Annotated in this window: 46 protein-coding genes (1 of these 46 cut by a window edge); 25 read left to right on the forward strand and 21 right to left on the reverse strand. The window is 64.6% G+C overall.

The features are described from left to right. On the forward strand, positions 1-323 hold the final stretch of the coding sequence (locus tag ABB29_RS14105; RefSeq protein WP_057660170.1) for a TorF family putative porin. It extends 400 nt beyond the left edge of the window; 323 of the gene's 723 nt are visible here — the last part of the coding sequence; the start codon falls outside the window, past its left edge; it ends in the stop codon at positions 321-323. Positions 324-394: 71 nt separating this feature from the next. On the opposite strand, the gene tdh is transcribed toward ABB29_RS14105, so the two are convergent. Next, positions 395-1,429: an L-threonine 3-dehydrogenase gene (tdh, locus tag ABB29_RS14110; protein ID WP_211260752.1), complete on the reverse strand. Its 1,035-nt coding sequence runs from the start codon at positions 1,427-1,429 to the stop codon at positions 395-397. 145 nt (positions 1,430-1,574) lie between these two features. Between tdh and ABB29_RS14115 the strand changes: the two genes are divergently transcribed. From ABB29_RS14115 to ABB29_RS14145, 7 genes are all read left to right on the forward strand, one after another. After that, a complete protein-coding gene (locus ABB29_RS14115; RefSeq protein ID WP_057660173.1) occupies positions 1,575-3,743 on the forward strand; it encodes a S46 family peptidase in 2,169 nt (722 codons plus the stop codon). Positions 3,744-3,859: 116 nt separating this feature from the next. Then, the gene (locus ABB29_RS14120; RefSeq protein WP_057660175.1) at positions 3,860-4,504 is read left to right on the forward strand and encodes a histidine phosphatase family protein; all 645 of its coding nucleotides are present in this window, start codon (positions 3,860-3,862) and stop codon (positions 4,502-4,504) included. A 7-nt stretch (positions 4,505-4,511) separates the two neighbouring features. Beyond that, complete coding sequence (gene folC / locus ABB29_RS14125; protein ID WP_057660177.1) at positions 4,512-5,777, forward strand: bifunctional tetrahydrofolate synthase/dihydrofolate synthase; 1,266 nt, start codon at positions 4,512-4,514, stop codon at positions 5,775-5,777. A gap of 67 nt (positions 5,778-5,844) precedes the next feature. Next, positions 5,845-6,861, forward strand: a complete 1,017-nt coding sequence (locus ABB29_RS14130; RefSeq protein WP_057660178.1) for an SPOR domain-containing protein — start codon at positions 5,845-5,847, stop codon at positions 6,859-6,861. Positions 6,862-6,896: 35 nt separating this feature from the next. Continuing rightward, positions 6,897-7,661, forward strand: a complete 765-nt coding sequence (locus ABB29_RS14135; protein ID WP_057660183.1) for a CvpA family protein — start codon at positions 6,897-6,899, stop codon at positions 7,659-7,661. Between the two features lie 15 nt (positions 7,662-7,676). Next, the gene (gene purF / locus ABB29_RS14140; RefSeq protein ID WP_057660184.1) at positions 7,677-9,143 is read left to right on the forward strand and encodes an amidophosphoribosyltransferase; all 1,467 of its coding nucleotides are present in this window, start codon (positions 7,677-7,679) and stop codon (positions 9,141-9,143) included. A gap of 4 nt (positions 9,144-9,147) precedes the next feature. Then, positions 9,148-9,990 carry a ferritin-like domain-containing protein gene (locus ABB29_RS14145; RefSeq protein WP_057660186.1) on the forward strand — a complete coding sequence of 281 codons (843 nt, stop codon included), beginning with the start codon at positions 9,148-9,150 and terminating at the stop codon, positions 9,988-9,990. Between the two features lie 132 nt (positions 9,991-10,122). On the opposite strand, the gene lpxH is transcribed toward ABB29_RS14145, so the two are convergent. Then, complete coding sequence (gene lpxH, locus ABB29_RS14150) at positions 10,123-10,863, reverse strand: UDP-2,3-diacylglucosamine diphosphatase (protein ID WP_057660188.1); 741 nt, start codon at positions 10,861-10,863, stop codon at positions 10,123-10,125. 83 nt (positions 10,864-10,946) lie between these two features. Here lpxH and gltX point away from each other — a divergent pair, with 83 nt between their 5' ends. After that, complete coding sequence (gene gltX / locus ABB29_RS14155; protein WP_057660189.1) at positions 10,947-12,353, forward strand: glutamate--tRNA ligase; 1,407 nt, start codon at positions 10,947-10,949, stop codon at positions 12,351-12,353. Between the two features lie 11 nt (positions 12,354-12,364). After that, the gene (locus ABB29_RS14160; protein ID WP_057660191.1) at positions 12,365-12,853 is read left to right on the forward strand and encodes a Fur family transcriptional regulator; all 489 of its coding nucleotides are present in this window, start codon (positions 12,365-12,367) and stop codon (positions 12,851-12,853) included. Positions 12,854-12,863: 10 nt separating this feature from the next. Here ABB29_RS14160 and ABB29_RS14165 read toward each other — a convergent pair whose 3' ends face one another. Beyond that, positions 12,864-13,490 (reverse strand): TetR/AcrR family transcriptional regulator, encoded by a 627-nt coding sequence (locus ABB29_RS14165; protein ID WP_057660193.1) that lies wholly within the window; start codon positions 13,488-13,490, stop codon positions 12,864-12,866. 100 nt (positions 13,491-13,590) lie between these two features. Here ABB29_RS14165 and ABB29_RS14170 point away from each other — a divergent pair, with 100 nt between their 5' ends. Beyond that, complete coding sequence (locus ABB29_RS14170; RefSeq protein WP_057660194.1) at positions 13,591-14,736, forward strand: MBL fold metallo-hydrolase; 1,146 nt, start codon at positions 13,591-13,593, stop codon at positions 14,734-14,736. A gap of 24 nt (positions 14,737-14,760) precedes the next feature. Here the strand turns inward: ABB29_RS14170 and ABB29_RS14175 are convergent, their stop codons facing one another. After that, on the reverse strand, positions 14,761-15,255 hold the full coding sequence (locus ABB29_RS14175) for a DUF2938 family protein (RefSeq protein WP_057660195.1): 495 nt from the start codon (positions 15,253-15,255) through the stop codon (positions 14,761-14,763). Then, complete coding sequence (locus ABB29_RS14180) at positions 15,255-17,513, reverse strand: TonB-dependent receptor (RefSeq protein WP_057660196.1); 2,259 nt, start codon at positions 17,511-17,513, stop codon at positions 15,255-15,257. Before ABB29_RS14180 ends, ABB29_RS14175 begins: the two co-directional genes overlap by 1 nt. A gap of 86 nt (positions 17,514-17,599) precedes the next feature. Here ABB29_RS14180 and ABB29_RS14185 point away from each other — a divergent pair, with 86 nt between their 5' ends. Next, positions 17,600-18,007 carry a MerC domain-containing protein gene (locus ABB29_RS14185; RefSeq protein WP_057660197.1) on the forward strand — a complete coding sequence of 136 codons (408 nt, stop codon included), beginning with the start codon at positions 17,600-17,602 and terminating at the stop codon, positions 18,005-18,007. 335 nt (positions 18,008-18,342) lie between these two features. Next, positions 18,343-18,519: a 30S ribosomal protein THX gene (locus tag ABB29_RS14190; protein ID WP_057660199.1), complete on the forward strand. Its 177-nt coding sequence runs from the start codon at positions 18,343-18,345 to the stop codon at positions 18,517-18,519. A 123-nt stretch (positions 18,520-18,642) separates the two neighbouring features. Here the strand turns inward: ABB29_RS14190 and hutI are convergent, their stop codons facing one another. Both hutI and ABB29_RS14200 read right to left on the reverse strand, forming a co-directional pair. Then, positions 18,643-19,875 (reverse strand): imidazolonepropionase, encoded by a 1,233-nt coding sequence (gene hutI / locus ABB29_RS14195; protein WP_057660201.1) that lies wholly within the window; start codon positions 19,873-19,875, stop codon positions 18,643-18,645. Then, a complete protein-coding gene (locus ABB29_RS14200) occupies positions 19,872-21,257 on the reverse strand; it encodes a chloride channel protein (RefSeq protein WP_057660202.1) in 1,386 nt (461 codons plus the stop codon). Before ABB29_RS14200 ends, hutI begins: the two co-directional genes overlap by 4 nt. A gap of 49 nt (positions 21,258-21,306) precedes the next feature. On the opposite strand from ABB29_RS14200, the gene ABB29_RS14205 reads away from it, so the two are divergent. Next, positions 21,307-22,563: a formimidoylglutamate deiminase gene (locus ABB29_RS14205; protein ID WP_057660204.1), complete on the forward strand. Its 1,257-nt coding sequence runs from the start codon at positions 21,307-21,309 to the stop codon at positions 22,561-22,563. A gap of 24 nt (positions 22,564-22,587) precedes the next feature. Here ABB29_RS14205 and ABB29_RS14210 read toward each other — a convergent pair whose 3' ends face one another. From ABB29_RS14210 to ABB29_RS14230, 5 genes are all read right to left on the reverse strand, one after another. Further along, positions 22,588-23,418 carry an isocitrate lyase/PEP mutase family protein gene (locus ABB29_RS14210; protein WP_057660206.1) on the reverse strand — a complete coding sequence of 277 codons (831 nt, stop codon included), beginning with the start codon at positions 23,416-23,418 and terminating at the stop codon, positions 22,588-22,590. Between the two features lie 164 nt (positions 23,419-23,582). Continuing rightward, a complete protein-coding gene (locus tag ABB29_RS14215; RefSeq protein ID WP_057660207.1) occupies positions 23,583-24,098 on the reverse strand; it encodes a methylated-DNA--[protein]-cysteine S-methyltransferase in 516 nt (171 codons plus the stop codon). Beyond that, the gene (locus tag ABB29_RS14220; RefSeq protein WP_083487937.1) at positions 24,095-25,738 is read right to left on the reverse strand and encodes a DNA-3-methyladenine glycosylase 2 family protein; all 1,644 of its coding nucleotides are present in this window, start codon (positions 25,736-25,738) and stop codon (positions 24,095-24,097) included. Before ABB29_RS14220 ends, ABB29_RS14215 begins: the two co-directional genes overlap by 4 nt. 49 nt (positions 25,739-25,787) lie before the next feature. Further along, positions 25,788-27,068, reverse strand: a complete 1,281-nt coding sequence (locus tag ABB29_RS14225) for an alkaline phosphatase family protein (protein WP_057660209.1) — start codon at positions 27,066-27,068, stop codon at positions 25,788-25,790. Between the two features lie 120 nt (positions 27,069-27,188). Continuing rightward, the gene (locus ABB29_RS14230) at positions 27,189-27,995 is read right to left on the reverse strand and encodes a ThuA domain-containing protein (protein ID WP_057660211.1); all 807 of its coding nucleotides are present in this window, start codon (positions 27,993-27,995) and stop codon (positions 27,189-27,191) included. 66 nt (positions 27,996-28,061) lie between these two features. Between ABB29_RS14230 and hutU the strand changes: the two genes are divergently transcribed. Next, complete coding sequence (gene hutU / locus ABB29_RS14235) at positions 28,062-29,741, forward strand: urocanate hydratase (protein WP_057660212.1); 1,680 nt, start codon at positions 28,062-28,064, stop codon at positions 29,739-29,741. Between the two features lie 43 nt (positions 29,742-29,784). On the opposite strand, the gene ABB29_RS16190 is transcribed toward hutU, so the two are convergent. Next, complete coding sequence (locus ABB29_RS16190; protein WP_083487939.1) at positions 29,785-31,149, reverse strand: FG-GAP repeat domain-containing protein; 1,365 nt, start codon at positions 31,147-31,149, stop codon at positions 29,785-29,787. Between the two features lie 392 nt (positions 31,150-31,541). On the opposite strand from ABB29_RS16190, the gene ABB29_RS14245 reads away from it, so the two are divergent. From ABB29_RS14245 to ABB29_RS14250, 3 genes are all read left to right on the forward strand, one after another. Next, positions 31,542-32,036, forward strand: a complete 495-nt coding sequence (locus tag ABB29_RS14245) for a DUF1801 domain-containing protein (protein WP_057660216.1) — start codon at positions 31,542-31,544, stop codon at positions 32,034-32,036. Positions 32,037-32,145: 109 nt separating this feature from the next. After that, positions 32,146-32,319 (forward strand): DUF1328 family protein, encoded by a 174-nt coding sequence (locus ABB29_RS16195; protein ID WP_083487941.1) that lies wholly within the window; start codon positions 32,146-32,148, stop codon positions 32,317-32,319. 186 nt (positions 32,320-32,505) lie between these two features. Continuing rightward, entirely contained in the window at positions 32,506-33,927 is a 1,422-nt protein-coding gene (locus ABB29_RS14250) for an MATE family efflux transporter (protein WP_057660219.1), read from the forward strand. Between the two features lie 59 nt (positions 33,928-33,986). On the opposite strand, the gene ABB29_RS14255 is transcribed toward ABB29_RS14250, so the two are convergent. After that, a complete protein-coding gene (locus ABB29_RS14255) occupies positions 33,987-34,352 on the reverse strand; it encodes a DUF1428 domain-containing protein (RefSeq protein ID WP_057660224.1) in 366 nt (121 codons plus the stop codon). A gap of 228 nt (positions 34,353-34,580) precedes the next feature. Between ABB29_RS14255 and ABB29_RS14260 the strand changes: the two genes are divergently transcribed. Beyond that, complete coding sequence (locus ABB29_RS14260) at positions 34,581-35,015, forward strand: VOC family protein (RefSeq protein WP_057660225.1); 435 nt, start codon at positions 34,581-34,583, stop codon at positions 35,013-35,015. A 65-nt stretch (positions 35,016-35,080) separates the two neighbouring features. Here the strand turns inward: ABB29_RS14260 and ABB29_RS14265 are convergent, their stop codons facing one another. The 3 genes from ABB29_RS14265 to ABB29_RS14275 are packed head-to-tail and all read right to left on the reverse strand — an operon-like array spanning position 35,081 to position 39,276. Beyond that, complete coding sequence (locus tag ABB29_RS14265; RefSeq protein WP_057660230.1) at positions 35,081-35,326, reverse strand: GIY-YIG nuclease family protein; 246 nt, start codon at positions 35,324-35,326, stop codon at positions 35,081-35,083. A gap of 31 nt (positions 35,327-35,357) precedes the next feature. Next, positions 35,358-36,593: a porin gene (locus ABB29_RS14270; RefSeq protein ID WP_057660232.1), complete on the reverse strand. Its 1,236-nt coding sequence runs from the start codon at positions 36,591-36,593 to the stop codon at positions 35,358-35,360. A 25-nt stretch (positions 36,594-36,618) separates the two neighbouring features. Then, positions 36,619-39,276, reverse strand: coding sequence for a bifunctional diguanylate cyclase/phosphodiesterase (locus ABB29_RS14275; protein ID WP_057660234.1), 2,658 nt, complete (start codon positions 39,274-39,276; stop codon positions 36,619-36,621). A gap of 575 nt (positions 39,277-39,851) precedes the next feature. Between ABB29_RS14275 and ABB29_RS14280 the strand changes: the two genes are divergently transcribed. Beyond that, positions 39,852-40,994 carry a COG3904 family protein gene (locus ABB29_RS14280; RefSeq protein WP_057660235.1) on the forward strand — a complete coding sequence of 381 codons (1,143 nt, stop codon included), beginning with the start codon at positions 39,852-39,854 and terminating at the stop codon, positions 40,992-40,994. A gap of 24 nt (positions 40,995-41,018) precedes the next feature. Here the strand turns inward: ABB29_RS14280 and ABB29_RS14285 are convergent, their stop codons facing one another. The 3 genes from ABB29_RS14285 to ABB29_RS14295 all read right to left on the reverse strand — a co-directional run bounded on the left by ABB29_RS14285 (position 41,019) and on the right by ABB29_RS14295 (position 42,726). Continuing rightward, complete coding sequence (locus ABB29_RS14285; RefSeq protein ID WP_057660237.1) at positions 41,019-41,672, reverse strand: hypothetical protein; 654 nt, start codon at positions 41,670-41,672, stop codon at positions 41,019-41,021. Between the two features lie 35 nt (positions 41,673-41,707). Next, complete coding sequence (locus tag ABB29_RS14290) at positions 41,708-42,223, reverse strand: RNA polymerase sigma factor (RefSeq protein WP_083487949.1); 516 nt, start codon at positions 42,221-42,223, stop codon at positions 41,708-41,710. A 269-nt stretch (positions 42,224-42,492) separates the two neighbouring features. Further along, on the reverse strand, positions 42,493-42,726 hold the full coding sequence (locus ABB29_RS14295) for an RNA-binding S4 domain-containing protein (RefSeq protein ID WP_057660243.1): 234 nt from the start codon (positions 42,724-42,726) through the stop codon (positions 42,493-42,495). Between the two features lie 193 nt (positions 42,727-42,919). On the opposite strand from ABB29_RS14295, the gene ABB29_RS14300 reads away from it, so the two are divergent. The 4 genes from ABB29_RS14300 (at position 42,920) to ABB29_RS14315 (ending at position 48,172) form a co-directional block, all read left to right on the forward strand. Next, complete coding sequence (locus ABB29_RS14300) at positions 42,920-43,945, forward strand: fatty acid desaturase family protein (RefSeq protein WP_157062668.1); 1,026 nt, start codon at positions 42,920-42,922, stop codon at positions 43,943-43,945. Between the two features lie 127 nt (positions 43,946-44,072). Continuing rightward, entirely contained in the window at positions 44,073-46,166 is a 2,094-nt protein-coding gene (locus ABB29_RS14305) for a DEAD/DEAH box helicase (RefSeq protein WP_057660245.1), read from the forward strand. 119 nt (positions 46,167-46,285) lie between these two features. After that, positions 46,286-47,008 carry a pseudouridine synthase gene (locus ABB29_RS14310; RefSeq protein ID WP_057660247.1) on the forward strand — a complete coding sequence of 241 codons (723 nt, stop codon included), beginning with the start codon at positions 46,286-46,288 and terminating at the stop codon, positions 47,006-47,008. Between the two features lie 96 nt (positions 47,009-47,104). After that, positions 47,105-48,172 carry a sensor domain-containing diguanylate cyclase gene (locus tag ABB29_RS14315; RefSeq protein ID WP_057660249.1) on the forward strand — a complete coding sequence of 356 codons (1,068 nt, stop codon included), beginning with the start codon at positions 47,105-47,107 and terminating at the stop codon, positions 48,170-48,172. A 25-nt stretch (positions 48,173-48,197) separates the two neighbouring features. Here ABB29_RS14315 and ABB29_RS14320 read toward each other — a convergent pair whose 3' ends face one another. Beyond that, positions 48,198-49,154, reverse strand: coding sequence for a DMT family transporter (locus ABB29_RS14320; protein WP_057660251.1), 957 nt, complete (start codon positions 49,152-49,154; stop codon positions 48,198-48,200). On the opposite strand from ABB29_RS14320, the gene ABB29_RS16595 reads away from it, so the two are divergent. Beyond that, the coding region (locus ABB29_RS16595; protein WP_211260754.1) for a hypothetical protein at positions 49,113-49,304 on the forward strand (192 nt) is incomplete at its 3' end. The two genes, ABB29_RS14320 and ABB29_RS16595, sit on opposite strands and share 42 nt — an antisense overlap.

Here is a 49,304-nt window from a genome sequence, read left to right on the forward strand (position 1 = left end):
AGACCAGCTTCTGGGAAAACTACTCGGTCACCGTCGGCTACACCGATGACGTGTTCAATTCCGATACTGATGGCTGGTACTACGCCGTCGGCGCCAGCTTCCCGTTGCCGGCCGACATCTCGCTGGACCTCAGCGCGGGCAAGAGCGAGTTCGAGGACGGTGAGGTCGGCCGCGACTACATGGACTGGTCGGTCGCCCTGGGCAAGAGCTTCGGCCCGCTGACGGTGACCGCCGCCTATATCGGCACTGACGGCGACGGCCGCGATGCCTATGGCGATATCGCCGATGACCGTTTCGTGCTCAGCGCCAGCGTCGGCATGTAAGCCAAGGCCACAACAGCAGCAAAAAAAAAGGGCGCCGCAAGGCGCCCTTTTTCATCGGCAATCGATCCCTGTCAGTTCCAGCTCAGCACGACCTTGCCGGCCTTGCCTTCTTCCATCAGGTCGAAGCCTTTCTGGAAGTCGTCGATGTGCATCTGGTGGGTCAAGACCTTGCCCAGCGGGAAACCGGACAGCACCAGCTGGGTCATCTTGTACCAGGTCTCGTACATCTTGCGGCCGTAGATGCCGTGGATGGTCAGGCCCTTGAATATGATCTTGTCCCAGTCGGCACCGGCGCCGCGCGGCATGATTCCGAGCATGGCGATCTTGCCGCCGTGGTACATGCAATCGAGCATGTCGTTGAAGGCACGCGGGTTGCCGCTCATTTCCAGACCGACGTCGAAGCCTTCCATGTGCAGGTCGCTCATCACGTCCTTGAGCGAGGTGTTGGACACGTTGACCACGCGCGTGGCGCCCATGTCGGCAGCCAGCTTGAGGCGGAAGTCGTTGACGTCGGTGACCACCACGTTGCGCGCACCGATGTGCTTGCAGATGCCGGCGGCGATGATCCCGATCGGACCGGCGCCGGTGATCAGCACGTCCTCGCCGACCACGTCGAATTCAAGCGCGCAATGGGCGGCATTGCCGTAGGGATCGAAGAACGCGGCCAGCTCGCTGGGAATCTGGTCGGGAATAGGCCACAGGTTGGAGGCCGGCATCACCATGTACTCGGCAAAAGCGCCGTTGATGTTGACGCCGATGCCGACCGTATTGGGGCACAGGTGCGGGCGGCCGCCGCGGCAGTTACGGCAGTGGCCGCAGACGATGTGGCCCTCGGCGGAGACCCGCTGGCCGACCTGGTAGCCGGTGACCGCCGAACCGAGCTCGGCGATGCGGCCGACGAACTCATGGCCAATCGTCAGGCCGGGGGTGATCGTGCGCTGACTCCACTCGTCCCACAGGTAGATGTGCAGGTCGGTGCCGCAGATCGCGGTCTTTTCCAGTTTGATCAGGACCTCGTTGGGGCCGGGGGAGGGAATGGCCACGTCCTCCATCCAGATGCCCTTGCCGGCTTCACGTTTGACCAGCGCTTTCATGGTGTTTGGCATGCACAGGGCCTCTGACCCGTCGGAACAAGGCGCGAATTATACGCGGGGCGGTCAGGGCGCCGATGAGGATGCCATGACCGACAGGCCCCGCAGCGGCCGTGAAGGTTTCGTTACAATCGGGGCTCGACCACTGCCGGACTGAACGATGCGCCTTACCCTGCTTGCTGCTTCGATTGCCATGGCTGCCGCCACCACTTCCCATGCCGCCCACGCCGGCGAGGGCATGTGGGTTCCGCAACAACTGCCGGAAATCGCCGGCCCGCTCAAGAAAGCCGGGTTGAAGCTGTCCGCGCAGCAGCTGTCCGATCTGAAGGGTGACCCGATGGGCGCGGTGGTGGCGCTGGGAGGCTGCACCGCCAGTTTTGTCTCGCCGCAGGGCCTGGTGGTGACCAACCATCACTGTGCGTATGGTGCGATCCAGCTCAATTCGACCGCCGACAACAATCTCATCGTCAACGGCTTCAATGCGCCGACCCCGGCCGATGAACTCAGTGCCGGCCCGAATGCGCGCGTCTACGTGCTGGATGACATCCAGGACGTCACCGCGCAGGCCAGGGCGGCGATTGCCGGTGCCGGCGACGATCCGCTGGCACGCACCCAGGCTTTGGAAGCGTTCGAGAAGAAACTGGTGGCCGATTGCGAAGCCGAAGCCGGTTTCCGCTGCCGCCTGTACAGCTTCTCCGGCGGCAACAGCTATCGCCTGTTCCGCAACCTGGAAATCAAGGACGTGCGCCTGGCCTATGCACCGCCGGGCAGCGTCGGCAAGTTTGGTGGCGACATCGACAACTGGATGTGGCCACGGCATACCGGTGACTTCTCGTTCTACCGTGCCTATGTGGACAAGAACGGCAAGCCGGCGGCGTATTCCAAAGACAACGTGCCGTACCAGCCCAGGCATTGGCTGAAATTCGCCGACAAGCCGCTGGGTGCCGGCGATTTCGTGATGGTCGCCGGTTATCCGGGTTCGACCAACCGCTACGCGCTGGCCGGTGAGTTCGACAGCACCGCCAGCTGGACCTATCCAACCATTGCCAGGCATTACCAGGCGATGATCGACCTGATTGCCGCGGCCGGCGAGAAAGACCCGGACATCAAGGTCAAGTACGCCAGCACCATGGCCGGCCTCAACAACACCAGCAAGAACTATGAGGGCCAGCTGGAAGGCTTCCAGCGCATCGATGCTGCCGGCCAGAAGCATGCCGAGGAAGACGCCGTGCTGGCCTGGCTGCGTTCGCAGGGGCAGCAGGGCCAGGCCGCGTTGCAGGCCCACCAGCAACTGGTGGCGTTGAACCAGCAGGCGCAGGCCACCCGTGAGCGCGATCTGGTGATGCGCATGTTCGACCGCACCTCGGTCGTCAATGCCGCCACCGAGCTGTACCGGTTGGCTATCGAACGCGGCAAGCCCGATGCCGAACGCGAATCCGGCTACCAGGATCGCGACCTGCCTGGCATCGAAGGCGCGATGAAGCAGATGGAGCGCCGCTACGTGCCGGCCATGGATCGCCAGTTGCAGGCTTACTGGCTGAACCAGTACCTGCAGTTGCCCGCCGATCAGCGGGTGGCCGCGGTCGACAGCTGGCTGGGCGGCAATGACGCCAAGGCCGTGCAGCGCGCCCTGGACCGGCTGGCCAGGACCGGACTGGGCGACACCGATACCCGCCTGAAGTGGATGCAGGCCGATCGCGCTGCGTTCGAGGCCAGCGAGGATCCCGCCATCCAGTACGCGGTCGCGGTCATGCCGACCCTGTTGAAGCTGGAACAGGAGCGTAAGGTCCGCGAAGGCCAGTCGCTGCTGGCGCGGCCGACCTATCTGCAGGCGCTGGCCGATTACAAGAAGAGCCAGGGCGAGTTCGTCTACCCGGATGCCAACCTGTCGCTGCGCATCACCTTCGGCAACGTCATGGGTTACGCGCCGAAGGACGGCATGCAGTACACCCCGTTCACCACCCTCGAAGGCGTGGTCGCCAAGGAAACCGGCAAGGATCCGTTCGACTCGCCCAAGGCGCTGCTTGATGCGGCCAAGGTCAAGCGTTACGGCGGCCTGGAGGATGCGCGGATCGGCTCGGTGCCGGTCAACTTCCTGTCCGACCTCGATATCACCGGCGGCAACTCCGGTTCGCCGGTGCTTGATGCGCAGGGCAAGCTGGTCGGCCTGGCCTTCGACGGCAACTGGGAATCGGTGAGCTCCAACTGGGTGTTCGATCCCAAGCTGACCCGGATGATTGCGGTCGATGGCCGCTACCTGCGCTGGATCATGCAGGAGGTCTACCCGGCACCGCAGTTGCTGAAGGAAATGGACGTCGCCGCGCCCTGAGCGCGGCACCCCGGTCCGTAGCAGCAGGCGGTCGCGGCGGCACGGAGGCAGTATGATGCGCCTCCGTGTCGTTCTGTCCTGCGTCACTTTCCATTCCCCACACTGGATTCCCCCGCATGCGCATCCTGCTTGCCCGTCATGGCGAAACGCCATGGAATGCTGAAGGCCGTTACCAGGGCCAGATCGACATCCCGCTGTCCCCGATTGGCGAAGCGCAGGCCGCGGCACTGGGCAAACGGCTGCAGGACCTGACCATCACCCGCGCGGTGGCGTCGCCGCTGTCGCGCGCGCAGCACACCGCACGGCTGGCACTGGGCGAAAGCCGCGCCGGGATGCTGGGCAGCGACATCGACCTGCAGGAAATCGCCCACGGCGAATGGGAAGGCCTGCTGGCCAGCGAAATCCATGACAAGGACCCGGTGCGCCTGAATGCCTGGCGTGAGGAACCGGACACGGTGCTGATGCCGGGCGGCGAATCACTGCGCCAAGTGCTGCAGCGCTCCTGGCAGGGGCTGGTCCGCGCCAGCGAAGGCCTGGGCGACGACGACACCTTGCTGGTGGTCGCCCACGACGCGGTCAACCGGGTCCTGCTGTGCAGGATCATGGGCCTGCCACTGGGCCGGCTGTGGTCGTTCCGGCAGGCACCGACCACCCTCAACCTGCTGGAAGGTGCGACGGTCGACAGCCTGGAAGTGGTGCGCCTGAATGACTGCGCCCACCACACCCCGTTCTTCGGCGAAGCCAAGCACCGCGCGCTGTGAGCTGAAGATGGCGCGCACGCTTTCCGAGTGGCTGGCGTACATCGAAGGCCAGCATCCGCGCGACATCGAGATGGGGCTCGAGCGCGTGCGCCAGGTCGCCGACGCGCTGCAGCTGCCGCGACCGGCCAACCACGTCATCAGCGTTGCCGGCACCAACGGCAAGGGCTCGACGGTCGCCTTCATCGAAGCCATCGCCCGCGCCGCCGGCTACCGCGTCGGCAGCTACACCTCACCGCATCTGCTGCGCTACAACGAGCGTGTACGGATGGATGGCGAGGAGGTCGATGATCACGCGCTGGTGCAGGCTTTCGAAGCGGTCGAAGCCGCGCGTGGCGACACCGCGCTGACCTATTTCGAATTCGGCACCCTGGCCGCGCTGTGGTTGTTCGCCCGGCAGCCGCTGGATCTGGCGGTGCTCGAAATCGGCCTGGGCGGGCGCTTGGATGCGGTCAATCTGGTTGATCCGGACGTGGCGGTGATCACCACTGTCGATATCGATCATGTCGACTGGCTGGGCCCGGATCGCGAATCCATCGGCCGCGAGAAGGCCGGCATCGCCCGCGCCTGGAAGCCGCTGGTGCTGGGCGAAGTCGATGCACCGTCCAGCGTGTTGGCGCACGCGTATCAGATTGGCGCCGGCGTCATCCAGCAGGGCAATGATTTTTTCCATGAGCGTATCGACAGCCAGCACTGGCGCTGGCGCGAAGTCGGCAGCGAGTTGACCCTGCCGTATCCGATGTTGGCGGCACCGGTGCAACTGGCCAATGCCGCCACCGCCATCGCTGCGCTGCATGCGCTGCCGCTGGACATCGATGCGCATGCGTTTGCCGATGGCGTGGCCACGGCGCGGATTGCCGGCCGCCTGCAGGCGCTGCAGCGCGATGGCGTCGATATCGTGCTCGATGTCGGCCACAACCCGCAGGCCGCGGGCGAGCTCGCGCGCTGGTTGCGCCAGCAGTCACCGCGACGCTGGCATGTATTGCTGGCGGTGCTGGCCGACAAGGACGCTGCTGGCGTGGTCGAGGCGTTCGACGGCATCGCGCTGGATTGGCAACTGGCGGGGTTGCTGCCGGGCCAGCCGCGCGGCCAGTCGGCGCAGGCATTGGCCACACGCCTGGCCGGCACCGCCGCCGGAGATGCCGAACAGCATGCCAGCGTCGCCGAAGCACTGGCGGCGCTCCGCCGCCGGGCCGGCACCGGTGATGGCATCCTGGTGCTGGGTTCTTTCCATACCGTCGCCGAAGCCTTGCTGGTCCTGCATTCAGGCCAATGACGGATAGCCCCGGGCGCTGCCCGTATAATTGCCGCAGCATTTTTGCCGAACGTTTCGCGGGAATTGAATGGATACGTCTCTGAAGCAGCGTCTGATTGGTGCGGTGGTGCTGATTGCACTGGCGGTGATTTTCCTGCCCATGCTGATCAAGGGCCCGGCACCGGACAGCGGAGTTTCCGACGTTCCGCTGGACATGCCTGACGCGCCCAAAGGTGATTATGAAACCCGCGAGCTGCCGCTGGTGACGCCTGGCGCGACCCCCGGCAACGGCGCGGTTGGCATGGCCAACACGCCGGCCAGCCAGAGCGACACCACCCCGGCACCGGCCGGCAACGGCATCCAGCCGGCCGCCGCCGGTGGCGAATATGCAGTCACTTTTGGCGCCTACGCCAGCAGCGACGATGCCGACACCGTGATCGCCAGCGTCCGCCGCGAAAAACTCAACGCCTACAAGGAAGCGGCGACCATCAACGGCAAGCCGGCGTACCGGGTGCGTATCGGGCCGTTCCCGGATCAGGCCAGCGCCGAATCCGCACGCCTCAGCGCGGTCAAGATCCGCAGCGACGTCAATGCCAAGGTGATTGCCTTGGATGCGCCTAAGCCGCAGGCCAGCAGTGCCCCGGCCGCCGTGCCGGCGTCGTCGCCGGACGCCGCCACCATCCGTACCGAACAACTGCCGCCGGAGCCGGCCAAACCGGCGCCCGCGGCCAGCACCGCTACCGCGACGGCAGCACCCAAGCCGGAAGCACCCAAGCCAGCAGCTCCGAAGCCTGCGGAAGCGAAGCCAGCAGCAGCCAAACCCGCAGCAGCCAAACCCGAACCGGCGCCCGCCGCGGCGGCGGCTGCCGATGTTGGTTTCGCGGTTCAGTTGGGAGCCTTCTCCAAGGTGGCCGATGCCAATGCGCTGCGTGACAAGGCACGGGGTGCCGGCTTCAGCGCGTTCGTCGAACAGGTCAACACCGACAAGGGCACGTTGAGCCGGGTCAAGGTCGGGCCGGTGGCCAGCCGCAGTGATGCCGAGGCGCTGAAAGCCAGGGTCGCGGCCAAGCTGGGCGTCAATGGCATGGTGCGTTCGCATCCGTGATGCATCGCACTGCCCGCGCCAGCCGGCAATGACTGATGATTGATCTGATCCTGCTGGCCATCGTGGTGGTATCGGCGCTGCTGGGGCTGATGCGCGGGTTCGTCGGCATCGTGGTCTCGATAACCGCCTGGTTGCTGGCGGCCTGGGCCAGCTTCCGCTTCGGATCCGATGCCGCACACATGATGGGCAGCCCGGATCCGTCAGCCACGCACCTGTTTGGTGGCTACCTGGTGGTGTTCATCGGCACCTTGATCGCGGTCCATGTGGTCGGCATGTTGGTGAAGTCGGCAGTGCGGGCGACCCACCTCGGCGGCGTGGACCGGTTGTTCGGATTCGTGCTCGGCGTGCTGCGCGGCGCATTGATTGCCTGCCTGGTAGTGCTGGTGGCCGGGTTCACCCCGCTGACCAGGGAGCTGGCCTGGCGCCAGTCGCTGCTGCTGCCGGTGTTCGAGCCCGGTGCCGGCTGGATGCGCGCGCAACTGCCTGAATGGCAGCCCAGCCTGCCGCAGGTTCCAGGCGTGGAACTGCCTGATTCGCTGGAATCGCTTCGCAACGGCGTGACGAGCGGCGATAATGTCGGTCTTCAGGATTTGTCCGCGTTGCTCCCCGGTGGCCTGCCGCCGCGGGACAGCCGGGAGCGTCCGGCGCTGTTGCCAGGCAACGCGCTGCCGATGCCGGGCGCGCTCCCGGACAATATTGAAAACACCGGACAGGATCCGGTGGAAGCCAGGCCGGACCCGTCGGATCCGGCCAATATCGATGCAGGCGGCCAGGCACGGCCCCGGTCGCAACAGTCCTAGCGGAGTACGCGAATCATGTGCGGTATTGTCGGCATTGTGGGCAACCAAGACGTTGCCGGGCAGCTTTATGACGGGCTGACCGTCCTGCAGCATCGTGGCCAGGATGCCGCGGGCATCGCTACCGCCGACGGCACCCGCCTGCGCGTGCAGAAGGGCAATGGCCTGGTCCGCGATGTGTTCAATCCAAAGACCATGAGCGTGCTGGATGGACGCGTGGGCATCGCCCATTGCCGCTATCCGACCGCCGGCTCGGAAGGCATGGACGAGGCGCAACCGTTCTACGTCAATTCGCCGTACGGTATTGCCCTGGCCCACAACGGCAACCTGATCAACACCGAGGCACTGCGCCAGGAAGTGTTCGCGCAGGACCGGCGTAATGTGAATACCGAATCCGACAGCGAAGTGCTGTTGAACGTGTTCGCCCACGAACTGGATACCCAGCGGACGCTGAGCCCGGAATCGGCAATCCGCGCCGTGGCCGGCGTCTATCGCCGCTGTGAAGGCGGCTACGCCGTGGTCAGCGTGGTGCTGGGCCTGGGCCTGGTGGCATTCCGCGATCCGAACGGGATCCGTCCGCTGGTGCTGGGCAAGCGTGAACACAACGAAGGCATCGAATACATCGTCGCTTCGGAATCGGCCGCGCTCGACATCCTCGGCTTCCAGCGGGTCCGCGACGTGCGCCCGGGCGAGGCGCTGGTGATTACTGCCCGCGGTGAACTGTTCAGCGAGATCGTCGCCGCGCCGCGCGAACACGCGCCGTGCATCTTCGAATACGTGTATTTCGCCCGTCCCGACTCGATGATCGACAACGTCTCGGTGCACAAGGCGCGGATGCGCATGGGCATCAAGCTGGGCGAGAAGATCCTGCGCCTGCGCCCGGACCACGACATCGACACCATCATCCCGATTCCGGATACCTCGCGTGACGCGGCGCTGGAGATTTCCAACGTGCTGGGGGTCAAGTACCGCGAAGGTTTCATCAAGAACCGCTACGTCGGCCGCACCTTCATCATGCCGGGGCAGGGTGAGCGGGTGAAGTCGGTGCGCCGCAAGCTCAATCCGATCCACCTGGAATTCCGCAACCGTGTGGTGTTGCTGGTCGATGATTCGATTGTCCGCGGCACCACTTCCAAGCAGATCGTGCAGATGGCCCGCGACGCCGGTGCGCGCAAGGTCTACCTGGCATCGGCGGCACCGCCGGTGCGCCATCCCAACATCTACGGCATCGACATGCCGGCGGTCGACGAGCTGATTGCCCACGACCGCAGCGTCGAGGACATCGAAAAGCAGCTCGGTTGCGACTGGTTGATCTACCAGGACCTGGAAGATCTCGAGGCCGCGGTGCGTGAAGGCAATGAAAGCCTGACCCGCTTCGATTCGTCGTGCTTCAACGGTGAATACATCACCGGTACCGAAGCCGGTTATTTCGAGCGCATCCAGCAGTTGCGTTCGGACGAAGCCAAGCAGCGCCGCGTCTCCTGAGCGGGTGCGGCCTGATCCGTCGTTCGCCGTGCCGGCAACCGAGTCGCTGTTCGCCGCCGCCGATGCCTGCCTGCAGGCCGCGGACCCGGCGGACAAGGTCGCGCTGACCCAGCGCTACGCGGCATTGTTCGATGCCGGTGCGCTGGTCATCAACGCTGATGAGGCACCGCCACGGCCGATCCGCATGCCGGGCCGGCCAGCGCTGCCGAAACTGGTGCATCCACGCCAGGTGTCCAAGCGTGGGTTGGGCAGCATCGAGGGCCGCGCCGCCTTCATCCACGCCATTGCCCATATCGAGTTGAACGCCATCGATCTGGCCTGGGACGCGGTCTATCGCTTCCGTGGCCTGCCGGCGTCGTTCTATCGCGACTGGGTCGGCGTGGCCAACGACGAATCACGGCACTTCGTGTTGTTGCGAGACCGCCTGCGCGCACTGGGTTTTGATTACGGCGACTTCGACGCCCATAACGGGCTGTGGGAAATGACCGAGAAAACCGCGCACGACGGCATGGCGCGGATGGCGCTGGTGCCGCGGGTGCTGGAAGCGCGTGGACTGGATGTCACCCCGGCGATGATCAACAAGCTGCGCGCGCTCGGCGATGACGCCACCGCCGATATCCTTGAGGTCATCCTGCGTGAGGAAGTCGCCCACGTGGCCGCGGGGTCGCGCTGGTTCCACTGGTACTGCGAGCGCGACGGCGTCGATTCGCGGCAGCGCTTCCGTGAACTGCTGCGCGAATACGCCAGCGGTTATCTGGCTGGCCCGTTCAACATCGAAGCACGGTTGCTGGCTGGCTTCGACGAGGATGAACTGCTGGCGCTGCAACAACTGGCGCCACCCCGGTAGAGCGGAGCTGGATCCGCTGCGAGCAGTCAACGTCCGTATGACTGCCACACGATATTTTCTCCAGCGGAGTCCCGAGAATGGGATGCAAGCACAACTCCGCTCTACGCGAGCGGATGCAGCGGCCGGCAGGGTTCAGGCCAGTGCCTGCAAATGCATGCCCTGCGCGTCGACCCGCAGCACCGAGCCTTGCTGGTACCAGTCACCCAGCACCACCCGGGTGCAGGCGCGGCCATCGACATCCAGCGCATGTACCGCCGGTCGATGGGTATGGCCGTGGATCATCGTGTCGACGCCGTAGCGCTGGAAGGTGGCGCGCACCGTTGCCGGGGTCACGTCGGTGACGGTTTCGAACTGCGCCTGATCGGTCTGCTTCATGCCGCCCTGGTGGGCAGCGCTGGCCGCGCGTGCCTGCGCCGCGAACGCCAACCTTGCTGGCAATGGCTGGGCCAGGAACTGCTGCTGCCAGTCCGGGTTGCGGGTCTGCGCGCGGAACGCCTGATAGGCGAGATCGTCGCTGCACAACAGGTCGCCGTGGCCCAGCAATACGGGTTTGCCATACAGGTTGATGACCGCCGGATCCGGCAGGAGGCGCATGCCGCAACGGTCGGCGAACCGGCCGCCGAGCAGGAAGTCGCGATTGCCATGGATGAAATACAGCGGCACGCCGGCACTGGCGACCGCGTGCAGCGCCTGGGCGACGCTGGCGCCGAGCTCCGACGGATCGTCGTCACCGACCCAGGCTTCGAACAGGTCGCCGAGGATGTACAACGCATCGGCGCGACGTGCCTCGCCTTCAAGAAAGCCGATGAACAGCGCGGTGATTTGCGGACGGCTGGCATCCAGGTGCAGATCCGAGATGAATAACGTAGTCATGGCGCCATTGTAGGCCGCCCGGCAGCCGTGGTCAGGGTCCGGTAAAATCAGGCTCTTCCAGTCCGTACCCGCTCGAGCCGTCCATGACCTGCCGCACCCGCTTTGCCCCCAGCCCCACCGGTTACCTGCACATCGGCGGCGCCCGTACCGCGTTGTACTGCTGGCTGGAGGCGCGCCATCGCGGCGGCGAGTTCATCCTGCGCATCGAAGACACCGACCGCGAACGCAGCACCCAGGCCGCGATTGACGCCATCCTCGAAGCGATGGACTGGCTGGGACTGGATTACGACCAAGGCCCGATCTACCAGACCCAGCGCCTGTCGCGTTACCAGGAAGTGGCCGAGCAGCTGCTGGCGCAGGGCAAGGCCTATTACGCCTACGAAAGCCGGGAAGAGCTGGACGCGATGCGCGAAGCGGCGATGGCCAGGCAGGAGAAGCCGCGCTACAACGGAGCGGCGCGCGATCTCGAACTGCCGCGCCGTGACGACCCCAACCGGGTGATCCGCTTCAAGAACCCGCTGCAGGGCAGCGTGGTGTTCGAGGATCGGATCAAGGGCCGCATCGAAATCAGCAACAGCGAGCTGGATGACATGGTCATCTTCCGTCCGGATGGCTACCCGACCTACAACTTCGCGGTGGTGGTCGATGACATGGACATGGGTATTACCGACGTCATCCGCGGCGACGATCACATCAACAACACCCCGCGCCAGATCAACATCTACCAGGCGCTGGGCGCAGCGGTGCCGCTGTTTTCGCACATGCCGCTGATCCTGGACGAACAGGGCGCCAAACTGTCCAAGCGCACTGGCGCCGCCGACGTCAACCAGTATCGCGACGCCGGCTATCTGCCGCATGCGCTGATCAATTACCTGGCCCGGCTGGGCTGGTCGCATGGCGATCAGGAACTGTTCTCGCGGCAGGAACTGATCGATCTGTTTTCGGTCGAGAACGTCAATTCCAAGGCCGCCCGCCTGGACATGGCCAAGCTGGGCTGGGTCAACCAGCATTACCTGAAGAGCGATGACCCGGCCAGCATCGCCCCGCAACTACAGTGGCAACTGGAAAAACTGGGGCTGGATGTCAGCCACGGCCCGCAACCGGCCGACGTGGTGATAGCGCTGCGGGACCGGGTGCAGACGCTGAAGGAGATGGCTGAACGTGCGGCGGTCTGGTATTTGCCGCTGGAGCATTACGACGAGGCCGCGGTGGCCAAGCACTTCACCGCCGCCGCGCAGGCGCCGCTGGCCAAGGCCCGTGAGGTGCTGGCCGCGCTCGGCGAGTGGTCGGCTGAATCGGTATCGACGGCGCTGCACGATGCCGCTTCGGCACTGGCCATTGGCATGGGCAAGGTCGCACAACCGCTGCGGGTGGCCATCACCGGTACCCAGGTGAGCCCGGATATTTCGCAGACGGTCTACCTGGCCGGGCGCGAGCAGGCCTTGAAACGCATTGATGCAGCACTCATCAAGATAACCGGGACCGCCTGAGAAACCATCGCATGCCCAGCAAGCACGCCTGCATCGATCCGCAGCACCACGTCAGCGACGCCAGTGCGTTCGTGCGCGCGGTCGAGGCGGCGTGCCACGAGCGCGGCCTGCGGCTGACGCCGATCCGCGCCCGCGTACTGGAGCTGATTGCGCGCACCGGCAAGCCGGTCAAGGCCTATGACCTGCTGGAAATGGTCCGCGCCAGCAAGGGTGCCGGTGCCGATGCGCCGCCAACGGTGTATCGCGCGCTGGATTTCCTGATGGCCAATGGCTTCGTGCACAAGCTGGAGTCGGTCAACTCGTTCGTCGCCTGCCATCACCCCAGCAGCGAACAACACTCGGTGCCATTCCTGATCTGCGACAAATGCCACAGCGCGGTCGAGCTGGAGGATCTGGAAGTGGTCAGCCAGCTGGAAGCACGGGCCAAGGCGCTGGGCTTCCAGCCACAGGCGCAGACCCTGGAAGTGCATGGCCTGTGCGCGCGCTGCGCCAGCGCCTGAACCAGAGCGTCTATTCGACCGCGTAGCAGCGCAGGAACATCGAGACCGCGCTGCTGATCAAGCGCTTTTCTTTGGCCTTGCTGAGTGCAGGCTGGCCGAGGCTGATCTGCGGCCAGAATGCGAACCCCTTGATCAGCGCCTGCAGCTGCTGGGCGGCAAATTCCGCATCATCGATGCGCAGCTTGCCGCTGGCGGCGGCCGCACGTACCCAGCTCAACAATCCTTCTTCCTGATTGCCGAGGCGCTCGAAGATCGCTTTGGCCCGCCCGGGTGAGTGGATGCTCTCGGCGATGGCGACCCTTGCCAGCTCAATGAAGCTGGGTTCGCGCAGCAGCGCCAGCTTGGCCGCCAGCAATTCGGCCAGTTGCCCGTCCAGCGGGCGGCTGGCATCGAACTGCACGTCGCTGGCTGATTCGGCGCGGCTCCACAGCTGCCGCAGGACGGCCGCGAACAGCGCTTCCTTGCTCGGGAAGTGGTTGTAGACCGTGCGTTTGGAGACACCGGCGGCGGCGGCGATGCGGTCCATGCTGGTGGCTTCGAAGCCGGCCTGGCGGAACTCGTCGGCAGCCGCGCGCAGGATGCTGTCCTGCTTGCGTTCGCTGAGGGTCTGACGGCGGGGTGCGGGATTGGAGTTCATGGCCGGTTCAACAAAATTACACCTGTGAGTGTACTTTTCTCTTCTGAAACTATACCGTGCAGTTTACCCGATGCGTGTGCATCATCGCCGACGGTGCCGCATGACGTTCCGAAGGATCTTCCGTTACAGCCTGCTCACAGGATTAATTGCCGTGTCTCTGCTCACCGCCTTCAGTGCCCGCCGGATAGCCGGCTCCTATCCGGATTCGCCGCAGTACCAGGCCGATGCCGGCAAATTCCATAATCCAGTGCCGCAGCCGCGTGATGGCGTCGGCAAGATGCTCGGCATCATCTGGAACATGTTGTGGCACAAGCCGCGTGATGCGACGCCACAGCACCCGCCGTTGCCGTTGCAGCCGCTGACCCGCGCCGATCTGCTGGCGGCACCGGATCGCAGTCTGTTCCGGCTTGGCCATTCGACGGTCCTGTTGAAGTTGCGCGGCCAGTTCTGGCTCACCGACCCGGTGTTTTCCGAACGTGCGTCACCGCTGCAGTGGATGGGGCCGAAGCGCTTCCATGCACCGCCGATCAGCATCGAGGATCTGCCGCCGCTGCAGGCGGTGATCCTGTCGCATGACCACTACGACCATCTGGACCAGGACGCGATCACGCAACTGGCAGGCAAGACCCGGCAGTTCGTCACTCCGCTCGGGGTCGGCGACCGGTTGGCCGAGTGGGGCGTGCCGCGCAGGCAGATCCGGCAACTGGACTGGTGGCAGCAGGTCGATATCGAAGGACTGCGACTGCTGGCGACGCCGGCGCAGCATTTTTCCGGGCGTACGCCGTTTGATGGCAACCAGACACTGTGGGCTTCGTGGGCGATCATCGACGACGATTTCAAGATTTTCTTCAGCGGTGACAGCGGCTATTTCGACGGTTTCAAGACCATCGGTGAAAAGCTGGGGCCGTTTGATCTGACCCTGATGGAAACCGGTGCCTACGATCCGCAATGGCCGTACGTACATATGCAGCCGGCGCAGACCCTGCAGGCGCATCTGGATCTGCGTGGCAAGTGGCTGCTGCCGGTTCACAACGGCACCTTCGATCTGGCCATGCACGACTGGTATGACCCGTTCGAGAAGATAGCCGCGCTGGCGCGGCAGAATGAGGTGTTGCTGGCGACCCCGGAAATGGGCGAACGGTTGGACATGCAGCAGCCGCAGGCGACCCGCGCATGGTGGCGCTATGCCGATGACGTCGCCGTCGCGGAACCCGGTCTGGCTGGGACCACCCAACCGTCGCGCTGAGGCATCGACACCGGTCTGCCGGCCTCAACCGGACAGCCGTGCCATCAGCCACGCGGACAGGTACAGCCCGAGACCGAATACCGAGTGGGTCAGCAGGCTGCGCAGACGCGCAGCCCCTGGCCGTGGTGTCCGGCGCGAGGCGATCCCCGCACCGAGCGCAGGCTGCAGGATCAGGAAGGGCAGCAGCACCGTGGCAATGCCAAAGCCGAGACTGGCCGGCAGGGTAGGGGACAGGCGCCAGCCCGGACCGACGATCCAAAGGAAAACAGCCGCCAGCACCATGCCGGTCAGGTAATGGAAGCCCCAGCCCAGCAGGGCCTCGGCACGAACCGGCGATGCATCGGTGATGCGGCGGTGGCGCAGCCGGCCATGGCGAAGGTGGCCGATCCATCGGCCGACCAGCGCCCAGTCCAGCGTTGCGATGCCAAAGACCCTGCCAAGCAACCAGGCCCACAGATCCACCAGCGCGGTGGATCCAGCTCCCAGTGCCACAATCCACGGCAGCGCAAGGCCTTCCATCAGAAGAACGCGCGAACCCCGAATGCCACGCCGCGGCCGGGCAATGGCGCCAGTTCCTTCAGGAACGAAGTGTGCACGCGGGCCTCCTCGTCGAGCAGGTTGCTACCATCGACAAACACTTCCCACGCATTGCCGTTACTGGTGTCGACGTGCCAGGCCAGGTGGGCGTCGACCAGGGTGTAACCGGGGGTGCTGCTTTCATTGGCGGCGACATGATCCTGATCCGCGTAGCGCACCGCGCCCAGCGAGGCACGCCAGCCGCCACGCGCCCAGTTGATTTCGCCACCGAGGCGTGAAGGTGCCATCCGCGGCAGGTATCCGCCGCGTTGCAGCTCGACCGTGTAGTCGTGGTCGTGGTCGCCATGCGGTACCGCGACGTCGATGTCGCGGCTGCCGCTGCCACTCAGTTCGCCACGCACGACGTCGCCGAACACGCGCAGATCCCAGCTGCCGCTGCTGTTATCGGCGATGGTCCAGTTGACCTCGGCCTCGGCGCCGTTGAATTCGGCGTCATCCTGGGTCCAGACACGCACCGGGCCGCCATCGTCGATGCCGGTATCGGCCTGGTAGATGAAATCGTCGAAGCCGACGTGGTAGATCGAAGCGCTCAGGCGCACCGGGCCGGCATGCCAGTGCATGCCAAGTTCGGCGCGGTTGGCGGTTTCAACATCCAGATTGGGCTGGCCGATTTCGACACTGCCGGTGGCGACGTGCAGGCCGCTGGAATACAGCTCTTCGGCGGTAGGCGCGCGTTGCGCGCGATCCAGGCCGAACGACAGGCTGAAATCATCGGTGATGCTCCAGCGCATCGACGCCGACAGGCTGTTGGTATCGAAGTCGCGATCCGGTGCGGCGGTGACGGCGTTGTCGACATCGATCTCGTTCTGGTCATGGCGGGCACCGAGTTCCAGCTTGACCGGCCCGAACTGGCGATCGGCGATCCAGAACACACCCGCATCGGTGGATTGCGAAGGCGGCACGAAGGCTTCGTCGCCAATGGCCTCGAAATCGCGGTTGCCCCATTGCACGCCCACCGCGTTGTTCCAGCCGTTCCACGGCTTGAACACCCCTTCCAGGCGTGCTTCGTCACCGGTGTTGTTGAAGACGGTGCCGACTTCGCTGCCTTCGTATTCGGTATGGGTGTATTCGGTATGCGCGGCTTTCAGGCGCAGGGTGCTGAACACGCCGGCATCATCGAGTCCGGCACGCAGTTCGCTGCGGCGCTGGTCCATGTCGATGCGGACCGGGCCTTCTTCCTCGTGCTCCTCGTGGTCATCGTCGTCACCGGCGATGGGGTCGTGATCATGATCTTCCTCGCCATGTTCATGGCTGTGCCCGGGCACGCCGTAGCGGGTATGGAACATGCTGTAGCTGGCGCCGATGAAGCCGCGGTCGCCGACCCACGACAGGCCGAAGGCGCCGGCATCAGTGCGCACCGCGCTGTTGGGCAGGGTCCCGTAAGCCTCTTCACCTTCCTCCTCGTGTTCGCCGTGCTCCTCGTGTTCCGCGGCTTCCTGTGCGCGCAGCGTGGCGCTTTCGGCATAGCCGGGGATGTCGTAATCGCCGGTCTCGCGATGCAGGCCATCAAAATGGAATACCAGATGACCATCGGCGGAGGTGCCGTCCACACGGACCATGCCGGTCTTCTCGTCATTGACGGTACCGCCGCGCAGCTCGGCACGCCCCTGCAGCGGCTCAGCGGTCGCCGCCTCCGGGATGCGGCCATCGATCACGTTGACCGCGCCGCCGATGGCGCCGCTGCCATACAGCAATGTCGCTGGTCCCTTCAGCACTTCGATCTGGTCGGCCAGGAACGGCTCCACGCTGACCGCGTGATCGACGCTGACGGTGGAGACGTCACCGGTGCCGAGGCCGTCGCTGACCACCTGCACGCGGGCGCCATCGAAGCCACGCACGATCGGACGACCGACGCCGGGGCCGAAATAGGACGACTGCACACCGGCGACCTTGCCGAGCGTCTCGCCAATCGAGCTGGCCTTGACCTTGTCCAGCGCCTCGCCGGTCAGGACGGCGACCGGGCGGGTGAGGTTGTCGACCGTAGACGGCAGCGGGCTGGAACGGACCTCCACCGCATGCAGGTCGACTGGCTGGTGATCGTGGGGTGTGGTTTCCGCAGCGGGGCCGGCACTGGCGGTGGCCTGCTCGGCATTGGCTGGCGCGACGCCTGGTCCGAGGGCGACCCCCAGGGCCAGGAACAACAGGGTCTGACGGGGATGACGTGGGGCGATCAGGGGCATGGGCGATCCGGAGTGGATGAATGAATTCGAATGTTATAATATACCAATTACATTCACTTCCACCCGCCAGAAGTCATACTTCACCCATGTCCCCCCATTTCCGTCGCTTGCTGGATCGCCTGGGTGCCACCGGATCCATGATCTGTGCGGTGCATTGCGCGCTCACTCCACTGTTCTTGGCTGCGATTCCATCGCTGGGGCTGTCGTTCTGGCTGGGTGATGGTTTCGAGCGTGGCTTCGTGCTGTTCGTGACCGTGCTTGGCCTGTTCAGCCTGATCTGGGGCTATCGCCGCCACCGTGCCTTCCGCGCGCTGAGCATGCTGCTGGTCGGGCTGGCCACGCTGTGGCTGGGCGTGCTGTATCCGCCGTTCCATGAAGCGGCCGTGCCACATGCCATCATCATGACCATCGGCGGCACCCTGGTCGGGCTCGCGCACGTGGTCAACCTGCGCCTCAACCACTGGCACGTGCACGACGCCAGCTGCGCCCACTGAAACCGGTAGAGCGGAGCTTGCTCCGCTGCAGGGCTGGGTAGCGGAGCAAGCTCCGCTCTACGGGAGGGGGCTGGTAGCGGAGCAAGCTCCGCTCTACGGGAGGGGCTGGGTAGCGGAGCAAGCTCCGCTCTACGGATGGGGCTGGGTAGCGGAGCAAGCTCCGCTCTACGGGAGGGGGCTGGGTAGCGGAGCAAGCTCCGCTCTACGGGGCTGGGTCAGGGGCAATTGGGCCCCGCTGTGATAGGCTTTGCGACCTTGCATGAGGCCGTCCATGCCGCGTTTCCGCGGTGGGGCAGGGCCCGGCAACCGAATCAATCAAATATCAGGAGAACACAATGGGCAAAGGTGATCGCAAGACGGCCAAGGGCAAGCGCTACAACTCCAGCTACGGCAACGCACGCAAGCACGTCGTCGCCAAGGCCACGGTAAGCGCCACCGCCACGGCCAAGAAGTCGGTGGTCAAGGCGCCGGCCAAGAAGGCCGTGGCCAAGAAGACCGCTGCCAAGGCATAAGTCGCTTCGACTGGCCACTGGCCTGAACCACAAAACCCCGGCGATGCCGGGGTTTTTCGTATCCGCGTCGGATCAGATTGTGCCGTCAGCCGCGGTTGAGGTGGCGTGCCGCCGACACTGTCGCTACGCCACGCGCACACCACCGGCGTAGGCCGAATGCAGCAGCTGGCCACCGAGCCAATAGGCCAACTGCGCCGGCTGGCTGATGTCCCACAACGCGAAATCGGCGCGCTGGCCGACCCGCAGTCGTCCCCGGTCCGCCAGCCCCAGCGCCTGCGCAGCGTGGCAGGTCGCACCGCGCAGCGCTTGTTCCGGGGTCAGCCGGAAATGGGTGCAGGCCAGCGACATCGCCAGCCGCAGTGATTGCAGCGGGGCCGTGCCTGGATTGCAGTCGGTGGCGACTGCCATCGGGACATTGTTCTCGACGAACGCCTGCAATGGCGGCAAGCGGGTTTCGCGCAATACGTGGAATGCACCCGGCAACAGCACCGCCACGCAGCCGGCCTTGCCCATCGCCGCGGCGCCTTCGGCCGAGGTGTATTCGACATGATCGGCGGACAGGCCGTTGAATTCGGCCACCAGTGCGGCGCCATCGCTGTCACTGAGCTGGTCGGCATGCAGCTTGACCGGCAGGCCCAGGCTGCGGGCGACTTCGAACACGCGCCGGGTCTGCGCATTGCTGAAACCAATCCGCTCGCAGAATGCATCGACCGCATCGACCAGGCCTTCCGCGTGCAGCCGTGGCAACCAGTCGCACACCGCATCGATGTAGCCGTCGGCATTGCCGGCGTACTCCGGCGGCAATGCATGTGCGCCAAGAAACGTGGTGCGCACGCAGATGCCGAGTTCGTGGCCGATCTGGCGTGCCACCCGCAGCATCTTGCGTTCGTTGTCGAAATCCAGGCCGTAACCGGATTTGATCTCCAGCGTGGTCACGCCATCGGCCACCAGCGCCCGCGCGCGCGGCAGGGACTGCCGCAGCAGTTCCTCTTCCGGGGCGGCGCGGGTGGCGTGGACGGTCGAGACAATGCCGCCACCGCTGCGGGCGATGTCCTCGTAACTGGCGCCCTGTAGCCGCTGCTCGAACTCGCCGGCGCGATCACCGGCAAACACCACATGGGTATGGCAATCGATCAGGCCCGGCGTCAGCCAGCGGCCTTCGGCATCGATGACCTCGCTCGCCACGGCCTCGGGTGCACCGTTCAACTGCGAACGCGGGCCGACATGGGCCAGCTGGCCGTCGCGCCAGCCCAGCGCCGCGTCTTCGATGATGGCGTAGCCGTGTTCGCCATCCAGGGTCACCAACTGGGCGCCGACGATCAGGCCGTCGAAGGGGCGGCTCTGGCCTGGACTCATGCGCCAGGACCGGGTGGGGTGGGCTGGCCGGCTTCGCCGGGTGTTGCCACGGCAGGGGCGGCCGGCGGCTCCGGCAACGGGGGCATCGCCGCTACCAGCCGATTGGCCAGGCCCTTGTAGATCGGCGTCGGGCAGACCAGCGAGGACGCCGCCTTGGCCAGCAACGCGGTGGCCAGGATCGCCAGCATCATGTTGCTGTTGTCGGTCAGTTCCAGCGAAATCACCGCCGAGGTCAGCGGCGCCTGGGTGACGCCGGTCAGATAGCCACACATCCCCAGCAGCACGATTGCGGAAGGGTCCACACCCGGCAGCAGCACCGACAGGTTGTGGCCAATGCCGGCGCCTACCGCCAATGCCGGCGAAAACAGGCCACCGGGTATGCCGGCGACATAGGAGACCAGATTGGCGGCCAGCTTCATCAGGCCGAATTCGTGGCCGACTTCGGCATGGCCCTGGACCAGGCTGCGGGCCTGGTCATAGCCGGTACCAAATGCGCCGGCACCAAAAATGATGCCCAGCAAGGCCAGCAGCAGTCCGCAGCCGGCGGCGAACAGCACCGGATTGGCGCCGCGCATCCGCCCCAGCCAGCGCGGCTTGCCATCGACCGCCGCCAGCACGGTGCGGCTGAAGAAACCGCCCAGCATTCCGGCGATGACGCCGCACAGCAATACCGCCAGCCAGCTCATGCCCAGCGGCAGCAAGGCACGGACCTTGCCGAAATAGGTGTAGTTGCCAATCAGCCCCAGCGACACCACGCCGCCAACGATGACCGCGGTCAGCAGGGTGCCGGAAAAGCGGTTCTCAAATCGATCACCAAGCTCTTCGATCGCGAATACCACGCCGGCCAGTGGCGCATTGAACGCGGCGGCGATGCCGGCGGCGCCACCGGCGAGCAGGAAGCGGGTGGCCTCGCGCGGGTCGACGAAGCCGAACTTGCGGCCGATGACATACATCAGGCTGGCACCGACGTGCACGGTCGGGCCCTCGCGACCGACCGATGCACCGCCCAGCAATGCAAGCACGGTCAGGCCCAGCTTGCCGGCCGATACCTTGAGTGAAAGATTGCTCTGCCGGAAGGCATGATCCTGCACGTGCATCGCCGCGATCACCTGCGGGATGCCGCTGCCACGGGTCGCCCGCAGGCCCTTGCTGGTCAACCACGCCAGCAGCGCGAATACCGATGGCGTCAGCAGCAGCGCCCACCAGGGCGAGGCATCGATGACGCCGCGGAATATCCCGAATGCCGCATCACTGGCCTTGGCGAACAGCAATGCCACCAGTGCCACCACCACCGCACCGCCCCAAAGCGCGGTGCGGCGCTTCCAGCCATCCTGCGACAGCAGTGGGCTCAGCGCGCTTGGCGTGTTGTCGGGCGAAGACATGTCGTCATTATTGCATGCAACGCCAGGGCTGTCCGGGCAGAATGGCGGCATGGACAACGACAGCAACGCGGCCAACGGCCCCTTCCCACAGCGTGACGACCACGGCTGGCGAATCCCCGGCATCGCCAACCTGCACTCGCATGCATTCCAGCGCGCCATGGCGGGACTGGCCGAACGCCAGACCCATCCCGAGGACAGTTTCTGGACCTGGCGCGAAACCATGTACCGCTTTGCCGAGCGGATGACGCCGGAGCGCAACTACGCCATCGCCCGCCAGTTGTACGCGGAAATGCTCGAAGCCGGCTATACCCGGGTCTGCGAATTCCACTATCTGCACCATGCGCCGGATGGCCAGCCGTATGCCGATCCGGCGGCGATGTCGCGTGCACTGATTGCCGCTGCTGGCGATGTCGGTATCCGCATGACGCTGTTGCCGGTGCTGTACATGACCGGTGGTTTTGATGGCCGGCCATTGTCGGCACGGCAGCGGCGGTTCGGACATGACGTCGACGGCTTCCTGCGGTTGCTGTCTTCGCTGCGCGGCGAACAGAGCGAGATGCTGCGCATCGGTTGCGCATTCCACAGCCTGCGCGCGGTACCGGAAGCGGCAATGCGCGAGGTGTTGGCGGCATTGCCGGCCGAGGCCCCGGTGCACATCCATATCGCCGAGCAGATCGGCGAAGTCCAGGACTGCCTGGCATTGCGCGACGCGCGGCCGGTTGAATGGCTGCTGGACAGGATGCCGGTCGACGCGCGCTGGACACTGGTCCACGCCACCCATCTGACCGCCGCGGAAACCGCGGGCATTGCCGGTAGCGGTGCCACCGTGGCGATATGCCCGACCACAGAAGCCAACCTCGGCGACGGCCTGTTTCCGCTACGCGATTATCTGGACGCCGGTGGCGCCTGGGGCATCGGTTCGGATTCGCACATCTCGGTGTCGCCGGTGGAGGAACTGCGTTGGCTGGAATACGGCCAGCGCCTGATCACCCGCCATCGCAACATCGCCGTGCGCGCCGACAGCCCCAGCGTGGGCCAGACACTGCTGGCAGGTGTGCAGGCCAGCGCGGCGGCAGCTACCGGCATGGACATCGATGATGATCATCTGCTGCTCGACGCCGACTCGGCGATCCTCGCCGGCGCGCACGCCAGCGACCTCGCCGACCGCTGGATCTTCAGCGGTAATCGCAACCTGATCCGCGACGTGCATGTGGCCGGCAGACAGGTCGTCGCGAATGGGCGACATCGCGACGCCGATGAGATCGGCGCGCGATATCGCGAGGTGGTCAACGAACTGCTGGCGTGATCCGCGGTCGCGACATGCTCGCGATCAATCGACTGCGGCGCTCGGGCGGGCAAACAGGGCGTTGATCTCGCCGTAGCCGAGTGATGGATGTTGGCTGTTGCTGCCTTCACCGCCGGCAAGGTTGCCGCCAAGGAATTGCCGGACCATTGTCAGACCTGTATTGAAAGCATGTTGGAACACGCCGGGGCCGGCACTGACCCGGCGTACCCCGGCCGTTTGCAGTGCCGCCAAGGGTGGCAGTCCGGGCACCGTCATCACGTTCAACGGTAGCTGGCAGCGCGAGGCGACTGCGGTGATTTCATCAATGTTGCTGATACCGGGAACGAACGCGCCGTCGGCGCCGGCCGCGGCATACTGCTGCAGGCGTTCGACAGTCATCGTCACGGCCGCAGCGCCGCTGGCCATGCCGCGCAGATAAACGTCAGTGCGGGCGTTGATGAACAGCGGCGTGTCGCCGAGAACGCGGCGGATGGTTTTGATCTTGGCAACCAGCAGGGACGGAACCGCGCCACCGTCCTCGATGTTGATGCCCACCGCGCCCGCTTCGGCGACCTGTCGCACCAGCGCGGCGACGTCCTCGGCATCGTCACTGTAGCCGTCTTCCATGTCGATGCTCACCGGCACCGAGGCGACGCGGACGATCTCGGTAACTTTGTGCAGCAACGCAGCGGCCTGCAGCGGACCGCCGTCGGCATAACCACAGGCCCAGGCCAAGGCCGCACTGCTGGTGCCGATGGCTGGAGCGCCGGCATGCTGCCACAACACCGTGCTGGCGGCATCCCAGGCATTGGCAATCAAAAGCGGCGACGCGGCCTGGTGCAGGCCGAGGAATGTGGCGTAGTGCTGATCGCGCATGGGCTGCTCGCAATGTGGGAGGGTGGTTATACAGGCAGGGCTGCTGCATTCGGCAGTGGCTGTCGTCTTCGGTAGCGTGTGCAGATAGCAGGCAAAAATTGAATCTGGCGATGGTTTTCCTTTGCCGGGGACTCCAGGTCAAGCGTTGCCAACGAGCATCGCCGTCAGTGGGCAAACAGATCCGCGGCCGGCTGGCTGCGCGGCAGCGCGCCTTCCAGTTGCAGCAGGAACTGCTTGGTCGGCAGACCGCCACCGAAACCGGTCAGTGAACCATCGGCGCCAATCACCCGATGGCAAGGCACCACGATCGGCAGGGGATTGCGGCCATTGGCGGCGCCGACCGCACGCATTGCCTTGACGTTGCCGATCCGTTCGGCCAGTTGCCGGTAGCTGATGGTCTGCCCGTAACCGATATCGCGCAGGCTCATCCACACCTGCTGCTGGAAGGCCGTGCCTTCTGGCGCCAATGGCAGATCGAAGCGTTCGCGCTGGCCACTGAAATACTCATCCAGCTGTCGGCGTGTTTCCACCAGCAGCGGATGTTCACCAGACTGCCATTGCTCCGGCTTGGCCATCGGATGACGGGGATCGGGGAATTCGATCAGGCGCAGGCCGTGGTCATCGGCGGCGATCAGCAGATCACCGACCGGGCTGGGGATGGTCTGGTAGTAAATCGTCATCGTGCTGTCCTCCTGCTCGCGGCAGCGCCGCCGATAGGCTTTCTGGTCTTGGTCTTGGTCTTGGTCTTGGTTTGTTTGGCACTGCTGGTGGCGTTCTGAGCCGCTTTCCTGCCGCGTTTTGACAGTTGTTTGTCGTCGCCGTGGGAGGTGATTGCTGGCAATGCCGGCATGCTGTCGCGCCACAGCTGGATGACCGCATAGCCACGCCACGGTCGCCATGCCTCGGCGTGTTCGCGCAGCGCCTTCGCGCTGAGCCGGCCGCCGTCGTTGGGCAGGGCACGTTGCAAGACCAGGTCTTCGGCGGGAAACGCATCAGGATGGCCGAGTGCGCGCAGGGCCATGTAGTTGGCGGTCCACGGTCCGATGCCGGGCAACGCGACCCAGCGGGCGACGAACTCGTCCAGGGTCTGCTCCGGGCGGAAATCCACCGCCCCCGACAACAATGCCCGGGCCACCGTGCGCACCGTCTGCGCGCGTGCCCGGGTCAGGCCGACATCGGATAGATCGGCATCGGCCAGCGTCTCGGCGGTCGGGAACAGATGGGTCAACCGGGCTGAAAAAGGCGACGTGATCGCGGTGCCGAAACGCTGGGCGACGCGGGCGGTGACGGTGCGCGCGGCGGCCACGCTGACCTGCTGGCCAATGACCGCCCGCACCGCGATCTCGAAACCGTCCCAGCCGCTGGGAATGCGCAGTCCGGGGCGTTGCAGCAGCAATGGCCGCAGCCGTTGATCGGCGGCCAGGGCCTCGCCGATGGCTTGCGGATCGGCATCCAGATCGAACATCCGTCGCAGCCGCTGGACAATAGGCAGCAGCATCGGCGCGGCGACGTTGTGCAATTGCAGCTGCAGTGCGTTCACGCCATCGCCGGCCCCTGGCCAGGCGCTCACCCGCAACCAGCCGGGCGCCGCGGCGCTGCCGATGATCCGGCTGTAACTGTCGCCGTCGACATGCTCGACGCCCGGCAGTGCGCGGCCACGCAGGAAGTCGAGCATGGCCGCCAGGTCGTACGGTGGCCGGTAGTTGAGGCGCAATGTCAGTACCTCGCCGGTGCTGGTCTTTTCCTGCTTGCGCAGTTCGCGCGGGGCCATCCGGTAGGCCTCGCGGAAGCTGGTGTTGAAGCGGGTCAGGCTGCCGAAACCCGCCGCCAATGCGACTTCGGTAATCGGCAGGTCGGTTTCGGTAAGCAGTTGCTTGGCGAACAACAGCCGATGAGTGCCGTGCACGCCGACCGGGGTCGCGCCGAGGCGGTCATTGAACAGGCGTCGCAGCTGGCGCTCGCCCAGATTGACCCTGGCCGCCAGTTCGGCAAGCGACAACTCGGCCAACGCGCCGCCTTCGATCAACTTCAGTGCACGCGCCATCGCCGCATCGCCACGCCGCCAGCTGCCATCGGCTGGCGACAGTTCCGGCCGGCAGCGCAGGCAGGGCCGGAAACCGGCGGCCTCGGCAGCGGCGGCGTTGCGGTAATAGACGATATTGGATGGCTTTGGCGGCGGCGCCGGACATACCGGGCGGCAATAGATGCCAGTGCTGGTGACCGCAGTGAAGAACAGCCCGTCAAAGCGCACGTCGCGGCTGAGGCGGGCCTGTTCGCAGGTCTGGATATCCAGCATGTCGGGGGCGGGCGAACGGGGCATGGACACAGGCTAGCACCGCCCCGTGGCCCCGACTAACCGTTTCCGGACATCAATGCTGGATGGAATCGGTGTTGCCGCCGTCGCGCAACGCCGGCAGCAGTGTCCGTGGATTGCCGTCATTGCTGGCCGGTGTGATGCCAATCAATCGCGCCAGCAGCGGATACACATCGACATTGTCGAACGGCGGCAATGTGGCGTCATGGCGGAAGGCAGGGCCGTGGGCGATGAAGATCGCACGCATTGATGCCAGATCCGGGTCATAACCGTGCGAGCCGCCACCGCGCCAGCCGGCGGCACGCTTCTGTTCGATCATCTCGCGGTGGTACACCAGCCAGCCTTCATCGGCCTGGCAGACAAACGGCGGCACCCGTGGATGCGTGCCGGCGTGCCAGCGTGCGGGCAGGTCATGCGCACGCCAGCAGCGCAGATGTGGATGCGGCGCCAGCAGTTGCCGGGCGGTGGCCTGTTCGTGCCCGGGCAGCGGGGTCAGGCCAATCACCTGGCCGGTGCTGATCGCGGTGGCATCGGTGGGAGGCACCAGGTCTTCTATGGCGATGGTGCGATCAATCGCGGTCGCGGCCATGCCGTGGTCCGAGACCACGATGATGTTGACCTGGTCCAGTTGCCCGCGTTGTTGCAGGGTCCGGGTCAGTTGGCCAATGGCGTCATCGACGTCGGTGATCGCCGCGTCGACCTGGGCCGAATCCGGGCCGTGTGCGTGGCCCTGGGTATCGACATCGTCCAGATACAGGGTGATCAGGCGCGGCCGGGTGGTCGCCGGCATGGCCAGCCAGTCCAGCGTCTGCTGCACGCGTTGCCGCGGCGTCACCTGCTTGTCGTACTGGAACCAGTAACGCGGGCGCACGCCCTGGATGGCGGCTTCCGAGCCCGGCCAGAACATGGTCGCGGTCGGCAAGCCGGCTTTTTCCGCACCGACCCAGATCGGCTCGCCACTCCACCAGCGGCCATCACCGACCGCCTCGCGGTTGCCGAGGCTGAAGTCGCCAAGTTCGGCATCCAGCATGGTGTTGTTGATGATGCCGTGGTGATCCGGTCGCAACCCGGTGACGATGGTGTAGTGGTTGGGGAAGGTCAGTGACGGATACGAGGGATTCATCCACTGCGCATGCACGCCGTCGTTGATCATCGCCTGCAGGTGCGGTGTCAGTCCGCGCTGCAGATAGTCGTTGCGCATGCCATCAATGGAGATCAGCAGCAGCGGCGCGGGCTCGGCGGGTACATCGGACCCAGCGGAACCAGGCTGGGTGGCACAACCGGCAACAAGCACGAGCAAGGCCAGCCATGCCGTCTTCATTGCAATCAGACGCATTGGCAAGTCAACACAACGGGAACCGGGCAAGTCTGTCAGAAACAGGTCACCGTTGCATGACAAGGCGGCGCGGACTGCCGCCAAAGCCCGGGAAACAGGCGCATCGCAGATCCCGTCTGCTCAGCAGCGGCTTGAACTGCCGGTTGCGAACGCAAGCCCGCGCGCCAGATGGCGCCGGAATACCGGGTCCGCATACAGCGCGGCATCGTGGCCCAGCCCGGTATACCAGCTGCGGCCACCCTGCCAGGGTCGGCACCAGGCAATCGGGTGATCGGCACCCATCCGGCCACCCTCGTAGCGCGATTCGTCGAGCGTGGCGATCACCTGCAACTGCGGTTGGCCGCGCGGATTGCGCTTGTAGTTGTAGAACTCGTCGGTGACCGGCCAGGGCTGGCCGTCATCGGTCATGCCGGCATCGGCAAATGTCACCTGGCTGCTGCGCAGGCCGTCGGGCGGGTGGTTGGCGAACCACGCGCCGACCAGTTCGCCATACCAGGGCCAGTCGTACTCGGTATCGGCGGCCGCATGGATACCCATGAAGCCCCCTCCATCGCGGATGAATGCCTGCAATGCCGCCTGCTGGGCATCGTCCAGCACATCCCGGGTGGTGCTGGCGAATACCACCGCCCGATAGCGCGCCAGCGATTGCGGCGTGAACAGCCCCGGATCCTCACTGGCGTCCATCTGCAGTCCCTGCTGCGTGGCAAGCAGGCGCAAGGTCGCGATGGCGGTGGGGATGGAGTCGTGGCGCCAGCCGCGGGTGCGGCTGAACACCAGGATGCGCGGCGACTGCGCCGATGCGATCGCTGTCGCGTCGCTGCCAGCGTGCGCAGGGGCCGCTGAAGCAGCTGGCTGATGCTGGCAGCCGGCCACGGCTGCGCCGCACAGGGCCAGCCACATGCCAATGCGCAGAAAGTCAGATTTCATCGACCGCTCCCCTGTACCGGTGCCAGTTGGCGATAATACGACACTGTTTTCAGCAAGGTGTCCGCCATGTCTTCAGCGCCCAGCGCTTCGCGTAACGACCCGTCCCGCGTCATCCGTGCCCCGCGCGGCAACCAGCTCAGCTGCAAATCCTGGCTGACCGAGGCCCCGTACCGGATGCTGCAGAACAATCTCGATGCCGAAGTCGCCGAGGATCCGACTGCGCTGGTGGTCTACGGCGGCATTGGCCGTGCCGCGCGCAACTGGGAATGCTATGACGCCATCCTCAAGAGCCTGCGCGAGCTGGAAGACAACCAGACTTTGCTGGTGCAATCGGGCAAGCCGGTAGGCGTGTTCCCGACCCATCCCGACGCACCGCGGGTGCTGATCGCCAATTCCAACCTGGTCCCGCAATGGGCGACTTGGGAACACTTCAACGAGCTCGATAAAAAGGGCTTGATGATGTACGGGCAGATGACCGCCGGCAGCTGGATTTACATCGGCAGCCAGGGCATCGTCCAGGGTACCTACGAAACCTTTGTCGAGATGGGCCGCCAGCATTACGACGGCAACCTGACCGGCAAGTGGATCCTGACCGCCGGGCTTGGCGGCATGGGCGGCGCGCAACCGCTGGCCGCCTCGCTGGCCGGCGCCTGCAGCCTCAATATCGAATGCCGGCAGAGCAGCATCGATTTCCGCCTCAAGACCCGCTATGTCGATGAGCAGGCGGAGGATCTGGACGATGCGCTGGCGCGGATCGAAAAATACACCCGTGCCGGCGAAGCGAAGTCGATTGCATTGCTGGGTAATGCCGCCGAAATCCTGCCGGAAATGGTCAAGCGCGGAGTGCGCCCGGATGCGGTCACCGATCAGACCAGCGCGCATGATCCCGTCCACGGTTATCTGCCGATTGGCTGGACCGTCGAGCAATGGCTGGCCGAACAGAAAACCAACCCGGAAAAGGTCCGCGATGCCGCCAAGCGGGCGATGCGCGTGCATGTGGAAGCGATGCTGGCATTCGAGAAGCAGGGCATTCCGACTTTCGATTACGGCAACAACATCCGCCAGATGGCCAAGGATGTCGGCTGCGAGAACGCCTTCGATTTCCCCGGCTTCGTGCCGGCCTATGTGCGGCCGCTGTTCTGCCGCGGTATCGGCCCGTTCCGCTGGGTCGCGTTGAGCGGCGATCCGGAAGACATCTACAAGACCGATGCCAAGGTCAAGGAACTGATCCCCGATGACGCCGCGCTGCATCGCTGGCTGGACATGGCCCGCGAACGGATCAGCTTCCAGGGCCTGCCTGCGCGCATCTGCTGGGTCGGCCTCGGCCTGCGCCACAAGCTTGGCCTGGCCTTCAACGAGATGGTTCGCAATGGCGAACTGAAAGCACCGGTAGTGATCGGCCGCGACCACCTCGACAGCGGCAGCGTCGCCAGCCCCAACCGCGAAACCGAATCGATGATGGATGGCAGCGACGCGGTCAGCGACTGGCCGTTGCTCAACGCCATGCTCAACGTCGCCGGTGGCGCCACCTGGGTATCGCTGCACCACGGCGGCGGCGTCGGCATGGGTTACAGCCAGCACAGCGGCGTGGTCATCGTCTGCGACGGCAGCGAAGCCGCCGACCAGCGCATCGCCCGCGTGCTCTGGAATGACCCCGGCACCGGCGTCATGCGCCATGCCGATGCCGGCTATGACATCGCCAGGCAATGCGCGAAGGAGCAGGGGCTGGATTTGCCGATGCTGTGAAAAAAATCAGCCCTGCGTTTACACGCAGGGCTGATATCCCAACTTACTGGCTGACTACAAAACTCCAACTACCATCAACCCCAGTCCCCGCGAGAGCGGTATTGGTTCGCAGCAGAAAGTCCTGGTACTGGCTTTTCCCATCCAGAATATGCACGGCGGTCTTGTTTCCACTGGATTCCCGCAAGACAAAATAGGCATCAGGGTAACCGTCGGCATTATAGTCCGCTATGTCAGCAACCCAGGCTTGGTCTGAGCCCATGCTTCCAAATGGGGTGTTCGTACGAAGGGAGTAGGTGGTAAATGACGTCGCCCCGTCAAGGACATGAATCTGTGTGCCTTGATTTTTCTTAATGGCATAAACGTCGTCAACTCCATCGCCGTCATAGTCTGCAACCCTGAAGCTCCAGGAGTCATCTGAACCTGTGGAGCCCAGTGGGGTTGCCTTGTGCAGTAGATATGATGCGAATGAATTTGAGCCGTCCAGAATATGCACTTCTGTATACCCGGTTGTTCCATTCTTCCGGATACAGTAAAGGTCAAGATGACCATCCTTGTTGAAGTCGCCCATGCCAAAGTTCCAGCTCAGATCCGCATCGACGGCTGCTTGCGCCGTAGCCTTGTGCAATAGGAATGTCTGATAATTGGTGGCGCCGTCAAGGACGTGGATATCTACCTTTCCGCTGCTTCCTTGCTTGTCGATTGCAATCAGATCCCGGACGCCGTCATTGTTGTAGTCAGCTCCGTCGAATGTCCATTCGTTGTCATATCCAGTCTTGTTGAGCGCGGTAGCAATCTGGTGCAGAAATGTCGTGTACTTGTTTGGTCCGCTCATTACGTGAGTTTCTGTTTTTCCTGAGCTGCCATTCTTCTTAATGGCCACGAGCGCAGGAAACTCTGGGTTTCTAGTAATTACCGTGGTATCAGATTCAGATGGGAGAGAGAAATAACTCTCGCCTGAATATTTGGCGAATATGTATTCGCGAGAAGATGGTCTGGGCGGAGTGTATGTGAAGTTTGTTTGCGCCTTGCTTGCAAAATAATAATAAACCCAGGTTGGCCATGCAGGGTCCCAGCTGCGATATTCTCCTGTTATTGGGGCAAATGATGCTGTCGAAGTGATTCTGTAGCCGGATACTATTTTCGATCCGGTAAGATTGTAAACATCAAGATAGCCTCCGATGTTTTTCTTTTCGGGTGGTGGAATATGGTAGATTCCGATCCCTTTGTCGCCGCTAACTTGAATTGCATAAGATATGTCTTTGGTGGGGAGGAAGTTTCTCGCCGATAGAACCTTTGTTTCTGTCGGCCACTTGTAGTTTGGGGGCGTGTCGGTGGGGCCGGTGATTGAGTCGTAGGAGAATGCAGAAAAGGACGTTGTCAATAACAAAATGGTGAGTGTCTTGCGCATATTAATTCCTTTGCATGGGATGTTGCCCTATGTCTTGGGCCTCTTGAGCATATAAGATGAAGTATTGATGAATGCAAATCCATGCACAGTTATTTGTTGTTTGTGCGACGTGGTTGGCACTTCACTATGCCTGCGCACTATAGTGGTCGAAGAAGTCTGTCCTGGAGAATTATTTGACTAGTAATCGAAGTTTGAGCTACCTAACACGGTCGCTGGTTCTACAGGCGTTGCTGTTGTACTCCTCGCCAAGTATTGAATTGTTTGACAGGCGACCTCCGCAGTTATCTGAGTCGGGCTGCCACATGGCAGGCCCCTGAGAGAGGCTTGGAGCGGGCAGCGGCGGATGGCACTATGCGGCGCACGGCGGTCAACTATCCAGCGAGGGGCAGGTGATGAAAAAGTCGACAGGGGTTTCCACAAATCCGGCGGACGGACAATCGGCTTCGGCGCAGATCGATGCCAGGATCAATGCGTTTGACGATTGGCGCGGCAAGACCCTGGCCAGGATCCGCGCCATCATCCATAAAGCCATCCCGGAAGTGGTGGAAGAGGTGAAGTGGCGAGGGGTGCCGGTATGGTCGTTCGAAGGCATCCTGTGTACCGGGGAGACCTACAAATCAGCGGTCAAGATGACGTTTGCCCACGGCGCCGCGCTGGACGATCCGGCGGGCCTGTTCAACAGCAGTCTGGAAGGCAACACCCGCCGTGCCATCGACTGGCATGAGGGTGACAGGATTGACGAGCGGGCACTGCGGGCATTGCTCCGCGCGGCCGCCACCTACAACGTCGGCCGCAGCGCCGAACGCGCGGCGCGGGTGCGCAAGGGTGCCAGCGAGTCCAAGGAAAACAAGGCAACCAAAGCGACCAAAGCGACCAAAGCGAGGTGACGGCGCTGATGCGCGGAGGTCGCTGGTCCCGGGTCGGGGGCGCTCACGACGTTCTCACACCGGCTCCGATAGCGTGAGCCCCCATCAACATCGATAAGGACCGAACGACATGATCAAGTGGGCCATCATCTTCGCGATTATCGGCGTAGTCGCCGGCATCCTCGGCTTCGGCGGCATTGCCGGTGGTGCCTTCGGCATTGCCAAGTTCCTGTTCTGGGCCGCCATCATCATCGCCGTGGTGTTGTTCATCCTCGGCCTGACGGTTTACAAGAAAGTCACCTGACCAGGCGTCATCGCCGCGAATCGCAAAACAAAGGCGGGCTTCGGCCCGCCTTTTGCATGTGCGCTGCCCATTTTCCGAGCGTGAGCCGGACCCGGCCGTTGCCTTGTCGATCCGGCGGGCCCTGCGGCGTCGTGGACTATTATGCGCATCTTGATGCGCGCGTAGCTTCCCACTGGAACCCTGCCGATGACCGCACCCGACCTGAGCAGCACCCCCGCGCGCGTATCGCTGTGGAGCGAACTGCGCGATGCCGTCCGCGGCACCGGCGCCGACTACACCCGGATTCCGTTGCGCCGCGCGGTGTTCCTGCTGGCGGTGCCGATGGTGCTGGAACTGGTGCTGGAGTCGACCTTCGCGGTGGTCGACATCTGGTTTGTAAGCCGGCTGGGGTCATCGGCGGTGGCCACCGTCGGTTTGACCGAAAGCTATCTGTTCCTGATGTACTCGATTGCGATGGGCCTGGCGATGGCAGTCACCGCGGTGATTGCGCGACGCATCGGCGAGCAGCGCCAGGACGAGGCTGCGGTCACCGCGGTGCAGGCGATCCTGATCGCGCTGCTGGTCTCGCTGCCGTTCGCGCTGATCGGCATCGTCTTCGCCCATGACCTGCTGCGCTTGATGGGCGCCGACGCCTGGACACTGCAGCACGGCGTCGGCTACATGCAATGGATGCTCGGCGGCAATGCGGTGATCATGTTGCTGTTTGTCATCAATGCCATTTTCCGTGGTGCTGGCGACGCCTCGATAGCGATGCGGGTGCTGTGGCTGGCCAATGCGCTGAACCTGGTGCTGGACCCGGTTTTCATCTTCGGCCTGGGCCCGGTGCCGGCGATGGGCGTCGAGGGTGCGGCCATCGCCACCAACATCGGCCGCGGCGCCGGGGTGGCGCTGCAGCTGTGGGTACTGTTCCGCGGTGGTGGCCGCCACATCCGGGTACTGGCGTCGGAGTTACGGGTGCGCGGCGACATCATGCTCAACATCATCCGCACCTCGCTGGGTGGCATCGGCCAGATGATCATCTCGATGACGTCGTGGATTTTCCTGATGCGGATCCTGGCCAGCATCGGCAGCGAAGCGGTGGCAGCGGCGACGATTGCCATCCGCATCATGATGTTCACGCTGATGCCGGCTTGGGGCATGTCGAATGCGGCGGCTACGCTGGTGGGGCAGAACCTGGGTGCTGGCCAGCCGGGCCGTGCTGAAGCCTCGGTGTGGCGGATCGGCTGGTACAACATGGTGTTCACGCTGGCGGTTTCGGTGCTGTTCTTCCTGTTCCATGACCGCCTGGTCGGCTTGTTCAGCGATGATACGGAGGTCATCGCGATTGGCGGCCAGTGGCTGCGAATCCTGTCGTACTCGTACTTCGTCTATGGCTGGTGGATGGTCGCGGTGCAGGCGTTCAATGGCGCCGGCGATACGGTCACCCCGACCCGCATCAACCTGGTGTTCTTCTGGCTGATCCAGATCCCGCTGTCGTACCTGCTGGCAATCCCGCTGGACTGGCAGCACAGCGGGGTGTTCTGGGGTGTGTTCGTATCCGAGACATCGGTTGGCTTGTTCACACTGTGGCTGTTCAGCCGCGGCAAGTGGAAGACCGCCCAGGTCTAGTACCGGGATGAATGCAGGCCGGTGAAAACGGGCCGTGGCCCGTCTTCGCCGGTAGCGGGTTAGCGGGTCAACTCCATCACCGGCACGAAGCCGCCGTAAATCATGCGCTTGCCGTCGAACGGCATCGGGTTGGTCGCCGGGTCCATGCGCGGGTCCTGCATTTCCATCACCTTCTGCATGCCGGCGTCGCGGGTCGCCTTGTCGGGCCACTCGATCCACGAGAACACCACCGTCTCATCATCCCTGGCCTGGACCGCACCGAAGAAATCGGTCTGCTTGCCGTGCGGCACGTCATCGGCCCAGCACTCGACGACGCGCAGGGCGCCCAGCTCGATGAAAACCGAATCACCCAGTTTGGCGTGATCGACGAACTTCTGTTTGTTGGCGGTGGGGACCGCCAGTACGAAACCATCAATGTATGACATGACCTGCTCCTGGTGGGTTGGATTGCGCCCGCAGGCGCCCGCAGCGTGCGCGGCACGTGCTGATCTTTCGACGAACCAGCATCGCGACATTCGACATTGCACCCGGGCCGGCAGCCGGTCCAGAGACAGCCGCCGTCAATGCACGTTAATCCGACCAGCGGCAAGCGGTCATCCAAATCGGCTTGAGGCTGAGCTAGGATTTGCCCTCCGCCATCGGGAATCACGCATATGGAAACCATGCAGTTGCATCGCGGCAGATTGATAGACCACATCCAGCTGGTGGTCGCCGACCTGCAGGCCAGCCGTCGCTTCTACCAGGCGCTGTTCGATGTCCTGGGCATCCCGCTGGGCGGCGAGGGCGATGGGTATTTCTGGGTGGACGAGTTGTTTGTGTCCAGCAGGGACAGCCAGGCCGCGCAGGGCGTGCTGACCGGCCGCCACCACCTGGCCTTCCAGGCTCGCGATGCCGGGATGGTGCAGGCTGCCTATCATGCGGCGCTGGCTGCCGGTGGCCGGGACAACGGCGCGCCCGGCGAGCGGCCCTATCATCCAGGTTATTACGCCGGATTCATGCTGGATCCGGATGGCAACAATATCGAAGTGGTGTACCACGGGCCGGCCAGCCGCAGCGCGCCGTCTGTGCGGATCGACTTCGATGCCTGAGGACTGCGCCAGACAAGCGTGCGGCTACGTCGATCTGTTCCCGGTCGCCAAGCTGGTTGCCCTCCTTATTCGGTGACGCACCAGCGCCGTTTGCGATCCGGCGGCAGCTGCTTGACCGCGTACTCGGCCTTGCTGGCACTGGAACGGTCGGCAAACGCGCGCGCACCGAGCAACCGTACCGGCGGCCGGGCGCGCGTGTAGCGGGCGCCGGTGCCGGCGACATGCTGGGCGTAGCGACGGTCGACATCGGTGGTGATGCCGGTATAGACACTGCCGCCGCGGCATTCGATCAGGTAGACGAACCAGCTCATGCCATCCACATCCGGCAGTTGCGGGCACAGCTCAAAACGACACGTCCCACTGCAGCCGTACCCGCACATCGTGGCCACTGCCTGCATCGTCGCGCACTTCCAGCAGCGAGCTGTCCAGGGTCAGCTTGTTGCGATGGTTGTTGAAGTACCAGTTGCCGACCGCGGTCAGTTCGGACTGCTCGCTCTGCTGTGGCACGTTGCCATCGACATGGGCCACCCGCAGTGCCAGTTCCAGTGGTTCCGGAAACGCCGGCCAGCGCTGCGAAGGGAAGTAACCGGCCTGGGCGTATGCGCCGTGCAAACTGTGCGAGCCACCATTGATGCGGTCTTCGACCTGTTTGTGGTGGTATTCCTGCTGCCAGGAAAATCCGCGCCAGCGGAATGCGGTCTCGAACACCCATTGCCGCAATGCGTACTGGTCGACCTGGCCGATGCTGTAGCCGTCCAGCGCGCCAGCCCCGGATGAAGAGAAGCGGGTGTAGCGGCTGCGATTGTCGGCGAACGCCATCGCCACCGATCCGGTTGGCAGTTCGCGGCGTTCCAGATCGCCCTGTTCGAACGCCAGGACCCGGCCATTGGGGTTCCACTGCACCCGGGCCATGCCCAGGCCACGACCGCCATCATTGAAGTGACCACGGCCTTCGCCACCAAAAATACCGGCCCACAGGCTGAAGTCGGCGCGCGTGCCCTTGCCGACCCGGCCGAACACCATCGCCCCCTGTTGCCGGTCCAGGGTGAACGGGCGGGTGACGATGGAGCGTTCGACAAACTGCTGTTCGCCGGACGAGTCGCGTCGTTCGCGGTTGTATTCGGGTTTCCACTGGCCAACCCGCAGACCCAGCCGGTCGCTGGACTGGGCGGTGATGCGGAAATCGAGTTGCCGCGGCCCCTGCATTTCGGTTTCCGAGTACAGGCTCAGCCACGGCAGGCCCAGTTGCACGTCCAGTTTGAAGCGGGCCCGGTGCAGGTCGAACTCGGTTTCGCCGGGTGCGGACAGCGCCGCGCTGCTGCGCGGATCGTCATCGAACGGATGGGTCTCGCGGAACTGCAGCCGCATCTGCGGATGGAATTCCCAGGCGCGCTGCGGCGAATGGATCCACCAGCCTTCGTCATTGTGCTCCAGTTGCCATCCACCGTCGCCATCGCTGGACTGGGCAAGCGCCGGGGCCGCGACGGTGGTCGCGGCGGTGCTGATCAGGGCTGCGGCCAGCCAGTGTCTGGGCCGCAGCCATCGTTCCTTCGAAGTCTGGTCATTGTTGCTGTGCATGCCCGCATTTTGCCCGCTTCGCGGCTCAGCTCCCAGTCCCGTCGACGGCCTGCTGCTGGAACAGCACCGGTTGCGGCTTGTGCAGCTCGAAACCCTGGCCCATGTCCACGCCCAGATCGCGCAGGGTCTGCAGGATGGACGCATTGCTGACCCATTCGGCGACCACCTTCTTGCCCAGTTGATGGCCAATCTGGGTGATGGCGGTGACGATGGTGCGGCTCATCGGCGCGTGATCCAGGTCCTGGATGAAACTGCCGTCGATCTTGATGATGTCCGCCGGCAGGTTCTTCAGGTAGCCGAACGAGGACATGCCGGCGCCGAAATCATCCAGTGCGATGCTGCAGCCGGCGGCGCGCAGGCGCTCGATGAACTGCACCACCTTGAGCAGGCTGCGGACCGCCACCGTTTCGGTGATTTCGAAACACAGCCGGGCCGGTGGCACCTGGTGGCGGCGGATCAGATCCAGGATGAAGTCGGCCAGATCATCGTCTTCGATGCTGGCCCCCGACAGGTTGATGGCGCACAGGCCGGGCAGGGTGCCGCTGGCATGCAGGCGGCTGAAGTTGGCCAGTGCCTGCTGGATCACCCAGCGATCGATGGTCGGCATCAGGCCGTAACGCTCGGCCGCCGGCAGGAAGAAGCCGGGCGAAATGATCCGTCCATCCTCGTCGCGCAGGCGCAGCAGCAATTCGAAATGCGGCTCGCCACCGGCGCCGTCCTGCAGCGGTTGAATCTGCTGGTATTCCAGCAGCAGCCGGTTTTCCTCCATCGCCCAGCGGATCTTGTTGGCCCACTGCATCTCGCTCTGGCGGCGCGAGGTGGCATCGTCCTCGCGGTAAACGTGGACGCGGTTGCGGCCGCTTTCCTTGGCCTGGTAGCAGGCGGTATCGGCCCACGCCAGCAAATGCTTCAGGCTGATGCCACCGCGCTCGACCATGACCACGCCGATGCTGGCGCTGACCGTGTAGGTGCGGCCATCCCAGACGAACATCAGGCCTTCGATGCAGCGGCGCATGCGGTCGGCGACCTGCAACGCTTCTTCCTGGTCCAGGTCGTAGGCGACCAGGCCGAACTCATCGCCACCCAGCCGTGCCAGCACGTCGCCTTCGCGCAGTTGCTGGCGCATCGCGAAGGCCAGTTGGGCCAGCAGCTGATCGCCGGCCATGTGCCCGGAAATATCATTGATCAGCTTGAACTGATCGAGATCGATGTACAGCAGCGCCCACGGCCGCCGGCCGCCCGGACGCACCAGGGCCTGGCTGACGAAGCGTTCGAACTCGCGCCGGTTGTAGAGGTCGGTCAGCGCGTCGTGGGTGGCCTGGTAGCTCAACAGATCATTGAGCTTGCGCTGCTCGGAGATATCCGAAGCCACCATCAACAGGCTTTCGCGATCGACCACGTTGACCCGGGCGATGGCGGCATTGGCCCAGAACGTGGTGCCGGACAACGATGACAGCAACGCCTCGATATTGCCCCAGTAATCGCCACCGGCGCAGAACGCATCGGCCTGCGCACGCAGTTGCGGGTCGCTGAACAGCGCCGGCAGCGGCCGCTCCGCCGCCACCACGTCGCCCAGGCGTTGCCGTGCCGCCTGGTTGGCATAGTGGATGACGCCGCTGCGGGTATCGGCGACCAGTACCAGTGCCGGTAGCAGATCGTTCAGGACCCGGAAGCGCTCCTCGCTCTGCTGGAAGCGCTCGCTCATCTCGGTGCCCAGCACCACCGCCCGCCGCCGGGTCGAGGCCAGCGACCACAGCAGCATCGAGAACAACAGGCTGATCAGCCCGCCGGCGGTCAGGATCAGCGGCAGGTTGTCGCTGGTGCCGGTCGCCATGCGCGGTTGCAGCTCGATGTTCCAGCGCTGGCCGCCGTACGCCATCTGTCGATGCAAGGCCGATTCGCCGGCCGCGAATCGGCCACCGGAGTCGTAGAAATAGCCGCCTGCGGGCTCGGCCGCGTTGGCCAACCGTATCCGGAAGGTCTCGAGCATCGTGCCGTGCAGGGTTTCCTGCAGCAGCGGCTGCAGCCGCAGGGCGATGGCGAGTGCGCCAATATCGCGTGCGCGGCGCTCGGGGACGGTACGCGGATAGGGCCCGCTGGAATACACCGGCAGGCGCACGGTCACCCCCAGCGGATGGCTGCCCTGGCTCAGCTGGCGCACCCGGAACGGCGCCGACAACACCGGCGTGTCGGCATCGCGCGCGGCCAGCAGGGCCTGCATGTTGGGGCGCTGGCGGGCGATGTCGAACTGCAGCAGGCTTTCGTTGTTGCGTTGGGGTGTGACCAGTTCGTAGACATAGCGTGGCCCCGGCATGCGGCGGGCGAAGCCGGTGCTCAAGTGGCTGCCGAGCCGGTTGGAGCGCATCAGGTTGTCGTTGTAGCGCGCGAACTGCGCTTGATCGATCCTGTCGTTGGCCAGGAACACCGTCTGCATGGCACGCAACTGGGCGGCGGTGCGTTCAAAAGGCGACTGCAGCTGTCGCGGCACCCGGTCCGCCAGCGCCTCCCATTGGCCCCGCAGGTGCTCGCGCTGGACCAGCATGTCGCGATACGCCAGCAGCCCGGTCAGGACCAGGCCCAGCAGCAACGCGGTCAGCGCCCAGGCCGGGGGCGAAATCCCCCGCAGACCGAGCAGGGCATCCCCCGGTGATACTGCGGTATCCGGCTCGCTATAAAGTGACATCCTTCCACTCGAAGATAGAGGCGTTCGCTGGGTCTGCATCTGCAAGCATAGGGGCCGGTTGTGGACGTGTCATCAAGCGTGGGCCCAGACGGCACGTTGGCCGACGCCGGGGGCTCATGTCTGGTATCGGCAGCGGTCGGCGAAACTGTGATGGACTCGGCGGCAACCGCAGACAATCCTGAACCCTCACACATTTTCTTCACGCCACACAGGGTGTTCGATATTTGACCGGCAGCGCTTTCATTGAACGATAACAATGACTGCCGCGGCGCGCTGCCATTGCGCGACGGAAGATACAGCATGGCCAGCGGATAGCCCCACAAGTCGCTTCCGGGGATGGGTTTGCTGGCGGTGGCACTGGCCGGCTGCTCCAGTTACCTCAAGCGTGCCGGGTTTGACAGCACCATCGCCGACCTGCGGGCGACCGACCAGCAGCACTTTTGATGCTGCGGCCAGGACGCCGCTCGCCGGCATCGTGGCTTGTGGCCCAGCCGGCGTCCGTTGTTCACTGCGCGGTCGTCCGCGGCCGCGGGCAGCCGTTAGACTGGACCCACTCCCCCGGCTTATTGTTTCCAATGCCTGTACGCATCGTCGTTTGTGTTGCCCTGATTCTGCTGTCGGCCTGCAAACCCGCGCCTCCGGCGCCGGCGCCGGCCGTGGTCGCGGTCGAGACCGCCAACGGCAGCGAGGAGAGCGGCGCCATCAGCGTCGGCAAAGCCGCGACCCGAAAGGAAAAGATCGACCTCAGCAAGACCACCGAGTGGCCCAACGTGCCGCTGACCGCCGGCGTCACCCAGGTCAGCTGCGAGCTGGATTACAGCCAGGGCGACGGCCAGCCGCTGGACAGCCTGGATTTCCTGCAGCTGGCCGACGCGATCAAACCCTGCAAGCAGACCGGGGTGGTGCGGCTGCGCTACACCGGCAAGATCAATGCCGAATTCACCGCGTTGATGGAGCGGGTGTCGAATATCGCCCAGCGCATGGACATCCAGGAACGGGTGCTGGACATCAGTTCCAGCGGCGGCCAGGTCGAAGACGCGATTCGTGCTGGCGACATCATCGGCGCTTCGCAATGGACGCTGTGGGTGCGCGAGGACGCCATCTGCCACAGCTCCTGCGTGCTGATCCTGGCCGCTGGCGACCAGCGGGTGATTGCCGGACGCGTCGGCATCCACCGGATGATGCGGATCAACTCCAAGGCCACCACCCGCGCCGAACTCAGCCAGGAACTGCGCGAGGTCTACGCCCAGCTCAAGGATTACCTGGAACGCAACGGCGCGGCGGTGACCATCGCCGATTTGATGATGACCGTACCCAACCGCAAGCTGCGGCTGCTGGATAATGGCGAACTGATGGAATACGGCCTGCAGGGCGCCAATGCCGCGCAGGACGATCTGGACCGGATTCGCCTGACCCGCGATTGCGGCGAGGATTTCGTCCGCCGCCGTGATGAATTCCTGCTCGCCTTCACCCGCCGTTGCGGCGCGCCCGGATTCGCGGTCGAAGAGATGAATGCCTGCGGTCTGGCGCTGCGTGGCGATTACGGCTTCCCCGACCAGACCTGTCCGCACGAAAGCCCGCTGGCCGAATTCGACCGTCGCCTGTCGGCACGCGGCGAACGCGAAAAAGCCGAATCGCTGGCCGCGCCCGCGGCGGCCGGCTCGGCCGCGCTGGTGCCACAGGAAACACTGGAGCCGACCGGCCCGGAAGATGGCTGAGGCACTGTCGGCCGCTGCCGGCATTCAATCCCGCTCGAAGCGTGCCAGTTCGTCCAGCGCCTGATTGGCGCGAATGATGCTGGCACCTGCCAGTGGTATATCCGGAGTCTGGCCTGGACCCCGTTGCCTGGCCATTTGCGCACGGCGCTGGATGGCCCATGTCAGCAGCAATGCGGGAATTCCGATTGCCACCGCCCAACCGACAACGCCCGGTCGGTGTGCGTAGATGTCCACGCCCACCAGCGCAGCCAGGGCCATAAAAAAGGGGATCCAGAGCAGGCACCAGCTCGCCCCCAGCCACATACCGCCGATCGCGTACATGCGGCTCAATTGCGCCAGCTTCTTCTGCAGCAGCAGCACCGGCAGCGACGGATCGACGCGGCCCAGCGCCATGGTCATGCCGCCCAGTGCAATGGCCAGGATGCCGTAGATGTGCAGGATGATGCCGGCCACCAGCAGGTGTGGCACATCGGCATGGGCGCTCCAGCAAGACACTCCCAGCACCAGCATGCCGATGCCCAGCAGGATTTGCAGGCATTGGCCCCAGAACAGCGGACGCAGACTGGATCGGGCACGGTGCAGCTTTGTCTCTCTCAACAGTTCCAGATTGATGGCGTTCTGCTGTTGCAGCTGTTGTCCCAGCGTTTGCCAGCTAGCTTTGAAGTCGTCGAGTTCCATGCGTTGTTCCCAATGAGTCGAGCGAGGCGAGAAGGTCAGAAATCAGCGCGCAGGCGTTGTTTCAGTCGATGGATACGGGTGGCGACGTTGATTTCGGAGATGCCGAGAATGTCGCCGATTTCCCGGTAGCTGTGACCGTCCAGATACAGCAGCATCAACGCGCGCTCCATCGGTTCCAGCTGCTGTATGCACTGCTGCAGGCGTTGCAGCTGATGTTCGGTCTCGGCGTCGCGGCTGTTGTCGTCACTCAGGTGCTGCAGTTGTTCGTCCATTGGATCGGCCAGTTGCCGGCGCGGAACGTCATGACGCAGATGGGAAATGGCTACGTTCAGCGCAATCCGGTAGGCCCAGGTGGAAAAGCGACGTTGGCGGTCGTAATCGGCGAACGCGCGCCAGAGCTGCAGCAGGATGTCCTGGACCAGATCGGCGCGATCCTGCCGATGGCGGCTGTAACCATGCGCGACTTTGAGCACGATGCCTTGATGCTGGTGAATGAGTTGCGCGAACTCGGCTCTGGCGTCGACCAGGGAGGGACCCATCGGCTCAGTCATGGCGGGCATCGGTATCGGCTTTTGCGGGTTACAGGGATGATTCGCGGCAGTGGATGTTTCCTTGCAGGAACTTTCATCTATTGCCGGCGGCCAGCGGGCGGCAACTGCGCCGCGGGACAATCGCTACACCGGCACAAGCCCTCGGCACCCCGCACCGGCGGACAACGAAGAGCGCTTTGCCGCTTTACCGGGAACTACTGGACTCAACCGTTCAATTGCCGGAGCAGCCGACCACGCATAAACGTTGTGGAGCGCCGGTGACCACGCGGTCAGCGATGATCGGCAGCCACCACCTGGATGTCGGTGTCCTCCAGGGTCACCACCTGGCCGGCGCGGATCTTGCAGGTCTTGCGCAGTTCCTGCTGGCCATCAACGCTGACCGCGCCGCTGGCGACGATCGCCTTGCCGGCGCCACCGCTGTCGCACAGGCCGACCAGTTTCAGCAGTTGGTTGAGTTCGACATGATCGCGGTCGGGTTCGAGTTCGAATTGCACGGTTTGCATGGATAGACCGGGGGATGGGGCAGATGGTGATTATCGCTGTTGCGGGGCGGAACGGGCATGCGCTGGCATGTCCGCTCACCCCGGTGGCTGACAAGGTCGCCGGAACCGGCCGGCGGTCACTGATTGACACCGCCCGTACGCTAGCGAACGTCACATCCGCTCGCCGACAATCGGGCATTGCCGGGAGAATCACTTGAGCGCCGTCCAACCCATCGCTGACGCCAGTCAGCTGCGCAAGTTCTGCGCCCAGTTCGCCAAGCCACGACTGGGGCCGGCCATCTGGCAACTGCTGAACACCTTGCCACCGCTGCTGGCGCTGTGGACGCTGATGGCATGGAGCGTGGTCGCCGGCTGGGGCTACGGCTGGACCTTGCTGATGGCGGTGCCGGCGGCGGGGCTGTATGTACGTCTTTTCATCATCCAGCACGATTGCGGCCACGGCTCGTTTTTTGCCAGCCAGCGCGCCAATGACCTGGTCGGCGGCTGCCTGGGCCTGATTACACTGTTCCCGTACGGCTACTGGAAGAAGACCCACGCCATCCACCATGGCACCTCGGGCAACCTGGACCGGCGCGAGATGGGCGATATCGACACCCTGACCGTGGCCGAATACGAGGCGCGTTCATGGCTGGGACGGTGCTGCTATCGCTTCTACCGCAGCACCCCGGTGCTGCTGGGCATCGGCCCGCTGTACCAGTTCGTAATCAAGCACCGTTTTCCGTTCGACCTGCCCTTCAGCTGGAAAAAGGAATGGGCCAGCGTGATGCGCAACAATCTGACCCTGGCGGTGGCGATCGTGGTGCTGGGGTTTGCGATTGGCTGGCACACCGTGTTCATGGTCCACCTGCCGATCGTGCTGCTGGCCGGTGCGGTGGGGGTGTGGCTGTTCTATGTGCAGCACACCTTCGAAGGTGCCTACTGGTCGCGGCGTGAAGACTGGGATGCCGGCAAGGCGGCGGTTGCCGGCAGTTCGTATTTCGACCTGCCACGGGTGCTGCACTGGTTCACCGGCAATATCGGCTATCACCACATCCATCACCTGGCCAGCCGCATTCCCAACTACCGCCTGCGCGAGGCCTTCGAATCCAGCGAGCTGCTGCGCCAGGCACCGCGGGTGACGCTGTTTTCCAGCTTCCGTTCCGCCGGCCTCAAGCTATGGGACGAAGAAAAGCAGCGGATGGTCGGATTTGGCCGGCGCCGCCGGCCGCCGGCGCCCTGATCCGGCGCAAACAGCGTCCGGGCAAGGCCGTCGTGATGCCCTGTTCATGTTGCAGGGGGACAGCCACCTGTATGTGAGCGCACAATAGCGTGCTTGCGTGCGCACTCCGCGACGCCCGGAGTTCCCCATGTCTGAATCAACCCCTTCCGAATCCCTGGTCTTTGCCGATCTCGGCCTGTCCGCGCCGGTCATGGCCGCGGTCACCGAAGTCGGCTACGAGTCGCCGTCGCCGATCCAGGCCGCCACCATCCCGGCACTGCTGGCCGGCCGTGACCTGCTGGGCACCGCCCAGACCGGTACCGGCAAGACCGCCGCGTTCGCGCTGCCGGTGCTGTCCAACCTGGACCTGTCGGCGAAGAAGCCGCAGGTGCTGGTGCTGGCGCCGACCCGCGAACTGGCGATCCAGGTCGCTGAAGCCTTCCAGCGCTATGCCGCCAAGATCCCCGGTTTCCATGTGCTGCCGGTGTATGGCGGCCAGAGTTACTACCCGCAGCTGCAGGCGCTCAAGCGTGGCGTGCACGTGGTGGTGGGTACCCCGGGACGGATCATCGATCACCTCGAGCGCGGTTCGCTGGATTTGTCCGGCCTGACCACGCTGGTGCTGGACGAAGCCGACGAAATGCTGCGCATGGGTTTTATCGACGATGTCGAGACCGTGCTCAAGAAGACCCCGGAAACCCGCCAGGTGGCGCTGTTCTCGGCGACCATGCCGGCGGCGATCCGGCGCATCGCCCAGACCTATCTGAAAGACCCGGCCGAGGTCACCATCGCGGCCAAGACCACCACCTCGGCCAACATCAGCCAGCGCTACTGGTTCGTCAGCGGCATGCACAAGCTGGATGCGCTGACCCGCATCCTCGAAGCCGAAACCTTCGACGCGATGATCATCTTCGCCCGGACCAAGGCCGCGACCGAGGAGCTGGCTGAAAAGCTGCAGGCGCGTGGATTGGCGGCGGGCGCCATCAATGGCGACATCCAGCAGGCGCAGCGCGAGAAGATCATCCAGCAGCTCAAGGACGGCACCATCGACGTGCTGGTGGCCACCGACGTGGCCGCACGCGGGCTGGACGTGGAGCGCATCAGCCATGTGCTCAACTACGACATCCCCTATGACACCGAAAGCTACGTCCACCGCATCGGCCGCACCGGCCGTGCCGGTCGCAGCGGCGAGGCGATCCTGTTCGTCACCCCGCGTGAGAAGGGCATGCTGCGTGCTATCGAGCGTGCGACCCGCCAGCCGATCCAGGAAATGCAGCTGCCCAGTGTGGAAGCGGTCAACGACAAGCGCGTGGCACGCTTCCTCGGCCGCATCACCGATACCCTGGCCTCGGGCGAAGCCGGCGACTATCGCAGCCTGATCGAGAGCTACGAGCGCGAACACAACGTGCCGGCGGTCGACATCGCCGCGGCCCTGGCGCGACTGGTGCAGGGCAAGACCCCGTTGCTGCTGTCAGCGGATCGTCCGCGTCCGTCAGCGCAGGACCGCGACCGCGGCGCGCGCAACGAGCGTGCTCCGCGCGAGGATCGCTTCCCGCGCCGTGACGGCGCCGGCAGCGAACGTCCGCGCAGCTTTGACCGGCCGCCACGCGAGCAGGGCAGTGAACGCCCGCGCCATGAGCGTCCGCCGTTCGAGCGTGCCGGCGAGCGGCCACGCGCCGAGCCGCCACGTTTCGAACAGCCCCGTTTCGAGCAGCCGCGCTTCGAGCAGCCCCGTTTCGAGCAGGAGCGTGGCGAGCGCCCGCGTTTCGACAAGCCACCGCGCGGCGAACCCGAAGTCGGGATGGAAACCTTCCGTATCGAGGTCGGCCACCAGCATGGGGTCAAGCCGGCCAACATCGTCGGTGCAATCGCCAACGAAGCAGGACTGGAAAGCCGTTACATCGGCCGCATCGACATCCACGACGATCACACCGTGCTGGACCTGCCCGACGGCATGCCGCCTGAAATCATGAGCCACCTGAAAAAGGTCTGGGTTTCGGGGCAGCAGTTGCGCATCCACAAACTGGGTGATGGTCCCGGCGATGCGCCGCCGCGCCGCTTTGGCAAGCCGGCGCCTGCCGGTGGGCCGCGGCCACACGCGGGCAAACCCGGCGGCGGCAGGTTTGCCGGCAAGCCGGGCGCTGGTGGCAGGCCGGGTGGCAAACCGATGGGCGCGCGCGATGGCGGTGGCTTTCCGCCCAAGCCACATCGCAAAGGCCCCGGCAAGCCCGGCAACTTCTGATCCGCCGGCTGCCGCTGCGACCGGCGACGACGACTGTCGTGCCGGTCGATAAACCTGTCGGCCGATAAACGCGCCGTGCAGCCCTGGCCTGCGCGGTGCAGACATCCGATGATGCATCCATGACCACACGCCTCAACAAACACATCGCCGAAACCGGCTACTGCTCGCGCCGTGAAGCCGACCGGCTGATCGCCGCGCGCAAGGTCACCGTCAACGGCCAGCCCGCCGGCACCGGCGCGGTGGTCGGCGAGGGCGACGAAGTGCGCATCGACGGCCAGCCGTTGCGCGCGCGCGCGCTGATCAAGAGCAGCGGACGCCGGCATGTCTATATCGCGCTCAACAAACCGGTGGGCATTACCTGCACTACCGAGAGCGCGGTCAAGGGCAACATCGTCGACTTCGTCGGCCATGAGCAGCGGATATTCCCGATCGGAAGGCTGGACAAGGATTCGGAAGGATTGATCCTGCTGACCAGCAACGGCGATATCGTCAACCAGATCCTGCGCGCGGAAAACCGCCACGAAAAGGAATACATGGTCGCGGTCAATCGTCCTGTCACCGATGAGTTCCTGCGTGGCATGGCACGTGGGGTGCGCGTGCACAACCAGATGACGCTGCCGTGCCGGACCAGCAAGCTGGCCAAGTTCGGCTTCCGCATCACCCTGACCCAGGGTTTGAACCGGCAGATCCGGTTGATGGCGGCGGCGTTTGATTACCGCGTGACCCAGTTGCGCCGCGTGCGCATCGACAACATCAAGCTGGGCGCACTCAAGCCCGGGCAATGGCGCAACCTGACCGAACAGGAACTACGTGGCCTGCTGCCGCAACAGGCGCAATGGTAGCCCGCGCCGGTGCGGGCGGCGGTGTCGCCGCCAGGACGGTGAAGCCCATCACGGCGGATGCATGCCGCAGCGGCTAAGGTGCGCGCTGGAGGCCTCATGATCAAACCGCCAAAACCCGGCAACGAAGCGCAACGCCTGGATGCCCTGCAGCGGCTGGACATCCTCGATACCCAATCCGAAGCCGCCTTCGACGATCTGGCGTTGATCGCCGCGGCCGTCTGCGATACCCCGACCGCACTGGTATCGCTGATCGATGCCGAGCGCCAATGGTTCAAAGCGCGGGTGGGGCTGGATGTCAGCGAAACCTCACGCGACATATCCTTCTGCGGCCACGCCATCCTGCAACCGCAGGCGGTGATGGTGGTACCCGATGCGCTGCTGGACGAACGCTTCCACGACAATCCACTGGTCACTGCCGCGCCGCACATCCGCTTTTACGCTGGCGCACCGTTGAGCGATCACGACGGCTTGGCGATGGGCACCCTGTGCGTGCTCGACACCCAGCCCAGGTCGCTGGACAGCCGCCAGATCGCCGGCATGCAGGCGCTGGCGCGGCGTGCGTCGCAGGCGATGCAGATGCGCCTGGCCTCGCGCGAGCTGAGCCTGCAGATGCGCGAGCGGCAGTGGTACGAGCAACAACTGGAGGCGTACCAGCAGCAACTGGAGGACGCCAACGCCGAACTCACCGAGCAGACCCGTACCGACGTGCTGACCGGCCTGCCCAATCGCCGCGCCTTTACCGCCGCGCTGAGCCAGGCCCTGGAGCGCGCCGTCGGCAACGGCATGTCGCTGGCGGTGGCGCTTCTGGACGTCGATCATTTCAAGATCATCAATGACCTGCATGGCCATGACGAAGGCGACCGCGTGCTGCTGGCGCTGGCGCGGATGTTGAACGCGCAGCTGGCAGGCAATGGACTGGCGGCGCGTTACGGCGGCGAGGAGTTCGTGTTGCTGATCCCCGAAGTCGGCAGCGACGCGGCACGCTTGCAGTGCGAATTCATTCGCCAGAATGTGGCGACGCTGCCACTGGGCCTGCCGATCACGGTCAGCATCGGCCTGGCCTACTATCGTCGTGGTGACAGTGCGGAACAGCTGCTCAAGCGCGCCGACCTGGCGCTGTACCAGGCCAAGGGCCACGGTCGTGATCAGGTGCGCGAAGGCTGAGCGATAGGACGGCGCAGGCGCTGGATCAGTCCAGCAGGTTCCTGGCTTCGGCGGTGCCCAGTACTTCCGGTGGCTGCACCGGTACCCGCGCTTTGCTGCGACCGAGCAGGGGATGCAGGAATACCGCGGTCAGGATGATCGCCACGCCCAGGTAGAACAGCGGCGTCAGTTCGTGCTGTTCGCCCAGCAGCAGGATCGCCAGGATGATGGCGTACACCGGCTCCAGGTTGGTCACCAGCTGCACGCCATAGGCGCTCATATGGCGCAGCGCAACCAGCGACAGCGCGAACGGCAGCAACGTGCACAGCAACGACAGCAGCAGCAGATAGCTGCCGTCACGCAGGCTGGGCCAGACGTACAGGTCGCCGGAAAAACTGTTGAACAGCATCGGCATCAGCGGCGCCAGCAGGCTCAACAACAGGGTGCCGGCGCCGAGCTCCAGCGCGGTCACCGTCAACGGATCGCCATGTTCGACCATGCGCTTGTTGAGCGAACCGAACAAAGCCACCAGCAGTGCCGAGATCGCACCGGAGACGATCCCGGCGCGCATGCCGTCGGGCACGCCGCCGACCACCAGCGCCACCCCTGGCAGCACCGCCAGGCCGAACACCAGTTCGCGGCGGGAGAACGGGCGCCGTGCCAGCCACGGCTCGATCACCGAGGTGAACGCCGGCGCCAGGGCGATGCAGGTCGCGGCCACCGAGGCATTGGCCAGTTTGATCGCGCCGTAGAAGGTCAGCCAGTGCAGCGCGACCAGCGCGCCGATGCCGGCATAGGCCAGCAGCAATCGCGGCGACATCCCGCGCAGGCCGCGCCAGACCCGTGGCAGCAACGCCAGGGTCGCCACCACCAGCAACATGCGCCACCAGACCAGTGGCAGCGCCGGCAGACTGATCAGCTTGCCGAGGATGGGCGTGAACCCCCACAACAGGACGCAGAAATGGATCTGCAGCAGGGCTTTGTTCGAAGGCGATATCGGCATCGGCGAATTGTCGCCGAAGTCGTGCCGTTACGGGAGCTGCCGGACACGGTCATCGCCGGCATGGACGCCGGCGCGGTGGCATGCGATGTTCAGCGCCGGTTTTCCGCTCCGCGCAGACAGGTAACGATGCAGGACACGTCCGACAGCCCC

This window comes from Pseudoxanthomonas dokdonensis (assembly GCF_001431405.1).
Lineage (GTDB): Bacteria > Pseudomonadota > Gammaproteobacteria > Xanthomonadales > Xanthomonadaceae > Pseudoxanthomonas_A > Pseudoxanthomonas_A dokdonensis.

Coding starts and splice junctions, on each gene's coding strand:
- purF (WP_057660184.1), top strand. CDS start 7,677: ATGTGCGGTATTGTCGGCATTGTGGGCAACCAAGACGTTGCCGGGCAG.
- ABB29_RS14230 (WP_057660211.1), bottom strand. CDS start 27,995: ATGAAATCTGACTTTCTGCGCATTGGCATGTGGCTGGCCCTGTGCGGC.
- folC (WP_057660177.1), top strand. CDS start 4,512: ATGGCGCGCACGCTTTCCGAGTGGCTGGCGTACATCGAAGGCCAGCAT.
- ABB29_RS14115 (WP_057660173.1), top strand. CDS start 1,575: ATGCGCCTTACCCTGCTTGCTGCTTCGATTGCCATGGCTGCCGCCACC.
- hutU (WP_057660212.1), top strand. CDS start 28,062: ATGTCTTCAGCGCCCAGCGCTTCGCGTAACGACCCGTCCCGCGTCATC.
- ABB29_RS14220 (WP_083487937.1), bottom strand. CDS start 25,738: ATGCCCCGTTCGCCCGCCCCCGACATGCTGGATATCCAGACCTGCGAA.
- ABB29_RS14190 (WP_057660199.1), top strand. CDS start 18,343: ATGGGCAAAGGTGATCGCAAGACGGCCAAGGGCAAGCGCTACAACTCC.
- ABB29_RS14135 (WP_057660183.1), top strand. CDS start 6,897: ATGATTGATCTGATCCTGCTGGCCATCGTGGTGGTATCGGCGCTGCTG.
- ABB29_RS14215 (WP_057660207.1), bottom strand. CDS start 24,098: ATGACGATTTACTACCAGACCATCCCCAGCCCGGTCGGTGATCTGCTG.
- ABB29_RS14160 (WP_057660191.1), top strand. CDS start 12,365: ATGCCCAGCAAGCACGCCTGCATCGATCCGCAGCACCACGTCAGCGAC.
- tdh (WP_211260752.1), bottom strand. CDS start 1,429: ATGCCAAACACCATGAAAGCGCTGGTCAAACGTGAAGCCGGCAAGGGC.
- ABB29_RS14170 (WP_057660194.1), top strand. CDS start 13,591: ATGACGTTCCGAAGGATCTTCCGTTACAGCCTGCTCACAGGATTAATT.
- ABB29_RS14310 (WP_057660247.1), top strand. CDS start 46,286: ATGACCACACGCCTCAACAAACACATCGCCGAAACCGGCTACTGCTCG.
- ABB29_RS14165 (WP_057660193.1), bottom strand. CDS start 13,490: ATGAACTCCAATCCCGCACCCCGCCGTCAGACCCTCAGCGAACGCAAG.
- ABB29_RS14225 (WP_057660209.1), bottom strand. CDS start 27,068: ATGCGTCTGATTGCAATGAAGACGGCATGGCTGGCCTTGCTCGTGCTT.
- ABB29_RS14205 (WP_057660204.1), top strand. CDS start 21,307: ATGGACAACGACAGCAACGCGGCCAACGGCCCCTTCCCACAGCGTGAC.
- ABB29_RS14265 (WP_057660230.1), bottom strand. CDS start 35,326: ATGAGCTGGTTCGTCTACCTGATCGAATGCCGCGGCGGCAGTGTCTAT.
- ABB29_RS14320 (WP_057660251.1), bottom strand. CDS start 49,154: ATGCCGATATCGCCTTCGAACAAAGCCCTGCTGCAGATCCATTTCTGC.
- ABB29_RS14255 (WP_057660224.1), bottom strand. CDS start 34,352: ATGTCATACATTGATGGTTTCGTACTGGCGGTCCCCACCGCCAACAAA.
- ABB29_RS14305 (WP_057660245.1), top strand. CDS start 44,073: ATGTCTGAATCAACCCCTTCCGAATCCCTGGTCTTTGCCGATCTCGGC.
- ABB29_RS14270 (WP_057660232.1), bottom strand. CDS start 36,593: ATGCACAGCAACAATGACCAGACTTCGAAGGAACGATGGCTGCGGCCC.
- ABB29_RS14295 (WP_057660243.1), bottom strand. CDS start 42,726: ATGCAAACCGTGCAATTCGAACTCGAACCCGACCGCGATCATGTCGAA.
- ABB29_RS14260 (WP_057660225.1), top strand. CDS start 34,581: ATGGAAACCATGCAGTTGCATCGCGGCAGATTGATAGACCACATCCAG.
- ABB29_RS14130 (WP_057660178.1), top strand. CDS start 5,845: ATGGATACGTCTCTGAAGCAGCGTCTGATTGGTGCGGTGGTGCTGATT.
- ABB29_RS14280 (WP_057660235.1), top strand. CDS start 39,852: ATGCCTGTACGCATCGTCGTTTGTGTTGCCCTGATTCTGCTGTCGGCC.
- ABB29_RS14180 (WP_057660196.1), bottom strand. CDS start 17,513: ATGCCCCTGATCGCCCCACGTCATCCCCGTCAGACCCTGTTGTTCCTG.
- ABB29_RS16190 (WP_083487939.1), bottom strand. CDS start 31,149: ATGCGCAAGACACTCACCATTTTGTTATTGACAACGTCCTTTTCTGCA.
- ABB29_RS14200 (WP_057660202.1), bottom strand. CDS start 21,257: ATGTCTTCGCCCGACAACACGCCAAGCGCGCTGAGCCCACTGCTGTCG.
- ABB29_RS14175 (WP_057660195.1), bottom strand. CDS start 15,255: ATGGAAGGCCTTGCGCTGCCGTGGATTGTGGCACTGGGAGCTGGATCC.
- lpxH (WP_057660188.1), bottom strand. CDS start 10,863: ATGACTACGTTATTCATCTCGGATCTGCACCTGGATGCCAGCCGTCCG.
- hutI (WP_057660201.1), bottom strand. CDS start 19,875: ATGAGTCCAGGCCAGAGCCGCCCCTTCGACGGCCTGATCGTCGGCGCC.
- ABB29_RS14290 (WP_083487949.1), bottom strand. CDS start 42,223: ATGACTGAGCCGATGGGTCCCTCCCTGGTCGACGCCAGAGCCGAGTTC.
- ABB29_RS14245 (WP_057660216.1), top strand. CDS start 31,542: ATGAAAAAGTCGACAGGGGTTTCCACAAATCCGGCGGACGGACAATCG.
- ABB29_RS14185 (WP_057660197.1), top strand. CDS start 17,600: ATGTCCCCCCATTTCCGTCGCTTGCTGGATCGCCTGGGTGCCACCGGA.
- ABB29_RS14210 (WP_057660206.1), bottom strand. CDS start 23,418: ATGCGCGATCAGCACTACGCCACATTCCTCGGCCTGCACCAGGCCGCG.
- ABB29_RS14120 (WP_057660175.1), top strand. CDS start 3,860: ATGCGCATCCTGCTTGCCCGTCATGGCGAAACGCCATGGAATGCTGAA.
- ABB29_RS16195 (WP_083487941.1), top strand. CDS start 32,146: ATGATCAAGTGGGCCATCATCTTCGCGATTATCGGCGTAGTCGCCGGC.
- ABB29_RS14315 (WP_057660249.1), top strand. CDS start 47,105: ATGATCAAACCGCCAAAACCCGGCAACGAAGCGCAACGCCTGGATGCC.
- ABB29_RS14275 (WP_057660234.1), bottom strand. CDS start 39,276: ATGTCACTTTATAGCGAGCCGGATACCGCAGTATCACCGGGGGATGCC.
- gltX (WP_057660189.1), top strand. CDS start 10,947: ATGACCTGCCGCACCCGCTTTGCCCCCAGCCCCACCGGTTACCTGCAC.
- ABB29_RS14285 (WP_057660237.1), bottom strand. CDS start 41,672: ATGGAACTCGACGACTTCAAAGCTAGCTGGCAAACGCTGGGACAACAG.
- ABB29_RS14250 (WP_057660219.1), top strand. CDS start 32,506: ATGACCGCACCCGACCTGAGCAGCACCCCCGCGCGCGTATCGCTGTGG.